The organism is Phyllobacterium endophyticum, from assembly GCF_003010935.1.
In the GTDB taxonomy this organism is placed as follows: Bacteria; Pseudomonadota; Alphaproteobacteria; order Rhizobiales; family Rhizobiaceae; genus Phyllobacterium; species Phyllobacterium endophyticum.
Window position 1 is genome coordinate 447069 of the sequence record NZ_PGGN01000002.1, and the last position, 55805, is coordinate 502873.

A 55805-nucleotide genomic window follows, 5' to 3' on the forward strand; every position below is an offset into this window, starting at 1 on the left:
GTATCGAGCAGGAAGGGAATAGCATTGGCGTTCGGACCGTCTTCGCTGCTGTTGATCAACAGGCCGAGCGGGTGCGCCCTGATGAGCGCATGCTGGACGTCGAGCCTCTCCTCGCGGAAATGCGGTGGCTGGTACATGCGCGATGCTCCTTGGTCATTTGCGGCGGAGTGTGCCTCATGACCCGGCTTTGCACAAGGCGCTGAGCATGCGGCAATGGGTGCGATCATGCCGCGCCCCGCCATAGGCCCGTTGCTGCCGTTTCGCGCGCATAGTCGGTGAAATCCCGCGGCGCACGCCCGAGCGCCTGCATGACGCCGTCCGTCAGATATTCATTGCGGCCATCGAGCACCACCGTAAAGAGCTCGTTGACGAGCGCGGCGATTTCGTTGGGAACCGCGGCCTGCTGCAGACCCTGCATGAACTGCTCCGGGGTGATCGTCGCGTAGTCGATGGGCCGCCCGGCGGCTCTGGATATTTCGGCCGTGGCCTCGGCGAAGGTCATGGCGCGGGGCCCGGTGACCTCGTAGAGCTTTCCGATGTGGCGATCATCGGTAAGCGCTGCAGTGACGACATCGGCGATGTCGTCGGTGTGGACGAATGGTTCGCGCACGGTGCTGGCCGGCAGCGCCAAAGCGCCGGAACGGATCGGATCGAGCAGCATGCTTTCACTAAAATTCTGCATGAACCAGCTGGCGCGGACAATGGTCCAGTCGGCCCCCGACGCCTGCAACAGTGCTTCGGCGCGCTGCGCTTCTGGTTCGCCGCGGCCCGAGAGCAGGACGAGGCGCCCGACACCCTTGGTGATTGCGAGGCGTGCGAAGTCGGCAACGGTATCCGCTGCACCGGGGAGGGCTAGGTCGGGATAGTAGGTGACATAGGCAGCCGAGACGCATTCGAGCGCCGGTGCCCAAGTTTCCCGATTTTCCCAATCGAATGATGGACTGGCGCTGCGCGAGCCGATGCGCACGGGAATATCCCGAGCTGTCAGCCGATCCACGACACGGCGGCCGGTCTTGCCCGTGCCGCCGACGATGAGAACTGGAAACTGCGAGGTGCGGAAGGTGGTCATTTTCATCTCCTCTTAAACATGAGCAAGTCTCATATTTGCAAAAGTGATAAATCCTCATATTATGTGAGTCAAGCAAAAATGTGAGGAATGCTCATGAATGAGAATTTGGCTTTGGAAAGCGTGCGTCGCGAGCCTACGCAGAAGCGCAGCCGCGAGCGTGTGGAGCGGATCTTGAGCTGCGCCTCGGCGCTCATCGAGAGAAGCGGGAGTGACGCCATGCGCATGAGCGACGTTGCGGAAATGGCCGGAATCTCCATCGGTTCGCTGTACCAGTACTTTCCCGACAAGGGCGCAATCATTCGCACACTGGCGGAACGCTATAATGCTCTCGGCCGCCAATGTATTGCGGAGGGGCTGCAAGGCGTGACCGACCGCGAAGGCCTGCGGCGGGCATTTGGCGAGCTGATCGATATTTACTACGCGATGTTCCTCGCCGAACCGGTGATGAGGGACATCTGGTCGGGGACACAGGCAGACAAGGCCCTGCGCGATATCGACCTCGCCGATAGCCGCATCAATGGGGCGGTGCTGGCGGCAGCGCGGGCGCGGGTCGAAGCGGGTGCCGATCGCGCGGAACTTGAAACATCGAGCTTCCTGATCATGCAGCTCGGCGAGGCTACGATGCGCCTCGCGATTTCGGTGGAGCGCAGGGAAGGCGACGCGCTGGTAGAGCATTTCAAGCGCATGGTGCTGCGCGAAATGATGAAGGGGTAGCGGATTTCTATTGGTGCGATGGTATCGCCGATTGACCTGCTGTAAGGTATAGCGGGAGCAATCGCACTCCTGTTTTACGCAGTTCCGGGGGGAAGCCGCTGCACAGTTTTCCCTGGAATTCCTCTCAGGGGACCGGGCATGGAGCGCCGTCTTGCAGCTGTCTTTATCGCTGATGTCGTCGGGTACAGCCGTTTGAGCCAGACCGACGAGGAGGGAACGCGTGTCCGGTTTCAGGCTGATCTGAGGGAAATCTTCGAGCCGAAGATTGCAGAGCATCAAGGGCGGCTGGTCAAGACCATGGGTGATGGCCTGCTGGTCGAGTTTCACAGCGTGGTCGCTGCCCTGCGGTGTGCCGTCGAGGTGCAGCGGGAAAAAGCCGAGCGCAATGCGGCAGCTCCATCGGAAGAGCGCCTGGTCTTTCGCATCGGCGTCAATCTCGGCGATATTATCGTAGAGGACAGCGATATCCAGGGCGATGGTGTCAACATCGCCGAGAGAATCCAGACGCTGGCCGAGCCGGGTGGCATCGCGATATCGGGTACCACCTACGACCAGGTAAAATCGAAACTGCCCGTCGGGTATGTCTCGCTTGGCGAGCAAGGCGTCAAGAACATCACCGAGCCGATCCGCGTCTATCGCGTTGTTCTCGACCCTGCGGCGGCGGGAAAAACCGTTGGTGCACGCCGCAACATGCGCCGGTGGCGCGTACCTGCCCTTGCAGTCCTTGTGCTGGCATTGCTTGGGGCAGGGGTTCTATGGTGGAAACCAGCGTTGTTTTTTCAGCCGGCGTCACTCGTCGAGCGGTTTGCCTATCCGCTGCCGGACAAGCCGTCGGTCGCTGTCTTGCCCTTCATCAATGTCAGCGGCGATACGGGTCACGACCGCCTCGCCGAGGGCTTGACGGACGACCTCATCACCGAACTTTCGAAGGTCTCGGGCCTCTTCGTGATTGCGCGCCACTCGGTCTTCGCCATCAAGGGCACGGCGGGAAAAATTCAGGACGTGGCTGCCGAGCTGGGCGTCCATTATGTTCTCGAGGGAACCCTGCAGCGTGCGGACTCGCGCTTGCGCATCAATGTCAAATTGATCGATGCGCTAACCGGTCTTTCCCTATGGGCCGAGCGGTACGATCGCCAGTATGCCGATCTGTTCGCCGTGCAGGATGACGTTACCGGAAAGATCATCTCCGCTCTGGAAGTGAAGCTGAGCGAAGGCGAACGCGACCAGATCGCCCGCATACCGACCGACAACCTCGAAGCTTACGACTACTATCTCAGGGCCGAGCAGGAGGGATTTTATTATAGCGATGTAGACACTTACCGCCGAACTCTCTCCTATTACCAGAGGGCGATCGATCTCGATCCCGACTTTGCCAATGCTCATGCGGGGATTGCCCGCGTGGCCGTCGACGTGTGGCGGAATGACTATAATTATCTCTGGTCGGCGGCGGTGGCGCGGAAGATCGCCTATGACGCGGCGGGGCAGGCGCTGAAGATCGACCCCAATAATGCACGGGCGCATACGGTGCTGGCATTGTTGCAACTCGTGGACGGGCGCCAGAGCGAGGCTCGAAATTCTGCGAGCAGGGCGGTTGCAGCGCAGCCGAACGACGCGGAAATCGTCGGCAATCATGCCCTGATCCTTGCCCAGACCGGCAGCCATTCCGAGGCCAAGGCAGATATGGAGAAGGCGCTTCGGCTTGATCCAGCGCCGCCACCGACCCTTCAATTGCTTGCCGGCATTGTCTTTTACATTGCGCGTGACAGTGCGCGGGCAGTCCCGCTGATGGAGGCGGCGCGCGATGCGCTGCCCAAGGCGGAGCCGTCTCGCGAATATCTGGCTGCCGCCTATGTCGATCGCGGCGACCAGTCGCTCGCGTCGAGAGAGACGGGGAAATTGCTCGAGCTTTTTCCCGACAGCAACCTGACATATTACGGCTATCTCTATGATTATTGGCGGGAAGACGATCTTCGCCGTCATCTGGACGGATTGCGCAAGGCCGGCGTACCTGAATGGCCATTTGGTTTCTCCGGTGCGCCGGCGGATCAGGTCGGCGAGGCCGAGTTGACGACGATGGTCAACAACAAACTCTGGCGCGGCAAGCACAAGAACGGCACCGAGTTCGTGCAATATTTCGACACGGGCGGCAACACCGCCTACCGGAGCGCCAATACGAATATTACCGGGCTCGTCGAAGTTCGCGGCAACCGGCTATGCGAACGTTTTGGCGGTTATTTTCTGGACCGGATGGTCTGCGGTTATGTCTATCGCAACACTCAGCCCGACCACCAGGACGCCGAATATATCCATGTCACCCCGCGCGCCCTGATGTATTTCTCCATCGCGCCATGAAGGACGTGCTAGTACCGTCAGTTCGGAGGTGTTTTCTGCCAGTCTGTCTGCAGCTTCTCCGCTACGAGCGTGTCTTCCACCTTGGACCAATGCTTGCGCGAGTCTGTGAGCTTCGTCGGGGTTTTCTCAAAGCCATCGGCGGCGCCCGGATCGTAACTTATGTATAGTTTGCCTTCAATGATGCGCCATGCCTTTGGATCGACATTGGTCGTGACCGTGCCGAGTGAAACTCCGTCTGCACAATAGCCACCATATTGGGGTGCATATTTAGCCGGGTCCTTCATGAACAGATCACGATTTTCCGCGCTGGAAAAATGCCAGGTCGCACCGAGCCAGCGATGGGAGTACCTGTCGGATCCCTGTACCGCCTGATTCTGGGTAAAATAGGCGACCGGATCGTAGCCCTTGATGGCAACGTCGCCGAAATAGCCTGTATTGACGAATTCTCCAGCTGAAGCGGGCTGCACGAACGAGAATAGAATTGCGGCCGCAGCCATGGATGCAGCCATGCGAAGATTGCGTTTCAAACGCCGTTTAAACATTTCAGTTTCTCCCTAGTCTCAAGGATGTGGCCGGTGACCGTCTATTTTCGCTTGGTGCACTCGGTATAGAGCCATTGGCCGACCAGATCGGCCTTCTGACATTCAGCACCCGCCTTCATCAGCACGGCAGCCGCATCCCAATGTTCCCGCCACCCGGCCTGTGTGAGCGGCGTATAACCGTTGCGTTCCTTCGGCTCGACTTCAGCCTTGTTGGCGAGCAGAAGCGTGACCACCTCCGCATGTCCCTCTTCCGCCGCGGCGTGGAGGGGCGTCATGCGGTAGAAGTTCTTTTCATCATTGACCGGGGCACCCTTGGCCACGAGCAGTTCGACGACGTCGATATTGCCGCCATAGGCCGCAGCATGTAGTGCGGTCAGACCGCCCTTGTTGCGGATCTCGATGTTCGAGCCCCTTTCGAGCAGAAGAGCAACCACTTCCCGGTGCCCGGCGAGCGAGGCAATGAGCAGTGCCGGCTCACCGGCCTCGTCCGGATGCGCTATGCCTGCGCCCTGATCAAGCAATTGCCTGGCGGCAGCAGCATCTCCGGTTTTGGCGGCATCGTGCAGCGGTCCGGCAAGTGCGGATGATACCGCCAGCATTCCTCCAAAAAACGCGACGCAGAATGAGTTCACGAAACGTCCCCCCGTCCAATATTCACATGAACGCAACGCGGGAATGTATCATCTTTTGGCACAAACCGGAACCGACCCGTATTAACTAGGTCGCGAACTCAGAGATCCGCCTGAAAATGATATGGGGCGATCTTTTGGAATCCGGAGAGTTCCAGGCGTTGTTCCGTCAGCACGGCTCAGGTGTCCATCAGCTTGCGTAGGCGCTGATGATGGCGTCGGCCTCCTTGCCGTAAAGTTCCTCGAAATGGTCGAAACTCTTGGTGAACGTGCCTATGCCCTGCGTTGCGGAGCGCAGCGAGCGTGCCAGATCATCGAGTGCGTTACCCGGGACAAGCGCGCGGAAAATATCCCAACCCTTGGCTGTTTCGTCCCGGTCGAAGCCGAGAACCTGGCCCTTGAAGGACGAGACGATGGGTACCAGACTGCCGGAATATATGGAGGGGATGTGAATCTCGACCCGGAAGATCGGCTGCATCAGTACGGCCGAGGCCTGTGCGAGCGCATCCCGGACTCCCATCTTGCCGGCGGCCCGGAACGCGAATTCCGAGCTGTCGACCGCATGGTGCTGACCATCGGTAAGCGTCACGCCAATATCAATGACGCGAAGACCGAGCGGACCCTTCTCCATCGCCTCACGCGCTCCCGCTTCGACAGCAGGTATGAAGTTGCGCGGGACAGCGCCACCTTTGACCGTCTCCGCGAAGCTGAAGCCTTCACCGCGCCCATTCGGATGAACGCTGAGCTTCACGTCCGCGAATTGCCCCGCCCCACCGGTCTGCTTGCGGTGACGGTAGTGAACATCGGACGATTTCGAAATGGTCTCGCGATAAACGGGGCTCGGCGGCTTGTCGGTGACATTGACGTGGAAGACGTCTGCCAGGGTTCTGCACAGATCGCGCAGATGTACCGGCCCCTGGACGCAGATCAATTGCGCGCCCGTGCCTTCTTCCTGCATCACCTTGAGACCGCGGTCGGTTTCGGCGAGCTTGGCCAGTGTCTCGGAAAGCTTGGTTTCATCGCGTTCGCTGTCCGGCACAAGTATCCGTTCCAGCATGGGTGTTGGCGGCGCCGTCCATTCGGGCGGCGCCACAGTGGCATCTGCCGATAGAAGCGCAGGAACGGTGAGGTGGTCGGATTTGACCGTTGCGAAAACGTCGCCGGGGACGGTCGCCGTCGCGACGGGCTTGCCGGTCCCGGCATCCTGGACAGGACCCAGGCGCCCGCCGGCCAGCAACGATCCCTGCTTGAGCCCGTCGCCAAGCGCCCGCACGAGCACCGTCTTGCCGACGTTCTGGCGGTGATAGGCGTGAAAACTGACGCCAAGCAGTGCCGTTTCCTTCACGTTGGCCGCTGCCGCCAGACGACGGCGAAGAATATCGTGCTGCGGCGCTTCGTGGCGCAGCGCCTTCATCAGGCGCATCATGCCATTGCTGTGGCTCGCCGCACCCACGAGCACAGGAATGATGCGGTTTTCCCTGAGGACGCGCGACGAGATGGCATAGATGGCGTCGCTCGCCGGTTCGCGATCTTCGATCAGTTCCTCCAGCAGCCAATCGTCAAACTCCGAGAGATGTTCGAGAAGCTCGGTGCGTGCCTCGTGTTCGCGTTCGACGATGGTTTCGGGGATCTCGATCAGGGCGGAGGTCTGCCCCTCGCGATAGCGCCAGGCGCGTTCGGAGATCAGGTCGCAGCTGCCAACGACTTTATCGCCGTCGCGGATGGGAATCTGCCGGAGAAGCAGGGTGTGGCTGGCGAAATCCTGCAAGGAAGCTATGACGTCCCTCAAGCGTCCTCGTGGCTCATCCATCCGGTTGACGAAAAGGATACATGGCGTGCCCGAAGCTTCGATGACGCGCAGGTAGGGAGCCGCAAGGACAGCTTCCTCAGGATTGGGTGAAACGCACAAGATGCAGGCATCGCTCGCCAGAAGTGCGTGCTGGGCGTGGGCGAGAGCCTCGCCCGAGCCTGGCGCATCCAGCGCGCACCAGGTCTCCTTGCCAAACTCGAATTCGGTCAGGCCCAATCCGTACGGAGAAGTGGATTTCCTCGATGCACCCTCCAGTGCGGCCAGCTTTTCCACGAGCGTGGATTTCCCGGCCTGCGAGGGACCGAGTACCGTAAAGCAGCGCATGGCGTTCCTCCCTGCCACGAACATAATCTTCACGATCAGGATGCCCCAGACTGATGCAAAGCGCTAGGGTCTGTTGACGCTCACGCGCCGAGGGACTGCAAAAGATGCGCCAGTCTTGCGAGCGACTAGGGGAGTTCGGTAGTTTTTGCGCCTACGTGGACGGATCGACCTGCGCCCCAGCCGAATATGGCGGCTCCAGCCCCTAGCGCGAGGAACAACGCGGCGGTGGCGGCGAAGCTGCCGGTCAGACTATGGACCAGACCGACGAGCAGAGGTCCTGTCGCGGCAAGGATATAGCCGATACATTGCGCCATGCCGGAAAGATGCGAGGCGACATGAGCGTTCGGCGATCGCAACACGATGATTGTCATGGCGATTGCAATCAGACCACCCTGGCCGAGCCCCTGAATAATGGCCCAGAGCCAGACTGTGGAAATGGGTGCAAACAGGAAGCCCAGCAAGCCGATGACCGCCAGCGCAACGAGCCCAACATTGAGAAATTGCTGGTTCCTGCAGCGCACCGCGATAGAAGGCACGAGCAGGCAGGCGAAAACCTGGGCCATGACTGACACCGAAACGACGACGCCCGCCGTGACGCCATCGAGACCGCGCTCGCGCAGGATTGGCGACAGCCAGCCGAAGACGCAATAGGCCAGCGAAGATTGCAGGCCCATGAACAGGGTGACCTGCCAGGCAAGACGGTCGCGCCAAAGACCCTCGACCCGGAAACCGGCATGTTTGGTGCGGACCTTTCTGAAGAACGCGTGTGGAAACCATATGAGCGCGACGAGGAGGGCAGGCAGTGCCCAAGCGCCCAGTGCGAGAGACCAGGAATCGCCAAGCGCGTGCTTCAGGGGGACAGTCAGACCGGCCGCACTGGCTGCCCCGGCACACAGCGCCATCGTATAGAGGCCGGTCATCATGCCGGTTCTCGAGGCGAAGTCGCGCTTTACAAGACCAGGAAGCAGAACATTGCCGACCGCGATACACGCGCCCGCGAGTGCGGTTCCGGCGAACAGCAGGGCAAGGGAACCGAAACCGCGCAACGCGGTGCCGAAGGCGAGCAGCACCAGGACTGCGAGCAGAGTACGCTCGGCTCCGATTCGCTGCGCCAGCTTCGGCGCGAGTGGAGCGAACAGCCCGAGGCAGACAACGGGCAGCGTGGTCAGAACCCCGGCGCCGAGCGACGATAGCCCTGTCTGTTCGATGATCTCCGGCAAAATTGCGGAAGCGCTGGAAAAGACAGGGCGAAGATTGAAGGCAATGAGAACAAGGCTCAGCCCCGTAACAATCTGTGCGGCGCGGCTGGCGAAAACCGGCGGGCGCGGTTCGGGGACGCTGTCGGCTTCGGCATTTATCAGCTGATCGCCAATGAAGTCGTTCACAGGAGGAGACGAATGCTTGTTCATGATGCCAACAGCCGATCGAGTTCCAGGAGAATGGGAGCCATGAATGCCCTTGTGGTGAAGGTTGCCCTCTCCGGATCGCCGGATGCGATGGCATCGATGATGGCGGCATGGGCAGCCATATCGGGTTCGGGAAGCTCGCCGGTAACAGTCGCCTTGATGACTTCCTGTGTTGAGGCCGAGAAGAACTCATATACTTCCATGAGGGCGTTGTTCTTGGATGCCGCGACCACTGCCTTGTGAAATGCCAGGTCCTGGCGAACATAGCGGTCGTGCTCTGCCGGAATGTATTCGCCGCGATCCGCAAGCATGTGGCGAAGTTCTGATATGACCTCCGGCGTATGGCGCGTTGCGGCGAGGCGGGCTGCCTCTACCTCGAGCGCACAGCGGGTCTCGACCTGATCGCGCAGACCAGTCCGCCTTATTCGCAACAGCCTGTCTTCCGCGTCTATCACCGAGCGGACATAGGTGCCCGAGCCTTGCCTTGTCTCCAGAATGCCTTGGGAAACGAGGACCCGGACGGCTTCCCGCACAGTGCCGCGGCTGACGCCCAGCATTTCGGCGAGCGTCGCTTCGTTGGGAACGCGCTCCCCGACCTGCCAGCGATTGGCGCCGATCTCGGCCCGAATATTCTGGATGGCGGTATCCGCGAGATTTGTGCGGGCGGCCGGCTGCATGTGGAACTCCTCAAGTCATCTGATGACTTAATGAATAGGAAACCTGCGCAGGTGTCAACGGAACCCGGCTGCAAACCAGTTGGTGTTGGAGAAACACTTGCCTCATAAGGCCATTTGCACTAGCCAGTACCTGAGACTTTTTGCAAATTCATCCTGATGGACATCTGATGCGATTTTTCGCGCTACCGGTATTCAGAGACCACAATGTTCACTGCGCCCCGGTTTTCGCAAACAGTATCAGTCGTCCATCCGGCTGAATTTTCGACAACTCTCGAAGACAATATTTTAGCCAGGAATTACACACCAGCATGACTCTCGTCGACACGCGTACGCCAGAACCAAAGCGTTTTATTTCAGGTGCCACAGGCGATTGGGAGATCGTGGTCGGCATGGAAGTTCATGCTCAGGTCACGTCCAATTCGAAATTGTTCTCCGGAGCATCAACGACCTTCGGTGCCGAGCCCAACGAGAATGTATCGCTGGTCGATGCCGCGATGCCGGGCATGTTGCCGGTGATCAACGAGTGGTGCGTGCGCCAGGCGATCCGCACGGGGCTCGGCCTCAAAGCACAAATCAACCTGAAATCGATATTCGACCGCAAGAACTATTTTTACCCGGACCTGCCACAGGGCTATCAGATTTCGCAGTTCAAGCAGCCGATCGTCGGCGAAGGCAAGATGATCATTTCGGTCGGCCCGGACAAGAAGGGGGAGTTCGAGGATATCGAGATCGGCATCGAGCGACTGCACCTCGAACAGGATGCCGGCAAGTCCTTGCATGACCAGAATCCCACAATGTCCTATGTCGACCTGAACCGGTCCGGCGTGGCGCTGATGGAAATCGTATCGAAGCCCGACATGCGCTCTTCCGACGAGGCGAAGGCATACTTGACCAAGCTGCGGACAATCGTGCGTTATCTCGGCACCTGCGACGGCAACATGGATGAGGGATCGATGCGTGCCGACGTCAACGTTTCAGTGCGCAAGCCAGGTGGCGAATTCGGCACGCGCTGCGAGATCAAGAACGTCAACTCGATCCGCTTTGTCGGACAGGCCATCGAATATGAGGCGCGCCGCCAGATCGCCATTCTCGAGGATGGCGGCTCCATCGATCAGGAGACGCGTCTGTTCGATCCGGTAAAGGGCGAGACACGTTCCATGCGCTCCAAGGAGGAAGCGCACGACTATCGCTATTTTCCCGATCCGGACTTGCTGCCCCTGGAATTCGAGCAAGCCTATGTCGATGAACTAAAGGCCGACCTGCCGGAATTGCCGGACGACAAGAAGCTGCGTCTTGTCTCTATGCTGGGCCTGTCTGTCTATGACGCTTCCATTCTGGTCACGGAAAAGGCGATTGCCGATTATTACGAGGCCGTTGCAAAGGGTCGTGACGGCAAGCTTTCAGCCAACTGGGTGATCAATGATCTGCTCGGCGCCTTGAACAAGGCTGGCAAGGGCATCGAGGAATCGCCAGTTTCGCCGGAACAGCTCGGCGCCGTGATCGACCTGATCAAGGAGGGCACGATTTCCGGCAAGATAGCCAAGGATTTGTTTGAAATAGTCTGGAGCGAAGGTGGCGATCCGCGTGAACTGGTCGAGAGCCGCGGCATGAAGCAGGTCACCGACACCGGGGCGATCGAAAAAGCAATCGACGACGTCATCGCCGCGAACCCTGACAAGGTGGAGCAGGCAAAGGCCAAGCCAAGCCTTGCGGGCTGGTTCGTGGGACAGGTCATGAAATCGACGGGTGGCAAAGCCAACCCACAGGTTCTCAGCGATATGGTCAAATCCAAACTGGGGATCACCGAGTAGATGTGGATCCGAAGCGCTACGAAGGAAGATCTGGAGGCCGTTCACGAGCTGCTCGTCCATACCTGGCACGCGACGTTCGACGACATCTATGGTGTCGAGAAGGTCAACGCGGTCACCAGCTCGTCGCATTCAATTGACGCATTGAAGAAACAACTCGCCAAGCCCTACTCGGAATTCATCCTAGCCGATGATGGCGCCGACATTCTGGGCATGGCATATGCCTCGCAGAAGGATCACAAGCTTTCTGTTTTGAATCAACTCTATGTTCATCCGGAGCACCAGGCGAAGGGCGTCGGTTCACTGTTGCTCGCCGAGGTGGAAAGTGCATTTCCCGGCGTCTACGCGTTGCAATTGGAAGTCATCGAGCAGAATCAAAATGCAGTGCGCTTTTACGAGAGCAGAGGATATGAGCGCGTAAAGGTTATCGAGGGTTGCGGCGCCATGCTGCCCGGTGTTCCTGTGCTGGTCCTGGAGAAATCGCTTTCCGGATACGAGTTGGCGCCGTGACAGCAATAATTGATGTGTTCTTCCGGCAGGCCACGATCGAAGACCTGCCGGCGCTAATCTCGTTGTTTGCGGATGATGCCATAGGCGGCCACGGCGATACTGTCGATTTGTCGGCGAGACCACTCTACGAACATGCTTTCGCAGCAATAGAAGCCAGTCCAAATGATTTGCTTTTTGTTGGCGTGGCCGGAACCGAAGTCGTCGCGACAGCGCAGGTAACCTTCATTACATCCCTCACAGGGCGAGGCAGGAAGCGCATGGTCATCGAAGCGGTGCAGGCGCGAGCCGACATGCGCGGCAAGGGGATCGGCGCGAAGCTGATCCAGCATTGCCTTGACATCGGTCGCGAGCATGGCGCCGCGATCGTGCAATTGACATCGAACAACAAACGCCCGGATGCACATCGATTTTACGAGAGGCTGGGTTTTGAACCAACGCATAGGGGCTTTAAATTGAGGCTGGCTCCAGCGGCAACTTGACCCTTGCCATCAGCCGACGATACGGCCATAAACCGACGAGTTGCCATTGAGACTGTTGGAAAAGTCTTCTGCGGCGGGTATCTGACGCGGTTTCTGCGCTTCCGGGGCTCACGTGCTTGATGTACGCTGCGTACCGGTACTCGAGGACCACGCAAATGTCTCCCTACAGCGACTTTCCAAGCACCCTCAAGGGGTATGGACAAAGCAGGATTGCTATGAAGACCTTCATGACTCAGTTTTTCACGTGGTGGAACGGACCGACACTCGGTACGCGCTTCTTCACATGGCGCAAGGGCACGAAAGTTGGCGAAGACCAATTCGGCAACATCTACTACGAAGGCACGTTCGATTCTGAAGGGCGCAAGCGCCGCTGGGTAGTTTACAAAGGCTACGCCGAAGCTTCAGCCATTCCTCCCGGTTGGCACGGCTGGATACACCACAGGGTGGAGAAAGCCCCTTCGCAGGAAAGCTACGAACCACATTCCTGGGAAAAGAATCACCAGCCCAACCTTACCGGTTCTGCCGCTGCCTACCGGCCCCAGGGCTCGATTGCCCGTGGCGACAGCCGCCCGACCGTCACTGGCGATTATGACGCGTGGACACCGGGCTCCTAGCCCGGTCTTCTTCTGCCACATTTGCTCTTTATCGACGGCAGGAATCCTCTTGTGCGCTCGCTGAACCCGGAAGTGACATGATCAGCCAGATATTTCGCTCTTTTGCCGTTTGGCTGATAATCGTTGGCTCATGCGGTGCCGTATCCGGCGCGTCGGCCCAGTCGTCCGAAAAGATCTCAAATCCTATCGCGGTGTTCTCGGGTCTCGACAAGATTACCGGACGCATCACCACGTTCGACGTCTACATCAATGAGACCGTCCAGTTCGGTGCGCTGCAACTGACGCCGCACGTCTGCTATACCCGCCCCGATACGGAAACACCGAAGACAGATACGTTCGTCGAAGTTGACGAGATCACTCTCGATCGGAAAATCCGCAAGATTTTCTCCGGCTGGATGTTCGCTGACAGCCCGGGCCTCAACGCGGTCGAGCACCCCGTCTATGACGTGTGGTTGAAGACGTGCAAGCAGAAGTCGGATGTTCCTGCTCCGGATTCCGCCCAGACTGGCGGAACCCAAAATTAATCGAACAGTTCGGCATGTGTCCCAGCGCGAACGAGCGTGATAGAAGTTGCTTCAATTTGATATATCAGGAGGAAGTCGCCACCGATATGACATTCGCGATGGTCGGCCCAATCTCCATTTAGCGCATGATCAAGCCATTCAGGTGCCAATGGCTCATCATTGGCTAGTAACGTCAACATGGCTTCCTTCAAATGACGCATGTTGTAGCGGCCGGTGCGGGATAGCCGCTCCCAATCCTTGAGAAATCTTTTTGAATAATCAACAGTGCGCGGTAATCTCGTTTGTTTATTTTTGTCCAATTTCTTCGTCGAGAGCATCAAACAGTTCCTGTGCATTTACGAAACGATGCCGGCGGGACTTCATGATCTCGCGAGACTCTTCCATGGCGGCACGCGTTTCAGCATTAGGAACCTTGAGCTCGAAGGGCAGGGCACCGTCCTTGGCGACACGCGTGAGCGTAATTCGTACGACGTCTGACACTGTGAGGCCCATTTCGGCCAAAACAGCCGCCGCTTCTTCCTTCACGGCTTCATCAATACGTGCTCGAACAAATGCAGTGGCACCCATAGTCGTGCTCCTTTAGAATTCGCGATAGTGTAGCTCAATTGAGCTACACTATCAACGAGCGATCTTGGCCTACATCGGTTTGGGGCAGTTGATCATCCAGGGCGTGCCGTAGCGATCGACGAACATGGCGAAACGAGCCGCCCAGGATGTTTCTCCAATCGGCATCATGATGCTGGTCGCGCCTTCGGAGAGCTCGGCAAACACGCGCTCCGCTTCTTCCGGTGTATCGGTGTTGATGTTTACGCTAATGCCCTGTGCCTTCTGAAAGTAGGGTGGCGGTGCGTCGGATCCCATAAGGATAGTGTCTCCAACCTTCATGCTGATGTGCATGATGTTCTTGGCCAGCTCCGGCGCCGACATGTTGCCTTCCGGCATCTCGTCGTAGCGGACCATGAAGTCGATCTTCCCGCCCAGGACTCGCTCATAAACGTTGAAAGCTTCCTCACATTGACCGTCGAAGTTCAAATACGCGTTGAGTCTCACGATAGCTCTCCTTTGTTTTCAGGTTCCCGAATCAAGGACGAACGGAGATGCGTCCTTCCGACATTCATTCAAGAATATTCCGAATATGGACGGGGGCCAAGGCGGCTGGTGCAACGGAGCTTCAGAAGGCGGCCGGCTGCGCCAGCGCATTTTCAAGCATCTTCTGGTACTGGCGCCGGGGAACTTCAACCGCACCGAACTTTTCCAGGTGATTGGTTGTAAATTGGGTATCGAGCAGCGTGAAACGCTGTTCGATCAGGTGACCGACAAGATGGACGAGGCAGACTTTCGAGGCATCCCGTTCACGCGAGAACATGCTTTCGCCGAAAAATGCCGAGTTAAGTGCGATGCCATAAAGACCGCCAACGAGCCTTCCATCCTGCCAGGCTTCAACAGTATGGCAGTAGCCAAGATCGAACAACTTGCCGTAGGCTTCCCGGATCGGCGCATTTATCCATGTACGCGCGCGCTCGCCGCTGCCGCCGGCGCAGCCCGCTATGACGCCCGCGAAATCGGTATCGTAGCGAATGTCGAAGCGACCCTGCCGGACTTTCTTGCGCAAACTGCGCGAGACGTGAAAATTTTCGAGGGGAATGATGCCGCGTTTTTCCGGACGGACCCAGAAGATTTCCGGATTATCTGCCTCTTCGGCCATGGGAAAGACCCCGGTTGCATAGGCGCGCAGCAACAGTTCGGGGTCAATCTTGAATGCGTCTTGCGGGTTCTTACCCGTCATGCCCTATTCTTCTGCAGTGTCAGCTGCGTCACCGGCCAAATAATGTTCCAGCCAATGGATATCATAATCGCCATTGGCAATGTCAGGATTATTGATCAGATCCTGAAACAGGGGCAGCGTAGTTTTAATCCCGTCGACCACGAACTCGTCGAGCGCGCGACGCAACCGCATCATGCATTCAACGCGATTGCGGCCGTGAACGATGAGCTTGCCGATCAGGCTGTCATAGTATGGCGGGATCTTGTAGCCGGTATAAACGCCGGAATCCACACGAATGCCGAGGCCGCCTGGTGTGTGCCAATGGGTGATGGTGCCGGGCGAGGGCGTGAACGTCCGCGGGTCTTCCGCATTGATGCGGCACTCGATGGCATGTCCGGAGAAGCGAATATCGTCCTGCGTCACCGATAATCCGCCGCCCGAGGCGACGCGTATCTGCTCGTGCACCAGATCGATTCCAGTGATGGCTTCTGTCACCGGATGCTCCACCTGAAGACGGGTATTCATCTCGATGAAGTAGAACTCGCCGTTTTCGTAAAGGAACTCGATGGTGCCAGCGCCGCGATAACCCATGTCAGCCATGGCATTGGCGCAGATCATGCCGATACGCTCGCGCTCGTCGGAATTGAGTGCAGGCGAGTTGGCCTCTTCCCAGACCTTCTGATGGCGGCGCTGCAGCGAACAGTCGCGCTCCCCCAGATGGACCGCCTTGCCAAAGCCATCGCCCATGACCTGGACTTCGATATGGCGCGGCTGCTGCAAGTATTTCTCGATGTAGACTGCGTCGTCGCCAAAGGCCGCGCCAGCTTCGGTGCGCGCGGTCGAAAGGGCAATAGAGAGCTCGTCTTCGTTCATCGCCACCTTCATGCCACGGCCGCCGCCGCCGGCTGAAGCCTTGATGATGACCGGATAACCGATTTCCGCACAGATTCGCGCTGCTTCCTTGTCGTCTGTCACACCGCCTTCAGAACCTGGGACAACCGGAATGCCGAGACGCTTTGCAGTGCGCTTGGCTTCGATCTTGTCGCCCATGACACGGATGTGGGCCGCGGTGGGTCCGATAAAGGTAATGTTGTGGGCTTCGAGAATCTCGGCGAATTTGGCATTCTCCGACAGAAAGCCGTAGCCCGGGTGGATGGCATCGGCGCCAGTGATCTCGCAGGCGGCAACGATCTGATGAATGTTCAGATAGCTGTCGCGCGAGGGAGGCGGTCCGATGCAAACACTTTCATCAGCGAGCCGGACATGCATGGCATCAGCATCGGCGGTCGAGTGAACGGCAACCGTCTGGATGCCGAGCTCCTTGCAGGCGCGCAGCACGCGCAGGGCGATCTCGCCGCGATTGGCTATGAGTATTTTCTGAAACATCATACTCTCGCTACTCGATCACAACCAGGTTCTCACCATATTCGACGGGTTGGCTGTCTGTGACGAGAATGGCGGTAACGGTACCGGAACGGGGAGACGGTATCTGATTCATCGTCTTCATAGCTTCGATGATCAGAAGCGTCTGCCCTTCCTTGACCTGTGATCCGACCTCGATGAAGGCCCGGGCACCGGGTGCAGGGGAAAGATACACGGTTCCAACCATGGGCGAGGGAACGGCATTCTTCGACGGATCGGAGACAGCGGTCGCGACCGGATTGGCCGAGGGCGCCGGGGCAGGCGCTGAAGAAGCCGCAGGTGCCTGGGCGTAGACCGGTGCCGCAGCCTGCATCGTTATCTGCCGGGAGACGCGAATGCGAAGGTCGCCTTGCTCGATCTCGATGTCCGTTAGGTCCGTCTCGTTCAGGATTTCCGCGAGGTCGCGGATCATGACCTTGTCGATCCCGGTGGTTCTGTTAGCCATGCTTTTTCAAGCCCCTTATACCTTTGTGGCCGTCCGCTACTGCGACGCTGCCAGCTTGACGAGTGCGCGCAGGCCCATCACGTAGCCATCGACCCCGAAGCCACATATCACCCCTTTGGCTAAAGAGGAAACGTAGGAGTGATGGCGAAATGACTCGCGCGCGTGAATATTGGAAAGATGAACCTCCACCAGCGTAATTCCAGCGGCGCGGATGGCATCATGCAGGGCGATGGACGTGTGAGTGTAGGCGGCAGGGTTGATCAACACCGCTGCCTTTTGCTCGCCTGCCTCCTGAATCCAGCTGACCAGATCACCTTCGTGGTTGGACTGGTGAAACACGATGTCGACGCCCAGATTGTCGCCTTCGGCACGGCACAAGGCTTCTATGTCGCTCAACGTCGCCGCGCCATAGATCCCTGGCTCACGCTTACCAAGCATGTTCAGGTTGGGGCCATTGAGGATAAAGATCTGCTGTTTCATGATTTACCGGCGGGTTCGCGAAATCGTGGTCCCATATAGACGGCTTATCGGCAAGCGAAAACCCCGCAAAGCCCCGTTATTGCTTGTCCACAAACGGTTTTGCGGGGTAAAAGTAAATATTCAGACTATTTGTTGCGAATTTGACTTATCTTTTCAGCAAGGACATCCGCGCCCAGAGCACCTGGAATGACCTCGTTGCCCAGCACATAGGACGGGGTTCCGGTAATGCTCAGGCTATTGGCCAGTTCGAAATTTTCGTTGAAAGCCTTGGTGACTTCGGGAGATAGCATCTTCTCGCGAACCTGGGCTTCGTTTGCGCCGAGCTTGACGGCGACAGCCATCGCCGATGCTTCCGTTGCCCGCCCTTCGCCGCCCAGAAGATCACGGTGGAACTCCAGATACTTGTCTGGCATCAGAGCCTTGAATGCCTTTGCTACGATATGAGCCCGCGTTGAATCTGCGCCAAGGATAGGAAATTCCTTCATCACAAAGCGCAGGTTTGGATCGCTCTTCAAGAGAGCGTCCATGTCAGGCAGCGCTTTTTTGCAGTAGCCACAATTATAATCGTAGAACTCGACGATCGTGACATCGCCGGCGGGATTGCCGAAAACCGCATCCATCGGCGATTGAAATATCTTGTCCCGGTTCGCGCCAATGACTTCGGTAGACGCTTCCTTCTGCGCAGCTTCCTGCTTGGCATTGAGCGCCGTCTGGACTTCAATCATGATCTCGGGATTATTGATAAGGTAGCTCCGCACGATGCCTTCGACTTCCGCTTTGTTGGCCGCCGAAGCCGTGATGGCGGACGCGTCGGGCGCAGCGTCTGCGACGGTCACGCCAGACCGGCCCGCCTGGTAGCCGAGGGCAAGTGCGGCAACGCCTATGAGGCCGGCGACGGCACCGAGCAGCGCGACTTTTGTCATGATGGACTGTCCTTTTTCAATTCGGCTGCGCTATGAGCTATGGGCTTCACTTACGCTTTGCACTGATAATATCCTGAGCCTGTATCCACTCGGGCGTGCCGCTTTTCAAGCTGCGTTGCGCACGAATGGCGAAGATTTGCGCGTCTTGAATCTTGCCGGAATAGTATTTCTGTTCGGCGCTGGCGAGATCCGACCGGACCATGTCTCCCATTTGCGCATAGGCCTGCGCAAGATAGCCATAACCTGTCGGATATTCGCGGTCGCTGGCGATCCCGGCCTTGATCTCCTTGATGGATGCCTGGAGATTGGCGGGTGTTCCCGATAACATCAGCGCACGGCCATAACTCATGCGAATCAAACTGGATTTGCGTGAATCGAGCGCGTTTGCCTTCTGAAACGCTTTCGCTGCATCGCTTGCCTTGTTCTGCTTCAACAGAATCTCTCCCCTGATCTCCTGGAAATAGGGGTTCTTCGGTTGTTCCTTTATCAGTACGTCGATCTTGGAGAGTGCGGATTGAGAAGATCCGTTGAGATAGGTTGCGATAGCGTCGCCATAGCGCGCGCCAATATTGCGCGGATCTTTGCGGAAGGTCCGCAGCACGCTCGCGCCGCCTCCGGTATAGGCCGCGATCTTGCCGCGCATCAGGTCGTGACGCTGCTGCAAGGCGGGACTATCCGGCTTGTCGAAATAAGGGCTCGACCGGGCCAGGGTCTCGAGATTGGCAATGCGTTCCCGCGGCATCGGGTGGCTGATGCGATAGGGGTCGATGTTCGAACCTGAAAGCGCGAGAGCATTGGAGAAGCGCTCGAATGTCGTCAGCATGCCCTTTGCCGATTGTCCGGTGTTGGCAAGATAGGTAATGGCCGATCGGTCCGCTGCCATTTCCTCGGTGCGCTGATAGTTAAGGAGGTTTCGCATGGCAGCTTCGGGGCCGCCCATGGTAATCCCCATACCTGCCTTGGACAGCCCGCTTGCTCCGCCGGCGGCGCCACCGACGACCGCGCCCAGGCCAAGCAGGCTGGTCACGACTGCCAAAGTCTTGGCTGCAGCCAGTTGTTCACGCAGCTTGAACTCATGGCCTCCGGCGAGATGGCCCGTTTCATGCGCGAGGACACCAATGATCTCGTTAGGCGTTTCCGCCTGGAGCAGCGCACCCGTGTTGACGAAGATGCGCCTGCCGTCGACGAAGGCATTGAAACTTGAATTGTTGACGAGAACAATGCGGATAGCGTTGCGGGAAAGACCGGCGGTCTTGATGATCGGCGCCGCGTAATCGGTCACCAGAGCCTCGATTTCCGCGTCGCGCACGATAGGTACCGATGACGATTGGGCGCCAGCGACACTGACCGGCGCGATGCAGAGTGCGGCGGTGGTCATCGTAACGAGTGCACCGCGCGACAAGGCGACGAGAAAGCGTGGCAGGCTGAACGTTCGAACTGACATCATGGTCTCATTGGTAGCGAAATCGGCCATTGAAGGAAAGATGGCGGCCCCACCTTTCCGAATTCGTCAAAGCCAGACCATTCAGGCAAATGTGCGACATCTTCCGCGATAGTGCAAAACCGCCATAAAGAAGAACCGGCAGTGATGCCGGTTCTTCAACTCATTTAGTCAGTACTTGCGGATATCAGAAGAAGCCCTTCTTCTGCCACCAGCCCCGCTTGGGTGCTGGCTCGCCTTCCGTTTTCTTTTCCCTGGCACTGGTGGACGTGACGACGGGTTTGCTGTCCTCGACCTTCTTTGGCTCAGGCGCTGCGGCCATTTCCGGCTCAGCGGGTGCTTCGACGTCTGGCGGCGTAACTTCCGCAACGGAACTCGCTTCCTCTGCGATTGCAGGGGCTTCTTCCGCGACCGCCGCCGTATTCTTCGGCTTGCGCGGTGCGCGTTTCGGCTTTGCGGGCTTTTCAGCCTCTGTCAGCACCTCGGCCACCGCCGATACGGCGGCTTCGATTGCTGCCTTGGCGCGGGACCGGCGCTTTACCCGCTTCTTGGCAAGAGCTTCTTCGGCTGCTGCAGGTTCCTCGGCAGCAATCGTGTCGGCGGTCACCGGCACAGAAGCGACTTCCGCTGCATCAGCTACCGCTTCAACGGTTTTTGGCGCCGAGAAGTCGGGCAGGGGAATCGATACAAAAACAGGCTCCGCATCCGGCACGGTTTTCGCCGGCACGCGATTTTCCGCGTCGTCACCATCCTCGAAGCGCTTGTTCTTGCGCCCGCCGCGGCGGCCCCGACGACGCTTCTTGCGCCGCTCGTTTTCTTCTTCGCGCGCCTTGGCAGCGGCGGCATCTTCGCCTTCGACCGCCGGCTGATCGGCATCATCATCATCGCTTACGGATTGCTGGCCTTGCTCGGCGCCGGCCGCTTCCTGGCGATCACGACCGCCACGCCGCCGCCGCTTGCGCTTGCGCTTGCGGGACGCGTCGTCATTATCGACGCTTCTCGTGCTGTCGCCCGTCTTCGCCTCGGAGATATCGTCCTCGATTTCATCGATTTCCGGATCGGATTCATCGAAGTCATCGGCTATACCGACCGGCGGCATCTCGGTGAGCGGAACAATCGGGCCAAGGGCTATCGAACCCTTGTCGATGGCGAAGTGCTGTGCACCCACGCTGTCATCAGCTTCGATGCTGATCGTCAGGCCAAAACGCGTTTCCAGATCGGCAAGATTCTGGCGTTTATGGTTGAGAACGTAGAGCGCTGTCGCAACAGTCGTACGAACGATAATGTTGTTCTGCGAATGGCGGAGCAGATATTCCTCGATCGACCGCATGACATGCAATGCCACCGACGAAGCGGAGCGGACGTGCCCTGTACCGCCGCAGACGGCGCAAACCTGGGTCGTGCTTTCCAGAACACTGGCCCGGATGCGCTGGCGAGACATTTCGAGCAGGCCGAAATGCGATATGCGGCCAACCTGGATACGGGCGCGATCATCCTTCAGACAATCTTTCATCCGCTTTTCGACCGCACGATTGTTGCGGTTCTCTTCCATGTCGATGAAATCGATGACGATCAGACCAGCAAGATCGCGCAGACGCAATTGACGTGCGATCTCATCCGCTGCTTCCAGATTCGTCTGTAACGCGGTGTCTTCAATCGAATGTTCGCGCGTCGACCGGCCGGAATTGACGTCGATCGCGACCAGCGCTTCGGTCTGGTTTATAATGATGTAGCCGCCGGACTTCAGGGTCACCTGTGGCTGCAACATGCGATCGAGCTGTGCCTCGATGCCGTTTCGCGCGAAAATCGGCGTCATTTCCCGGTAGGGCTGGACGACCTTGGCGTGGCTCGGCATGAGCATGCGCATGAAGTCCTTCGCCTCACGATAACCATTCTCGCCGGCAACGAGGATCTCGGTGATGTCCTTGTTGTAGAGATCACGGATCGAACGCTTGATCAGGCTGCCTTCCTCATAAACGAGGGTTGGAGCCGTCGAGGCAAGCGTAAGGCTGCGGACATTCTCCCACAGCCGCATCAGATATTCATAGTCACGCTTGACTTCGGGCTTGGTGCGGTTGGCACCGGCGGTGCGCAGGATCACGCCCATGCCTTTGGGGACTTCCAAATCCTTGACGATATCCTTCAGGCGCTTGCGATCCTGTATGCTGGTGATCTTGCGCGAAATGCCACCACCGCGTGCGGTGTTCGGCATAAGGACAGAGTAGCGCCCCGCAAGTGACAGATAGGTGGTGAGGGCTGCACCCTTGTTGCCGCGCTCCTCCTTGACGACCTGAACCAGCAAGATTTGCCGGCGCTTGATGACGTCCTGAATGTTGTATTGGCGGCGCTGGAAACGCTGGTGAGTTGGAACCTCTTCCATTGCATCTTCGGCGCCCACCGACTCGACTTCATCGAGTTCGTCGTGAACGTCGTCTTTATCTTCGTGCTTGCGGCTCCTCGACCGTCGCGAATGGCCTTCGCCGAGATCGTCCGAAGCTGGCCTTTCAGCATCGCCTTCGACATCATCGTCGTCGCCGATCGTGACGGCTTCCGAGATCACGTCTGCATCGATGGCAGCGGCTATCGTCTGGTTACCGCCTTCAGGGGCAGAATCGTCGTCACTCGATTCGTGACCCGAGGACTGCGCGGAGCTTTCGCCCTCGTCGTCGGAAGTGGCGACGTCCTCGTCCGAAGCATCGAGCTTCGAGGCATCGCCTTCCTGGCGCGGGCTGCGGCGACCGCGACGGCGACTGCGCGTTCCACGATCATTGCGGTCACGGCTACGCTGCTCGCTGGCGTTCTCTTCGTGATCTTCGTCCTGGCTGGCCGCTTCGGCCTCGGCATCTATGAGCGCCTGCCTGTCGGCAACCGGGATCTGGTAGTAATCCGGGTGGATTTCACTGAAAGCGAGAAACCCATGGCGATTGCCGCCATATTCAACGAATGCGGCCTGAAGGGAGGGTTCTACGCGCGTGACACGCGCCAGATAGATATTGCCCTTGATTTGTTTCTTGTGTTCAGATTCAAAGTCGAATTCTTCAATTCGATTGCCGCGAACCACAACAACTCGTGTTTCCTCCTGGTGGGAGGCGTCGATTAGCATTTTGTCCGACATTATACTTCTTCTCCCCGGCCGAAATGCCGCCAACGCGAGACAGCCAGAAGACCCTGAAGGTTTCTGGCGCCGCGTCGTCACATTTGCCGGATATATTTAAGTTCGCAGAAACAGACAGGCACGGCGACGCGCGGAGTTGCCCTCGGGCAGCCGCGGCTTGCAAGCCGGTTATATCAAAGCCTGTAACAAACATTCCTGTTCCTGACGAAACGACCTCTACGAATGGCACGCTTTTCTGCTGTGCCGACACTGTTAAAAACCCCCGGGAGGGCTGGCTGATGCGCCTTGTCTGCGCGCTCTGCCGTTCACAAAAAGCGTTGCCGACAATCCCTGTCGGCTCGCGCCAAATTCTTTTTGGCTACCCTCAGCGAATTTCGCCTTTGCCGCTCCATGTCGCTGTCTTCATTGTCAGCCGGTCATTTGCCGTGACATCAAAGAGCCTGATTCTGGAGGGCGGAAAAGTAACCCACCTTTGCTTTTAGGAGGTGTGCCGCCTTATGACAAGGCCTTCTTCATAATCGTGTCATCGGCGCATCACACACAAGGTTCCGTAAGGTAATATTAACCATGGTTCCTTACCTGTTGATTACAGATAGTGTGTTGCGGGCAGGGTTCCAATGTCGACCACGTCTGCTACAAGAGCAGGTAGGGGGATTGCCTGCCTTTCAGCAGGCCAAGTGAGATGAATGTGACCTATCGATTATTCATTGCTGCCGTCCTTGGCTTTCTCGTTTTCATACAGGCGGGTACACCTTCTCGCGCGGCCGATGAGCTGGCGGCGCTGACGTATCAGGCTGCGGGAGATGAGCTGCGTACGCGCATCGTCATCAATTTCGACCGCGAACCTGACATATCGACGATGCTCCTGGATCAGCCCCACAGGCTGGCGATCGATCTTCCGAAGGCAGTGTTTGCCTTTGATAAGAAATCCGTTGAGCCGCGCGGCCTGATCACCGATGTTCGCTACGGGCTTATGGACGACCAGCGCTCGCGTCTCATCTTTACACTCAAGGGACCCTTTGTTGTCGAGCAACTCAATGTCATCAAGAATGACAATAGTCCAGGTTACCGGTTGGTGGCGGATTTCGTCGCATCCTCGGACCGCGCGTTTGCGGAAGCCCTGAAGACACAGAGTGCGACCACTGCTTCTACGGATGCCGCTCCCAAGGGCGACCGGCTGGCGCTCGCAGCGCCGGACGAGGCGAGCAAGGGACCGAAGCCATTTACCGTCGTGATCGATCCCGGTCACGGCGGAATAGACAGCGGTGCAGAAAGCACCAGCGGCGTCATGGAAAAGAACGTGACGTTGATGTTCGCACAGCAATTGCGGGACGAGCTCGCCAAGCGGCCGGGCCTGCGGGTGGAGATGACGCGCAGTGACGATTCTTTCCTGCGACTTTCCGAACGGGTCCGGGTAGCGCGCCAGCACGAGGCGAACCTTTTCATTTCCATTCATGCCGATACGATCAATCGCGGCACTATACGCGGCGCAACGGTCTACACGGTCTCCGACAAGGCGTCCGACGCGGAATCCCGGGCCATGGCCGACCGCGAGAACCGTGCCGATGCCGTCGCAGGCATCGCATATGACAACGAGACACCGGAGATTGCCGACATCCTCATGGATCTGACGCGGCGTGAAACCCACACGTTCTCCTTGAGCTTTGCCAAAACAGTGGTGAAGTCTCTGAAGAAAGACGTCAACATGATCAACAATCCGCACCGTTTCGCCGGATTTCAGGTCTTGCGTGCGCCAGATGTGCCGTCGGTTCTGGTGGAAATCGGCTACCTCTCGAATGCTGAAGATGAGAAATTAATGCTCGATCCCGCGTGGCGAAGCCATGTGGCGGAGAGACTAGCATCAGCAATCGGCGAGTTTGCAAACACGAAAACTGCCGGTGCGCTTAATTAAACCGTAATATTATGTCAAACCATCGAAGCGGCACGCATCGATATTGCGTTGCACCATGGTGATCCGCAACAAGCCGTAGTTTTGCGATTCTCCCGTTACCGCCGGGCAAACGCGTTCAAATGCAAGTCAAAATCAGATACAAATAGTGATTTGTTAAATCGGTTTAGGTTACCTATATAGTGTGCAGTGCAACGGAATAAAACCCGGGCCACTACAAGGATTGCTCGCGTAAAGAGCGGTTTTTAATGGAGGGTGTTGAAAGAATGATAACAATAACCAAAGATACCTCATCATCAAACGAAACAAATGTATTGAAGATGGCACAATTGACTAAGGCCGGTGCTCTCGCGCAGGTTGCCAAGAAGCTGAGCGAGCCTTGCGACAAGCGCACGATTTCCCAGATTTTGCGGGAATCCAACGGAGGCTTCAGCTTCCGCCGCTGAACCTTTCAAACAACCCGGCAAAATGAACCCGGGCTTTAGAGCGGGATATTATCGTGCTTCTTCCAGGGATTTTCGAGATCCTTGTTCCGTAACATGCGCAGTGCCCTTGAGATCCGCTTGCGGGTCGAATGGGGCATGATCACTTCATCGACGTAACCACGCTCTGCAGCGACGAATGGTGAAAGAAAACGGTCCTCGTAGCGCTTTGTATGCGCTGCGATCTTTTCCGCGTCGCCTATATCCTTGCGATAGATAATTTCGACGGCCCCCTTGGCTCCCATAACGGCGATCTGAGCCGACGGCCAGGCATAATTGATATCGCCACGCAAATGCTTGGATGCCATGACGTCATAGGCACCACCATATGCCTTGCGCGTGATGAGGGTGATCTTCGGTACAGTCGCTTCAGCGTAGGCAAAGAGCAGTTTGGCGCCGTGCTTGATCAAGCCGCCATATTCCTGTGCCGTGCCCGGGAGAAAACCTGGAACGTCGACAAAGGTAACGATCGGGATATTGAAGCAATCACAGAAGCGGACGAAGCGCGCCGCCTTGCGGGAGGCGTCGCTGTCGAGAACACCCGCGAGGACCGTAGGCTGATTTCCGACGATGCCCACCGTGCTGCCTTCGATACGGCCAAACCCGACAACGATGTTCTTCGCAAAATTCTCCTGGATTTCAAAAAAATCCGCCTCGTCGACCGTCTTGCGGATGAGTTCCTTGATGTCATAGGGCTTGTTGGCATTGTCCGGCACCAGCCGATCCAGTGAAAAGTCCATTTCGTCGGTAGCCTGGTAGCACTCGACCACCGGAATCGCGGCTGTATTGGACGCAGGCAGGAAATCGATCAGCCGCCGCATCTGCAAGAGAGCAGCGACGTCGTTCTCATAGGCTCCGTCGGCAATGGATGACTTGGTGGTGTGAATTGACGCGCCACCGAGCTGCTCTGCCGTCACAGTTTCGTTTGTCACTGTCTTTACCACGTCCGGCCCGGTGACGAACATATAGGATGTATCGCGCACCATGAAGATGAAGTCCGTCATGGCAGGCGAATAAACGTCGCCGCCGGCACATGGACCCATGATGACCGAGATTTGCGGGATCACGCCGGATGCAAGCACATTGCGCTGAAAGATTTCAGCGTAGCCGCCTAGAGCCGCGACGCCCTCCTGAATGCGCGCACCGCCGGCATCGTAGAGCCCGATGACCGGCGCGCGGTTGCGCAAGGCCATATCCTGGATCTTTTGAACCTTTTCGGCGTGGGCCTCAGAAAGTGAACCGCCAAAAACCGTGAAATCCTTGGCGAAGAGGAAAACCGTCCGGCCGTTGATGGTGCCCCAACCGGTGACGACGCCATCCCCGGCGAACTTGGTCGCTTCCATGCCGAAGTCTGTCGAGCGGTGCTCGACGAACATGTCGAACTCCTCGAATGAGCCTTCATCCAGGAAGATGTCGATACGTTCGCGCGCCGTAAGCTTGCCACGCTTGTGCTGCGCCTCGATCCGCGCCTTGCCGCCACCCTCACGCGCGATATTCCTGCGGCGTTCAAGCTCGATCAGCACATCCTTCATGGCATCCTCCTCATTGGGTCATTTCTGATATCAGGAGAGGAGAATGCTTTAAAGGAGTTTGTCTCGCGTAACCCGATTGCCAATTTGGCGGCGAGCCGGGATACGCGCTCAGGTTGTGCTCCGTGAGCCGAGTTTTCTACCAGGTGCCGGTATTCGGCATCGACAGCCAAGGCTCTTGCGGTGGCAGCGCCGGGCCCTTTTGGATCAGCTCGATGGAAATGCCATCAGGCGAGCGAATGAAGGCCATGTTGCCATCACGCGGCGGCCGGTTGATGACTACTCCCTTGTCGGCGAGGCTCCTGCAGGTGTCGTAGATATTGTCGACGACATAGGCGAGGTGACCGAAATTGCGGCCACCGCTATATTCTTCCGGATCCCAGTTATAGGTCAATTCGAGCTCCGGAGCCCGTTCCGCGGCCGATCTTGCCTTATCTTCCGGTGCTGCCAGGAAGATAAGCGTGAAGCGGCCCTTTTCATTTTCGGTGCGGCGAACCTCCTCCAGACCAAACTTGTTGCAGTAGAACTCCAGTGACTCATCGATGTCACGGACACGGACCATTGTGTGAAGATAGCGCATCTTTTGCCTTTGATTTCTTCCATCGGTTGAAAGTCGACGGCCACCGGCGATGTTGCACGCGTTTGAACGCCGTCCCGCTTTTCGTAACACTTCCTGTTTAGCTCCACAAACTTGTGATGTAGGTACGGAAACATCGTTGAGGATAAACACGCGTTTTACGTGTGGTTTTCACGAAAACTCGCAGATGATACTTGCTCTTGGGCGATGGACGGGTGTTATTCTTCAAGCAGAGAATCAGTACCGCGCAGGAGAGGAGGGGCTTCGCTTCATGTCTGACAGACCAGTTTCAGCCCAGCAGTCCCCCGCCAATGAAGGCTTGAGCGACGGTCTGGACCTAATCGAGGTTTCGGGCGCGATAAAATGGTTTGATGTAGCCAAGGGATACGGTTTCATCGTTCCGGACAATTCCGATCTTCCTGACATCCTTCTGCACGTAACCTGTCTGCGCCGGGACGGCTTTCAAACCGCACTGGAAGGAGCCCGTGTCGTCTGCGAGGTCAAACAGGGCGAGCGTGGCATGCAGTGCTTTCGCGTCAAATCCATGGACAACGCGACCGCGGTCCATCCTACCGAAATGCCGCCTGTCCGCACGCATGTGACCGTCACTCCATCGAGCGGTCTCGAGCGCGTGCTGGTCAAGTGGTTCAACCGCACCAAAGGCTTCGGTTTCCTTACGCGCGGCGAGGGGACAGAGGATATTTTCATTCACATGGAAACGCTTCGGCACTTCGGCCTGACCGAACTGCGTCCGGGGCAGGTCGTACTGATCCGCTTCGGCCACGGTGAAAAAGGACTGATGGCCTCCGAGATTCATCCCGACATCGGCACGCAGCTGCCATCGTCACACTAGGGTATGTTGATATTCACTCTATGAAGGTCTGCAAACGGCACTTTTCTGTGCTTCCGGTGCTCACTTATTTCAAGTACGCTCCGCTCGCCGCAAGTGCGGCCCAAAAACCACCGTTTTCGCCTCGTCATGATCGCGAATCTCAACGCACCCTGGAGCGATTGATGCATCGCCTGAAATCAGTTTTTGCCATCCTTGTTTTTCTACTGTTTTCAGCGATTCCTGCTCTGGCGCTCGACCAGGCGCCCATGCATCTTCCCATCGACGGCACGGCGCTGACGATCAATAGCGCCAAGGGTGACATCCCATTCGAGGTCGAGATTGCGGATACAGAGGAAGAGCGCGGGCGCGGCCTGATGTTCCGGACAGATCTGAAGGACAATAGCGCAATGCTGTTTGTCTTCGACAAGCCCCGCCTTGTCACAATGTGGATGGAGAACACACCATCTGCACTCGACATGCTCTTTCTCGATGACGATGGCCGTATTTCCGCCATTCGCGAAAATGCAGTGCCCTTTTCCCGATCGATCATTTCGTCCGGCGGGTCGGTGCGGTACGTTGTCGAGGTCAAGGCGGGCACAGCAAAGCGTCTTGGCTTAACACTTGGCGACAAGATACGGCATCCCGCTATTGCTCACTGACGGATTCAAATAATGCAGTTTTTCGGCAATGACGGATTGAACCTCGCTTTTATTGACGAGGGCGAGGGAGAGCCGGTCCTGCTCATCCACGGCTTTGCCTCGTCGTCCTTTTATAATTGGGTGCAACCCGGATGGATGCAGACTTTGACGTCCTCGGGGTACCGCGCCATCGCGATCGACAATCGCGGCCATGGGCTTTCCGACAAGCCGCATGACAGGGTGGTATATACGCCAACGCTCATGGCGGGCGATGCCGCGGCACTGCTTGCCCATCTTGGCATTCCGACAGCGCATGTCATGGGATATTCGATGGGCGCCCGCATCAGCGCATTTCTCGCGCTTGAACATCCCGCATGCGTTCATGACCTTGTCTTCGGCGGCCTCGGCATCGGCATGGTCGAAGGTGCGGGGGATTGGTCACCCATCGCCGAGGCACTGATGTCCGACGATCCGGAGGCGATTACCCATCCGCGCGGCAAAATGTTTCGCATGTTCGCTGACAAGACGAAAAGCGACAAGATCGCCTTGGCGGCTTGCGTTATCACATCCAAGGAAGAGATCAGCGCGCAGAACATGGCGAGAATTACGCAGCCTGCACTGGTAGCTGTGGGCACGAAGGACGATATCGGCGGAAATCCTCATGAACTTGCGGCGCTGATGCCACACGGTGAGGCGATCGATATCCCTGGCCGGGATCATATGCTCGCGGTCGGCGACAAGGTGTTCAAGCAGGCCGTCGTTGACTTTCTCAAGCGCCATCCGCTCTGACATTGGTCGCGGTGAGGCAGTACAGCACGTTTCTGGATTACCCTGCAGGCCAATTACGATCTGGCGCGTGCGATGGAACATGAGCAACCGCCGGTTCGTTCCTTGCAGGACCATGCGGCATGAGCTATGGCAATCTTGAATGACGACGGCTGACGTTCAGTCAAATCAATCGCAAGTTCAAATTTTCTTGCGCGGTCATTCTGGAAATCGACGTGTCAAGTAAACGTTTTTGCCTTATGCTGATCGTCAGCTAAAAGAATGTTGGCCAAATGCCTGGAGTAGGAAATGTCCGCAAGCAATCCGATAAAGATGACCGGATCCGTCAAGCAGATGGACCCGATCTGGCATGCGATCCGCGCGGAAGCCGAAGAGGCCATCCGTAGCGAACCGCTTCTGGCGACATTCCTCTATACGACAATTCTCAACCACCAATCGCTTGAGGAAGCGGTGATACATCGCATTTCCCAACGTCTCGACCACCCGGATGTGGAATCGGAACTGCTGCGCCAGACATTTACGGCGATGGTAGAGGCGGTGCCGTCATGGTCGCAGATCCTGCGCGTCGATATCCAGGCGGTTTACGATCGCGACCCCGCTTGCGACCGGTTTATCGAGCCGGTGCTCTATTTCAAGGGTTTCCAGGCAATTCAGACCCATCGGCTGGCCAATTGGCTCTGGAAGGAAGGGCGGAGAGACTTCGCACTCTATCTGCAAAGCCGTTCCTCCTCGGTTTTCCAGACCGACATTCACCCGCAAGTACCGATGGGCCAGGGTGTGTTCTTCGACCATGCGACTGGCATTGTCGTCGGTATGACCGCTGTCATAGAAGACAATGTCTCGATACTCCAAGGTGTCACCCTCGGCGGCACCGGCAAGGAAACGGGCGACCGGCATCCAAAGATACGTCATGGTGTTCTTATTGGCGCGGGTGCAAACATTCTCGGCAATATAGAGATTGGTCACTGCTCGAAAGTAGCGTCGGGTTCAGTGGTGCTGAAACCTGTTCCTCACAATGTGACGGTGGCCGGTGTTCCTGCCCGAATTGTTGGCGAAACCGGTTGCGCCGAACCCTCGCGCGCCATGGACCAACTGGTAACCAATTTCGAATGAAGGACGGCGAAGCCGTTCTTCTCGCTGCGAGTGGATCGGAAACAACCCTTTACAGGGGTGACTCTCGCGTGGCAAAAGCGCCTGAATTGCACATGACAGGAGAGCTCGCGTGAAACCCGACGAACTGAAGAAACTCGACAGCTATTTCAAGCGGACGTTCAGAAACACGGAGCTCACTGTTAAGGCTCGTCCACGCAAGGATGACTCGGCCGAACTTTATCTGGGGGATGAATTTCTTGGCCTGATATACAAGGACGAGGACGAGGGTGAACTCTCCTATAACTTCTCCATGGCCATCCTTGAGATGGATCTCTAAAGTTGATGGATTGGCGTGACGCCCATCGAAGCGTCACTTCGGCCCTTTGAGACGGGCGCCGGCAAATGCCCGAACCTGCCGATCCAAATTTTGCCAGTCCGCCAGCATTTCCCTTGGAAAGCGATAGGTTACCTGCAAATCGTCACCGACGAATATATCCCGCTGGCATGATGCCAGACTGTCTTTCGACGATACTTGGTCGAGACAGCGCGCCACGAATGGCGCGCGCCCTTCCTGTTCCGGCGCAATCAGCAGCTCCTCGTCGATAAAGCCGCTGTCAGTGCGAAACTTCTGTACGGTCAATCCGCTTGGCTCCTTGACGCCGGGTGCCTGCGTGAGCGTGCTATAAATCGGGCCGTACCGCCCTGACATGTCTTCGGAGGTGGCTTTGGGTTCAAAGGTCAAGAATAGCAGGCGTTTTTCTGACTGCGAACCATTGAAATCGGCCAGGAACTCGGGACGATACCCGAGCATTTCCGGCCAACGCAGATAGAGATAGACACGGTCAGCGACCCCGTCCCGGCGCTGTCTCGCAAACCGGATCATATTCGCCGGAAGCTCAAGAACATTGTTGCCAATGACGATTTCGCGTGGCGTTGCGTCTTCCGTGTGGCCGCCGAGGGAAATGGCGTGACCAAAAAAATGGCCCGCCGCAGTGAGGGCAAGGGATAGAAGGGCGAGCGTGGCGGCGACAAAGAAGGCGCGTTGCACGAACAGACTGCCCATCATCGGTTCGATTTTCGGTAGCTGGGAGTGCATGAGGTTCACCGGTATCAAATCTGTATCAGTATAGATCGGTAACTGCTGATTTATGGTTAACCGCAGTTGAACGTGCCTCGCCAAGTATCCAGCGCTTCGCTAAGCTCGGCAACGAATCCATGGAGCAATTCGATGCCGATATACGCGCTTGACGGACAATCGCCGGAATTCGAGCACCGGACCTCCAACTGGATTGCGCCCGATGCGACGATAGTCGGCAGGATATTCCTGGGCGAACACGCCAATATCTGGTTTGGCGTGGTGCTGCGCGGTGACAACGAGTGGATCCGTATCGGGCGTAACAGCAATGTTCAAGAACATGCGGTCATGCACACCGACATGGGCTATCCACTCACCGTGGGAGAGGGCTGCACGATAGGCCATCGCGCCATGCTCCACGGCTGCACCATCGGCGACAATTCGCTCATCGGCATCGGTGCAATCGTTCTGAATGGCGCCAGGATAGGAAAGAATTCGCTTGTCGGTGCGGGCGCGCTTGTGACGGAACGCAAGGAGTTTCCGGATAATTCGCTGATCGTGGGGTCCCCCGCCAGGGTAGTCCGGACGCTGGACGAGACGTCCATCGCCGGCCTCAGGCTTTCAGCTGCCCATTATGTCGAGAACGGCAAACGCTTTATGCAGGGTTTGAAGATCGACTGACGGCAGTTGCCCGCCCGTAGCCGGGCAGGCGGACTGCTGATACTGCGATAGCTACTTGATGCTGCCGACCAGAAGCTGCCGCTCGTCATTGATGGAAACCCACGCGCCGGTATTATTCGCGGCCTGGCGTTTCAAATAGTCGTAGTTGGTTTCGTTCCATAGCTTTATCCGCGGCTCAAGATTGTCGAGAACGTAATCACCGCGATCAGTGCGGACGGTGAGGACGGCATGGCCTTCGCCGTTCATCTGCCGGACGACCGTTATGAGAAGATCGCTGATTGGCACGCCGCTTTCGTTGAGAAGCTTTCGCTTCAAAAGGACGTAATCTTCGCAATCGCCAACACTCGTGGGATAGGACCAGACTTCTGCCTTGCCCCAGATATCCATGTCGGTCGCAGGCTGGATTTGCGTATTCACCTGATTGTTGATCTGGAGCATGAGATTCCAGATCTTCGGCGTCAGGGCAGCAGGACCGCGGTCGCTACTCCTTATGTTGCACTCGCTTTTGTAGGACTGGCAGAATTCATAATGTCCGATCGGCTGAGACGTGCGCCCACCTGTTTTCATGAATGCGGCGCTCGAATCGGCTTGGGCGGTCATGCACATCAACAAGAAGGCCGCGCCAAGCAATATGGTGTTTCTTATCATTCCCGTCGTCTCCCCGGTTGAGGAGACAATGACAGAGAGAGTTTGATTGAGCGGAAATGCCGAAGAGTAAATATGAATCAAGTTAGTAGCAAAAAATAAACGAATTAGACTACAACTAAGTATTAATATAAGTTATTATTTTATTTAAATGCAATAGATCTCGAGATTTGCGTAGCTGAGTACGATTAATCATTTGTTTCGTTGAATATTGCTTGCTTTAAAGGGGCTTAATGCATTCAAGCAAATTGCGAATGCCGTGCCCGAATTCAGCGGCATTCTCGACAGAAAAAATTCGCAGATATGAAATTCTTTTCTCAGCCTTCGAACGCGATATCGATCGCTTCGCGACTTTGCACCGTTGCGAACTCGATTGCGATGCCTTCTTCGAAGTGGCGAACGACACGACCGCGCATGGATCCGAGCACAACCTGGCTATTCAGGGCAGGGCGCATGCGCAGTTCGACGGCGGCTCCCGATATGGAGAGGTCAAGGATGCGGCAAGGATATTGCCTGCCATCGGCCATTGAAAGGGTCGTGATCGGGTTGCGTGGTGCAATGCGCTGATGACGGCGATCCTCAGGCATGTCCAGTTCATGCTTGTTGGCAAGCCAGGTCAGCTGTGCGGCGATCTTGTTCTTCTTGCGGTCCGAAGCGGCCAGCGCCAGAAGGAACCCGCCATTGACCATGCGCTCTACTGTTCCTTCGACACGGCCTATGTGATCGATATAGGCGATGATCCGCTCGCCATTATTAGCCATCACGTCGGTGGTGATGACCACATCGCCTGGGGACATTTCATCGATCTGGCAAACGTGCTCGGTACGATCAGCCAGCATGAAACGGCCGTAGAGCTGCACCTTCACGCTATGATATTTGCCCGCGGCGGCAAGGTTGGGGCTCGAGACGTCACGGTAGGCTTGCATGAAGGCTGTCCAGATTTTTGGGAATCGACAGAGTCTGATGATCGCAAATTACGCCACAAGTCTTAACGCGAAGGTAATGACAATCTCCAGTTGTCATAACTTACTAACCTAACCGATGATCTTTCCGCCATCGAACACCCGCAAATGCGCGACCTTGCGGCTGATAATTGACTGACTGGCAGCCAAACCTTTTGTTCCGGGAATTTCCGGATCTGCGGCCATTGCACTACTGCTCAGGCTGCGCGACGGGTACCGTGGATCAATGATCGAGATCGACTGAATACGATTTTCGATGATCGCATCGGATTCAAGCCAGAACGGCCTGCCTGGAGACGTAACCATGCCCAATACGTGGCGGTCATTGGCCTCGTTGGCGAGAGGCAGGAGAATCAACTGGAAGAGCGCCTTGCGGCCGCGAGTGGTTCTGCCTTCGAAATTCAGCTGGACGACTGATTTGTTGGTCATGCTGTTTTTGACGAGACGTGCGATATTGCTGCGATCTCTCGTCTGCCAGAGCGAGGCGAAGGCCAAACCTCTCAATTCACGGCCGTAGATTGAGCAAATGCGGGTTCCGGCGAGACGGAAACGCGGTTCGCCATGACCCAGCGCCTGTATGATAAATGTGTCGGCGAGATTTTTCCCGATCGATGCAGGTGCGACTTCCCGGCGCTCGGGCGCGGCCCGCGTGCCCCGTAACCTGTTCCAGTATCCAAAAAGCTCGTTAGTTCCATCATTTCGCATGGGATCGATTTTACTTCCGGTACCAACGGGGAACTCTTGTCACGCCGACTCTGTCACTGACGTCCCACGCGCGCTACCGGCGATATTCGAGTCTCCACCGCCGGTCCCGATTAAGGTTAACAAGTGGTTTCGATTGAGATGCTTCCGGTGGTGTGAGACATTGACCTCACTAGAGTTTGCATGATGAGCTATCCTGAAATTCGAGGCCGCCCAGATCCACTGAGCGGCCTTTTTTTCTGTTCGCCGGGCCTTTGCGCCAAGAGCCGAACAAGATAGCGTTCCGCGAGAGAAACAGGTTACAGGCGACAATGAGCGATCCAGCGGAAATCCGGAACCGTTCCACCAAGGACGAACCGATCTTCAACATTCCGGTTGTGATCCTCGCAATCATGGCCCTGTGCGCTGGTATCTATGTACTTGAAAACTACGTGCTAAGTGACGAGCAAAACAGCGCTTTTCTATGGAATTTCGCCTTTATTCCAGCCCGGTTCTCGGAATATGGCGGTTTCGCCTCACCGGCCGCCTGGCTCACGAGCATAAGCTACTCGCTGCTGCATGGCAGCGTCGCCCACATAGCGCTCAATATGATCTGGCTCGCTGCCTTCGGGTCGCCACTGGCGGCTCGAATAGGCCCGCTGAGGACAAGTCTTTTCTGGATCGTCACATCCATAGCCGCCGCGATGACGCATTTCGCAGTCTATGCAGACAGTGTCGCGCCATTGGTTGGCGCATCGGGTGCTATCTCAGGCATGATGGGCGCAGCCGCACGATTTGGGTTTCGTCGCTCGACCTTGCGCAATTCGGCAGCCTTCGTTGGTGATATCCTACCGATAAATGTGGCACTTCGCATGCGAACTGTCTTGACGTTTCTGGGGGTGTGGTTTGCGACCAACATCCTCACGGGGATGCTATCCGTTGGAGTCGACAGTTCCGCAACAATCGCCTGGGAGGCCCATATCGGCGGCTTCTTCATAGGCTTTTTCGGCATTTCCCTGTTCGACAGACCCGACAATGGTCGAACAGAGCCGGAACTGATGTTATAATTGCAAAGCGGTTGCAATAGCCCGCGCTTACGCGCACCATAACCCGCACCATCGGGGGTACCGAACGGGGTGCGGTGGATGAGGCCAATGTGCAAGGAGGATGTACATGACTGTCAAACAAATTCTCGAACGAAAAGGCTACGACGTATTCAGCACGACGCCGGAAACGACTCTCGGCGATGCGATCACCATCCTTGCAAATCACAAGATCGGCGCAATCGTCGTTTGTGACGGGAATAGTGCCATCAAGGGGATTTTGTCGGAGCGCGACGTTGTAAGGCAGATTGCCGCGCAAGGCGCCGATGCGTTGTGGAAGCCGATTTCTGAAAGCATGACCATGAAGGTCAAGGTCTGCAGCGAAAACCACACGATCAACCAGGTCATGGAAATCATGACCCGGGGCCGGTTTCGCCACCTTCCTGTTGAAAAGGACGGGCGGCTTCACGGCATCGTTTCGATTGGTGACGTCGTCAAACTTCGCATAGAGGAAGTGGAGCGCGAGTCGGAGGAGATCCGCAGCTATATCGCGACGGCTTGAAGAGGATCAAAACACGAGTTTTTGCATGCGCTCAAGCTCGCCGACGCGAGCCATTGTCTCTTCGTAGCCAAGTCTGATCGCCTCGTCAGCCCGGTGGAACTCGGCCAATCCGACATGTCCGATCTTGGGCATCAACATGATGTCGGGCGGATCACCTGCCATGCGGGCACGTGAAATCCGGTCCTGGATGATATTGAACGATTCCATCATGACACCCGTGATACCCAGCCGCTTGGAATAGGACGGCTGCCCGCGCGCGGATTCAGTATCGGACCTGCCGGGCGCCGGGGCTTCGGCCGCATGCTTGATCACGGCAGCACGGCCAAACTGGTCATAGTGCAGATTGACGGCCACAACCAGCGGCTGCTCATAAGACCGGCAGACCGCTACGGGAACCGGATTTACCAGCGCACCGTCAACGAGGGTCCTGCCGTTGCATTCAACGGGTTCAAACACACCGGGCAGCGCATAGGAGGCACGCATGGCTGTTATCAAACTGCCTCGCGTCAGCCAGATTTCGTGACCAGTATTGATCTCGGTACATACTGCGATAAACCGTTTGGGCAGGTCCTCGATTGCCAGCTCTTCAAGATGCTCGCGCAGGCGGCGATCCAGTTTCATGCCGCCGAACAGTCCATTGCCGCGGAAGCGCAGATCCAGCAGGCTGAATATGCCGCGCTTGGTCAGGCTGCGCGCAAAATCCTCTAGCTGATCGAGCTTGCCGCCGAGATAGCAACCACCGACGAGGGCGCCGATCGACGTTCCTGAAATCATAGAAATCTCGATGCCAGCCTCATCAAGTGCACGCAGGACGCCGATATGCGCCCAGCCGCGCGCCGCGCCGCCACCCAGCGCAAGCGCAATCGGTGTTTTGCTGTCTCGGGGCTTTTCCGGCGTGATTACTGGCACATCCGGAGTGTTATCTATACCGATTGGTTCCGCCGCACGCATCCGGCGCGATGCCCATTCGAGCATGGCACTTTCTCCTGAACACTACTTTCACATTATCCCTCGGATTGGTATTCAAAGGATAAATATCGCGTAATTATGACCTCTTCGCCAACCGACGAAATAGGATTACGTATTCCGGATTTCTAATCCTGCAACTCCAGGATCAATGAAGATGTTCCGCCTGCCGTGACGACTTTGCGGTAAAAGCAGGAGTTGCGGCCCGTATGGCAGGTGGGGCCCTCGCCGGCGACGCTTACCTTCAACCAAAGGGCATCCTGGTCACAGTCGGTGCGCATTTCCAAGACGGTCTGCATATTTCCGGAAGTCTCCCCTTTTTTCCAGAGAGACTTTCGCGATCGCGACCAATAATGGGCGATGCCGGTTTCCAGCGTGAGTTTCAGTGCCTCGCTGTTCATGTAAGCGACCATCAACAATTGATTGTCCCTGGCGTCCGTGACCACGGCGGTCAACAGGCCCGAGGCATCGAACCGCGGTGCAAACACCACCCCTTCTTCGACGTCGTGTTTATCGGGCAGGGACGCGGTGAACAGTTCGTTGGGCATTTGAGTGTTTTTCGCTTTAACGGCCTCTGACCAATGTCATGAACCGGACCTGTTCGTTGACTTCGGTCTTGAACGAACCAGTGAACGTTGTCGTGGTTGTAACGGAACCCGACTTGCGGATGCCACGCATGGCCATGCACATGTGCTCGGCTTCGATCATGACTGCCACGCCGCGCGGGCGCAACGAATCCTGAATTGCCGCTGCGATCTGGGCGGTCATACTCTCCTGCGTCTGCAGGCGGTGGGCGAAAATATCCACGACACGCGCGATTTTCGACAGGCCAACGACCTTCTCCCCGTCGGGCAAATAGGCGACATGCGCCTTGCCGATTATGGGCACCATGTGATGTTCGCAGTGTGAGAAGAAAGGAATGTCCTGGATGAGGATCATGTCCTCGTATCCGGCAACCTCCTCGAAGGTGCGGCCAAGCACGTCCGCCGGATCCTGCGCGTATCCGGAAAACAGTTCCTTATAAGTGTTTGCCACGCGCTGCGGCGTGTCCAGCAAACCCTCGCGGTCGGGATTGTCACCTGCCCACAAGAGCAAGGTGCGAACTGCTGCTTCGGCTTCTTCCTGGGTGGGACGTCGAGTAATATCCTGCTTGCCAGTTGAGGACTGCAAGACTTTAATTATAGCATCCATCGCGATCTCCCGTAGCCGCCCTCTGAGGAGCGACGAGTTAAACGGCAATACACGATAGTCGCTCCACTGGAACGGACGGTGTATTGAATTTCGGGCAAGATAGCATTCGCTGCCCAATCGACACAGCAACCAGCCGTAGAAATTTAGTCGTACGACTTTGTGCTTGTGTGCTCCAATACTATATAGATAACGAATGCAGGATTCATAGGGTCAAAGCGATGCATAATGACGCGTTTGCGATGAACAGTGTGTCGGGGAATGGGCGAGCATGATCAACGACGTCTACAATGCACGAATTCTGGATTTCGCCGGCAATATACAGCGGCTCGGCCGTCTGGAACGACCGGAGGCGACAGCAACAGCACATTCCAAGCTGTGCGGCTCCACTGTCACAGTCGACTTGAGGATGGAGAACGGCGTCGTTTCCGATTTTGCTCATGACGTCAAAGCATGTGCTTTGGGCCAGGCTTCGTCCTCGATCATGGCTCGGCATGTCATCGGAGCATCCGCGCAGGAGTTGCGCGACGTTCGCAACGTGATGTTCAAGATGCTGAAGGAAAACGGAGCTCCGCCCGAGGGCAGGTTCGAGGACCTGAAGTTCCTCGAGCCCGTGCGCGACTACAAGGCGCGCCACAACTCCACCATGCTGACCTTCGATGCGGTGGTGGATTGCCTCGATCAGATCGAGAAGAAAAGCGCCGAAGCTGCGGCCTGAGCGATGTATGAGCCACCAGCCGATAATTCGCCGCGGAAATATTCGCGTAACTGGCAAGGAAAATGGCCGAAAACGCCGGGACGATTGTTGGGGACCGGACTGATCCGGCTATATCAACTGACCTTGTCCGGTTTCATTGGTAATTCCTGCCGCCATATTCCAACCTGCTCGGAATACACGTATGAATCCGTCGCCCGGCATGGCCTGTGGACCGGAACGTGGATGGGAATATTCCGGTTTGTCCGTTGCGGGCCCGGCGGCACCCACGGTCTGGACCCTGTGCCAACGGCGCTGGACAGCCGCTTCGTCTGGTACATGCCATGGCGCTATTGGCGCCTTCATCACCCCCGGTCTTGATGTATTTCGCCACGCTATGGGCCTTTACGCCAGGCGAAACAGCATTTAGAAGTGCGCCCGCCGGAGCGGTTCCGGCTAGACCACCCGCGATCGTTGGCGGGACTGGATAGGAGAAATCGATGTCACAAACAGTTGCCAAGACTGTATCCATGCAATTCCCCGATGGCTCCAAACGCGAGTATGACGCCGCGGTCACCGGCGCGGAACTTGCAGAGTCCATATCGAAATCGCTTGCCAAGAAGGCCGTCGCCTATGCGGTTGATGGCACCGTGCGTGATCTGTCCGATCCGTTGCAGAATTCAGGCTCTATCGAAATACTGACCCGCGACGATCCACGCGCGCTGGAATTGATCAGGCATGACTGCGCTCACGTTCTGGCTGAAGCCGTTCAGGAACTTTTTCCAGGGACGCAGGTCACGATCGGGCCGGTCATCGAGAATGGCTTCTACTATGATTTCGCCAAGAACGAGCCATTCACGCCGGACGATCTGCCAGTGATCGAGAAGAAGATGCGGGAGATCATCGCCCGCAACAAGCCGTTCAGCAAGGAAGTCTGGCCGCGCGAAAAGGCACGCAAGATTTTCGCCGAGAAGGGCGAAACCTACAAGGTCGAACTCGTGGATGCCATTCCCGAGGGTCAGGATCTGAAGATCTATGCGCAGGGCGATTGGTACGATTTGTGCCGTGGACCGCATATGGTTTCGACGGGTCAGATCGGAAATGCCTTCAAGCTGTTGAAGGTTGCTGGTGCCTATTGGCGCGGTGACAGTAACAATCCGATGCTGAGCCGCATCTATGGAACGGCATTCGCCAATGACGCGGATCTGAATTCCTACATCCATATGCTCGAAGAGGCGGAGAAGCGCGACCACCGCCGTCTTGGCCGTGAAATGGATCTTTTTCACTTCCAGGAAGAAGGGCCCGGGGTCGTCTTCTGGCATCCAAAAGGCTGGAAGATGTTCCAGAGCCTCGTCAGCTATATGCGGCGTCGGCTCGACAGTCATGGCTATAGCGAAGTCAACGCGCCGCAGGTCCTCGACAAATCGCTGTGGGAGACTTCCGGTCATTGGGGCTGGTACCGGGACAACATGTTCAAGGTCACCGTCGCCGGAGATGAAACGGACGACGAGCGCGTATTCGCATTGAAGCCGATGAACTGCCCCGGTCACGTCATGATCTTCAAACATGGTCTGAAATCCTACCGGGATCTGCCGGTAAAGCTCGCGGAATTCGGCAATGTGCATCGTTATGAGCCATCGGGCGCGCTGCATGGATTGATGCGTGTCCGTGGCTTCACTCAGGACGATGCGCACATCTTCTGCACGGACGAGCAGATGGCTGCGGAATGCCTGCGGATCAACGATCTCATTCTCACGACCTATGCCGACTTCGGTTTCGAAGGCATCACGGTCAAGCTCTCGACGCGTCCAGACAAACGTGTCGGTTCGGATGAGTTGTGGGATCGTGCCGAAGAGGTGATGGGCCAGGTGCTCAAGACGATCGAGCAACAGTCGGGCGGCAAGATCAAAACGTCGATCAGTCCGGGTGAGGGCGCATTCTACGGTCCGAAGTTCGAATATGTGCTGCGCGATGCGATCGGCCGCGACTGGCAATGCGGTACGACGCAGGTCGACTTCAACCTGCCGGAGCGGTTCGGCGCCTTCTACATCGACTCCACATCGGAAAAGAAGCAGCCGGTGATGATCCATCGCGCGATCTGCGGTTCGATGGAGCGCTTTTTGGGAATCCTTATCGAGAACTATGCCGGTCACATGCCGCTGTGGTTTGCTCCTGTCCAGGTTGTCGTTGCGACGATCACCTCTGAGGCCGATGAATATGGCAAGCAGGTCGCCAAGGAACTCAAGGCCGCCGGCCTGCAGGTTACCACTGACTTCCGTAACGAGAAGATCAACTACAAGGTGCGCGAGCATTCATTGCAGAAGGTACCGGTGATTCTCGTCTGCGGCATGCGTGAGGCCGAGGAGCGTTCCGTCAACATGCGGCGTCTTGGTTCGCAGAACCAGACCTCATTGACGCTGGACGAAGCGATCCAGCAGCTGAAGGCTGAAGCGACGCCGCCGGATTTGCTGCGTTCGGCCGCTGAATAAGCCCATGGCAGCTTAAATTGTGACAGCGTGGTGGCTTCATCACGCTGTCATATAGTGCTGGGAAAATCCAGGCCGGCTTACACGACTAATTTTTGCGGGATCCAACGTGCAGTTTCCAGAACTCTCCTATGCCAACGACACGCAGACCCGCCTGACCCAATGGCTCATCCGCTCAATCGAAGGCTTGTCGGGCCGCAGCTACTACGCGCAACTTTATAATACGTGGCGCAAGGATATCGTCCCTGCCGGTATCGATGTATTCTGCCGCATGATGGACCTGATCAATATTCGCCTCGACGTTCAGGATCAGTGGCCACCGCAAAATCTGCCCGATACGCCATTGGTGATCATTGCAAATCATCCTTTCGGAATTGGCGATGGCATCGCATCGCTGGCTTTGGCGGAACAACTCGGCCGGCCGTTTCGCGTCCTCATCAACAATGATCTGATGAAGGTACCGGAAATCCGCCCCTATGCGCTCCCCGTCTGTTTTGACGAAACCAAGGAAGCGGTTGCCATGAACATGGCGACGCGCCACGAGGCCGTGCGGCTGCTGAAACAGGGTGTGACGATCGTCGTGTTCCCGGCCGGAGGCGTCGCGACAGCTCCAAAGGGTTTCGGCCGCGCCGAGGATCTTCCCTGGAAGATTTTCCCGGCCAAGCTGGTACAACAAGCCAAGGCCTCCGTTATTCCGGTCTATTTCAGCGGTCAGAATGGACGCTTCTTCCATCTCGCCAGCAAGATATCGATGACGCTGCGAATCTCGTTGTTGATCCGCGAATTCCGGCGGCTGTCAGGCAAGGCCATCAATGTGCGCATCGGCCGCGTCATCGAATGGGAAGAATTGAAGCAGATGGACGACCGCAAGCAATTGCTGGAACATCTACACGCAGCGGTGTTTTCGTTGGAGCACCCCTAGTCGAGAGGCTCTTCGCCGTCAGCCGGCTGTTTGGTGGCGGCGGGGGTGCTTGCCGATTCCGACGCGACAACCTCGACGTCCTCGTTGCGTCCTGCCACAACCTTGAAGTCGCGTTGATAGATTCGGTCCTTGTTCTTGGCGATAACATCATACTCGCCTTCTGCCAGAACCATCGATGCAAAAGCCCCCACGCTTTCCCGGACAATATCACCCGAGGTATTCAGCACCGACCAGGCAGTGTCGGCCAGTGCTTCGCCGCCCGACTCGCGCACCAGTTTCATCGTGATCAACGCCGCGCGATGCTCGACGCTGGCTTCCGTGATCTTGCCGGCCTCGACACGAATATCCGCGCGGATAACGGCATTGGCGGTGCCGTAGTTGGAGACGATCTGGTAGGTGCCTGTATTGAGACGCACCACGCTGTCCGGCTTGACGTCCGGTATGATGAGGGGGCCTTCTCCACTTGCGTCCGCATGATCCTCATAGATTGCGAACCGCAGTTGATCGGGCGGTATTCGCCCGCCGCCCGAGAGTACTGCATTGAGCTTCACGCCGCCTGCATCGAGTATCATCGATTCCGAGCGTTTGGCACGCGTCATGGTAATACGCTTCGTCGCGCCTGCACGTCCGAATGCCACGTGCACAAGGTAACTGCCGGGTGCGAGGTGGAATGACGTCGTCCCGCCTTTGGCGGTTGCAAGCAAGGCCAGCTTGCCGTCATCTCCGGCTTCAGGTGAGAATACGCGCCAAACGAGGCCGCGAGGAATCGCTTGCCCCTCTTCGGATAACTTTGCGGAAAGGACCAGTTCCGGTTCATTGGCGAATGGATTGTTCTCCGGCGCCTTCGGATTGGCATATTCCTTGAGGTTTGGAATATTGGGGATATCAAGAGTAGGGGTGTCGGGTAGATTCGGAGCGAGCGTCTGTGCACTGGCGCCAGATATGCCGACATACGCCGCTACGACAATCAACGGCACATATCGAACGCACCGGCCGCCTGATGAAATGAATTGGAATACGCCCATGAAACGGTTTGAACCGAAGGCGGTGGCAATTTCAAGGCTTTTCTCGCTCCGCCATCTTTACTTGATGGACGAAACCACCACATTGTCCGCGCGTCTCGCTCTAAATCAGGATCGCCGTTTTATAACATGGATATATCTGCGCCCAATTCCGTCATCGAATTTCTGTCAACCCGCAGTTCGACGCCCATTTCGGCCATCGGGCTTCCAGCGCCATCTGACGACGAGATCCAGACGATGATCCGCATAGCTTCACGCGTCCCCGACCACGGCCGCCTGACACCCTGGCGCTTTATCCTTTACCGGGGAGAAGCGCGGGTGGAGGTTGGCAGATATCTTGCCGATCTCGCGGAGGAACGCGAGGGGCCATTGACCGAGCAGCGACGCGATCAGGAACTGAAGCGCTTTGCCCGCGCACCATTGGTCATCGGCGTGGTTTTCTCGCCGGTCGAGCATCACATTCCGGAGTGGGAGCAATTCTTGTCGTCGGGAGCAGCCGCGATGAAGCTTTCGCTCGCGGCCAATGCGCTCGGCTATGCCACCAACTGGATCAGCAACTGGTATGCTTCCGATGAAAAAGGCCGCGCATTGCTTGGTCTTGCTCCGCACGAGCGTGTAACGGGGTTCGTGCACATCGGGACTTGCGCCCAAAAGGTCCCCGAGCGCCCACGACCGGAAATCAAGGACATACTTTCGGAATATTCTGGGCCTTGGAAAGGCTGAAATGTTTTACAAATATGAGGATGGCCACGGCCTGCCGCACGATCCGCTGAAGGCTATTGTTGCACCTCGCCCGATCGGATGGATTTCCAGCCGTTCGAAAGACGGGTCGGTGAATCTCGCACCTTACTCGTTTTTCAACATGATCAGCACGAGACCTTGCCTCATCATGTTTTGCTCCGAAGGTAGCAAGGACAGTGTCTCCTTTATCGAGGAGACTGGCGAATTTGCTGCCAATCTTGTCAGCGCGAATCTCGCGGTCGCGATGAATGCGACGTCGGTCACCGCGCCACGCGGCATCAGCGAGTTTGAATATTCCGGACTGACAGCCGCCGACTGCACAATGATCAATGCGCCGCGCGTGGCCGAGGCCTTCTCCACGCTCGAATGCATCGTCACGGAAATCCGAAGCCCAAAAGATCGTCACGGCAACGCGGTCGCTGCAATCATGGTCACCGGAGAAGTCGTGGGCGTGCATATCAGCGAGGAAATTTTGACTGACGGTCTCGTCGACATGACCAAGGCACAACCGGTATCGCGCCTCGGATACATGGATTTCGCTTCGGTTTCGGAGACGTTCCAGATGTTTCGCCCAAGATGGGACGTATCAGCGGGTTGAACGAGCTATGAGCCGCTCGGCCCTTCGCAAATGCGGGCGGTCGACCATTTGCCCATCGATGCCAATCACGCCGGCAGCCGGATCAGCGTCGAACGCGTCGATGATTTTGCGGGCATGGGCGATTGCCTCCGCCGAAGGCGTGAAGGCTTGATTGATGATCGGAACCTGCGCCGGATGAATGGCAAGCTTTGCAGTAAATCCGTCCCGTTCGGCTTCGGCGCATTCACGCGCGAGGCCATCATCGTCGCGATAATTGATGAAGACCGTGTCGATTGCGGCAACATCCGCCGCTGACGCGCCGAGGATCGTCACAGCGCGTGCCAGCCGGAACACGTCGGTATATCGCCCGGACTCATCGCGCGCGGTGCGGGCACCGATGGCTGCGGAGAGATCTTCCGCGCCCCAGCTCAAGCCGGTCAGGCGCCGCTTCGATGAGCCGGGATAACTTGCAGCCGAGAGTGTTCCGATTGCGGTTTCAGTGATAATGGCGATTACTTCTGTCGATCCTTCCCCGATGCCGGCGTCGGCTTCGTGCACATTCAGCTTGGCGGAGATGCGGGTTACGTCCTTGCCGCCATTGGACTTCGGCAGGAGTATGCCGCGGGGGAGGGACGGCATGATCGCGCCTAGATCGTCATCCGCCATGCCGCTGGCAAGATCGTTGATCCGGACGAACAGCCGCGGCGAGGGCTGGCCTCGATGTGCGTTCAAGAATTCAGCGGTGATCTTTCGAGCAGTCGCCTTGCGCTCTCCACTCACGGAATCCTCGAGATCGATCAGAAGAACGTCGGCGCCGCTGACAAGCCCCTTTTCCAGCTTCCTTTCCGAATCGCCCGGAACGAACAGGAGGGAGCGCATCAGGCAGCCGCCTTCGATTTCATCATGGCCTGTCTTGTGCATTTGGCGACAAGCACGCCAAACTGATTGAAGGCCCGATGCTCGAGTTCCACAATGCCCCGATCTGTCTTGGACTTCGATTTGCGTGCCGAGATGACCTGCGTTTCAACCCGCACCGTATCTCCATGGAAAAGCGGAGCAGGGAACGTAACATCGCTCATGCCGAGGTTGGCAATCGTCGTGCCGACTGTCGTGTCATTGACCGAGATGCCAATCATCAGGCCCAGAGTAAACAGTGAATTGACGAGAGGCCGGCCCCATTCCGTCTTGCTCGCATAGTCAAAGTCGATATGCAGCGGCTGCGGATTGAGGGTCATGACCGAAAATAACATGTTGTCGCTCTCGGTTACCGTCTTGCGCAGCGCGTGCTGGAATACATGTCCGATCTCAAAATCCTCCAGATACAGCCCGGCCATGATCGTTCGCGTCTCCTTGATGATTTGCGAGAGTCTAGGTCGGCTTTGTGCCGATCGCAACACGCGTGATCCTTAATCCCACATGGTTAATCGATATGGTGAACCGTTCGTAAACCTTTCGCGACTAAAGTCTAAGATAACAAAGACTGCGGGGGCTAAAGATAAATGTCGGTTCAGCACTATCTGAAAATGATCGATAATGTTTCGGTTGCCCAGCGTTGCCATGCAGCGGCCGCCTTAGCTCACATCTATCTCCATTCCGACCTCGACGCGGATGAGCGTCGCTCTACCGAGGCAGTGCTCACTCTGCTTCTCGACGATCCTTCGCCGAAAGTGCGCCTGGCTTTGGCGGATGTATTTTCCACCAGTGCCCATGCACCGATGCATATCGTTGCGGCGCTTGCGCGGGACCAGATCGAAATCGCAACCTACGTCCTCGCACGATCGGTACTTCTGAGTGATACCGATCTCGTCGATTGCGTTGCTGGCGGAAGCGGCGATGCCCAGAAGGTCATAGCGGCGAGGGCAAGGGTTTCATTCGCCGTCAGTGCCGCAATCATAGAGATCGGAGAGACTGTCGCCGTATTGGAACTCCTGGCCAATACGCAGGCGCAGATTGCCACCGTCAGTTTTCGGCGCCTGATTGAACGGTTTGGCCACGTGGCCGATATACGCGCTTTCCTCGTCGATGACGAACGGCTCCCTGCCGATTGCCGCCATGCACTGGCAATGTGCATCGCAGAGGCCTTGTGCCGGATGGATATAGTCACGGCATTGATGGGTGAGCGGCGGGCAGCCCGTGTCACCCATGAAGCCTGTGTCAGAGCATCGATCAGCCTGGTGGCGGCGACACCCACCGAGGAATATCCCGCGCTGGTCGAGCACCTTCAGTTGCGCGGCGATCTTACAACTGCATTCGTGATCCGCGTCGTCGCCGGCGGGAAGATTGATTTCTTCGGTGCAATTCTCGTTGCGCTCTCCGGTTATAGCCTGGTCCGGGTGCGGGGCCTTTTGATCGATGGAGGTACTGTCGCATTGCGCGCCCTGTTCAACGCCGCCGGCCTTCCTGAAGGGACCCATCAGCCATTGCGAGTGGCACTCCAGTCGTGGCGCGGCATCGCGACCGGCAAGCTGGTGATGGGCCAGCAGGAAATCATACGAAGGATGATCGAGCAGGTCACGCCGGATAGCGCTGCGACTGTTCCTGCTGCGGCGAACGACGATCTGCTTTCGCTGCTAAGGCGAATCCATCAAGAGGCAATTCGCGAAAGCGCCCGCGATCACGCATTGGCAATTGCCGCGGCCTGAGGTTGAGGGCTCCAAAAGTGAACATTGATTACAAAAACGTTTCAGCCTATGAATGAATAGGTGCGTACGCCGGTGGCGTGGCGGCCAAAAATTGCTTTTTTCTTTTCGCCTGCCTGGTGCTCCGACCAGGTATTCACCGGAACTTTCAACAAGTTCATGGTGTTACGCAGATAATCTCGTCAGAAAAGCATGGTAACCATACGGAATTCCTCACAAAAGCCAGTGCTACTGGCGTGAGATTTCGTGATAGTGTGCGGCACGTATGCGTGATTGGGAGGTCAGTATAAATGTCCGACAATGGTTCCCCCGGCGAATTCGGTCCCCTTAGCCTGCATGTGCCCGAACCGGCCGTGCGGCCTGGCGGCTCGCCGGATTTTTCCAACGTCGAGATCGACGAGGCCGGCGCGATACGACGTCCGGAAGTAGACGCCAATCCCGAGGACATACGCGATCTCGCATTCTCGATCATCCGCGTTCTGAACCGCGACGGCGAAGCTGTTGGACCTTGGGCGGGTCTGTTGACCGACGCTCAGCTTATCGAGGGGCTTCGTCATATGATGCTGCTGAGAACCTTCGACGCGCGCATGCAGATTGCCCAGCGGCAGGGGAAAACCTCATTCTACATGCAGCATCTCGGCGAGGAGGCGGTCAGCTGTGCTTTCCGCAAGGCGCTGTCACCGGGCGATATGAATTTCCCGACCTATCGACAGGCAGGTCTTTTGATTGCGGATGATTATCCGATGGTCGAGATGATGTGCCAGATCTATTCGAATGAACGCGATCCACTCAAAGGGCGCCAGCTGCCGATCATGTATTCGTCGAAAGAGCACGGTTTCTTCTCCATCTCAGGCAATCTGGCGACGCAGTATATCCAGGCAGTGGGCTGGGCGATGGCTTCGGCCATCAAGCAGGACAACAAGATCGCTGCTGCATGGATCGGCGACGGCTCCACTGCTGAATCGGACTTTCATGCGTCGCTTGTCTTCGCATCGACTTATAAGGCACCGGTAGTGCTGAACATCGTCAATAATCAGTGGGCGATTTCCACGTTTCAGGGCATTGCACGCGGCGGATCTGGCACATTCGCGGCGCGAGGACTGGGCTTCGGCATACCCGCACTTCGTGTCGACGGTAATGACTATCTGGCCGTATACGCGGTGGCGAAATGGGCAACCGAGCGCGCGAGGCGCAACCTCGGTCCGACGCTGATCGAATATGTCACGTACCGTGCCGGTGCGCATTCCACGTCCGATGATCCCTCCGCATATAGGCCCAAAACAGAATCCGATGCATGGCCGCTGGGTGATCCTGTCATCCGATTGAAGAACCATTTGATCGGGCGCGGTGTCTGGACGGATGATCGTCACAAGCAGACCGAGGCCGAGATTCTCGACACCGTGGTTGCTGCGCAAAAGGAGGCTGAAAGCTTCGGTACATTGCATGCCGGAGGCAAGCCGTCCGCTCGCGATATGTTCGAGGGTGTCTACGAGGAAATGCCGCCGCATCTGCGTCGCCAGCGCCAGCAGGCGGGGGTCTGATCCATGTCACGCAAGACGATGATCGAAGCCATTCGCGATGCGATGGACATCATGATGGAACGCGACGACAACGTTGTCGTGTTCGGTGAAGATGTGGGCTTTTTCGGCGGCGTGTTTCGCTGTACGCAAGGGCTGCAGGCCAAGTATGGCAAAACGCGATGCTTCGACGCGCCGATCAGTGAAGCCGGGATCGTCGGTGCCGCAATCGGCATGGCGGCCTATGGCCTCAGACCCTGCGTCGAAATCCAGTTCGCCGATTACGTCTATCCTGCCTATGACCAGATTGTCTCCGAGGCCGCACGCCTGCGTTACCGGTCAAACGGCGACTTTACCTGCCCCGTCGTTATGAGAATGCCGGTTGGCGGCGGGATTTTCGGTGGACAAACCCACAGCCAGAGCCCGGAAGCACTGTTCACGCATGTTTCGGGGCTGAAAGTCGTTGTTCCTTCAAATCCTCATGACGCCAAGGGTCTGTTGATCGCGGCGATCGAGGATCCCGACCCGGTGATATTCCTGGAGCCGAAGCGTCTCTATAACGGCCCTTTCGATGGTCATTACGACAGGCCGGTCACGCCATGGTCGAAGCACGAGCTCGGCGAGGTACCGGACGGTCATTACACCGTGCCGCTCGGAAAGGCGATCAAGCGCCGCGAAGGCTCCCAACTGACAATTCTTGCTTATGGCACAATGGTTTACGTGGCGCAGGCCGCCGCAGAGGAACAGAGCATCGATGCGGAGATCATCGACCTGCGCACGCTTTTGCCGCTGGATCTCGAGACCATTATCGAGTCCGTCTCCAAGACAGGGAGGTGCGTCGTGGTACATGAGGCAACACTGACTTCGGGGTTTGGTGCGGAGCTCGCCGCGCTGGTCCAGGAACATTGTTTCTACAAGCTGGAAGCGCCGGTAGCACGGGTGACCGGGTGGGACACGCCCTATCCGCATGCACAGGAGTGGGATTATTTCCCAGGACCGGTCCGTCTCGGACGCGCGCTTGTCGAAACGCTGGAGGGATAGGCTATGGGTGAGTATATCATCAAGTTGCCGGATGTCGGTGAAGGCGTTGCGGAAGCGGAACTCGTTGAATGGAATGTGAAAATCGGCGACCTGGTGCGCGAGGATACCGTCCTTGCCGCCGTGATGACCGACAAGGCGACAGTCGAGATCCCATCACCGGTGGATGGCGAGATCATCTGGCTCGGAGGCGAAATCGGCCAAGTCCTTGCCATTGGATCACCGCTGGTCAGGCTGAAGATCGAAGGTGAGGGCCACGTTGCCGACGCCGCGCCAGCCAAACCAGTCAAAGCCGAGGCGCCGACTCCCGCTGTAGATCAGAAGGTACAAGCGCCGAAAGCTGCCGAGGATAAACCTAAACCGGTATCCGCTCCGGCAGCGCGAAAAGGTCCCACCGCACCGAGCACCTTTAGCGCCAACGCGCCGCGCGGTGAGGGCGAAAAGCCCCTGGCATCGCCCGCTGTCAGGCTGCGTGCGAAGGAGGCCGGAGTGGACCTGCGGCAGGTTGGCGGCACTGGTCCCGCGGGCCGCATCACCCATGAAGACCTTGAAGCCTATTTTGCGCGCGGCTCGCAAAAACCTGGCGCTGCGGCGCTAGCACCGGACAATTCTGTCAAGGAAATCAAGGTTGTGGGTCTGCGCCGCAAGATTGCGGAGAAGATGGCGATCGCCAAGTCGCATATCCCGCACATCACGTATGTCGAGGAAATCGACGTCACCTCGATGGAGGAGTTGCGGTCCACTTTGAATTCCAACAAGCGCCCCGACCAGCCAAAACTGACCATATTGCCGTTCCTGATGAGAGCAATGGTTCGTGCGATTGCCGATCAGCCGCAGCTCAACGCGCTTTACGATGACGAGGCCAATGTTATCCATCAACATGGTGGCGTCCACATCGGTATCGCAGCACAAACGCCGAACGGGCTCGTGGTCCCCGTCGTCAAGCACGCGGAGGCGAGGACGATCTGGGACTGCGCTGCCGAAGTCAATCTTCTGGCAGAAGCCGCGAAGACCGGAACGGCCACGCGCGAGCAGTTGAGCGGTTCGACCATCACGATCACGTCGCTTGGGAGCATGGGTGGTGTGGTGACGACGCCGGTCATCAATTACCCGGAAGTGGCGATCATTGGCGTGAACAAGATCATGACGAGACCGATCTGGGACGGGACGAACTTCATCCCGCGCAAGATGATGAACCTTTCGTCGAGCTTCGACCATCGTGTCATAGACGGCTGGGATGCTGCTGTTTTCATTCAACGAATCAAGACGCTGCTTGAAACGCCAGCGCTTATTTTCGTTGATGCTTGAGGCTGGGAAGGTTGAGCGATGAAGGATATCTCCTGCAAACTGCTGGTCATCGGCGCTGGTCCCGGCGGTTATATCTGCGCCATTCGGGCCGGCCAGCTGAATATCGATACGGTTATCGTCGAGGCGGCAAAGGTGGGTGGCACCTGCCTGATGGTGGGATGCATCCCGTCCAAGGCTTTAATCCATGCAGCACAAGAATATGAAAAGGTTGAACATTTCGCTGCGCAACGGACGCCTCTCGGAATATCCGTGAGCGAGCCGGAGATCGATTTTTCGAAGACCATAGCCTGGAAGGATGGCATTGTGAGCCGCCTCAATAATGGCGTTGCCGGACTTTTGAAGAAGGCCAATGTCAAGATCGTCACCGGCAGGGCCAGGTTCCGCGACGGCAAGACAGTTGAAGTCGAGACGCTGACGGGCCAGCAGGTCATCAGGGCAGAAAACGTAGTGATAGCAACGGGTTCGACTCCTGTGGAAATTCCGTCTCTGCCGTTTGGCGGCAATGTAATCTCCTCGACCGAAGCGCTCGCCCTGCAAAAAATCCCGGAGAGGCTCGTCGTGGTCGGAGGCGGCTATATCGGTCTCGAACTCGGGACGGCCTTTGCCAAACTTGGCTCGAAAGTGACGGTCGTCGAGGCGTTGCCGAAGATACTGCCGCAATATGATGCGGAGCTGACCCGGCCAATCGTTAAACATATCAACGAGTTAGGTATAACCATACTGACCGGGGCCAAGGCTCGGGGCATGAGCACCAAGGGTGACGCGCTGCTGGTTGAAACCGCTGACGGCAGGGACGAGAGGATCCCCGCCGACAAGGTGCTGGTGACCGTCGGCCGCAAGCCGGTGACGACCGGCTGGGGCCTTGAGGAAATCGACCTCGACATGGACGGAAAGTTCGTTAGAATCGATGATAAGTGCCGCACCTCGATGCGCGGCGTTTTTGCCATCGGCGACGTGACAGGCGAGCCCATGCTCGCACATCGGGCAATGGCGCAGGGCGAGATGGTGGCTGAAATCATCGCCGGCGAAAACCGCAGCTGGGACAAACGCGCCATCGCCGCCGTGTGCTTTACCGATCCGGAGATTGTTTCTGTTGGCTTTTCTCCCGAAGAGGCAAAGCAGGCGGGACATGAAATCAAAATTGGCGTGTTTCCCTTCGCCGCGAATGGCCGCGCCATGACGCAGGAGGGCGAGGAGGGCTTTGTCCGCGTCGTGGCTGCTGCCGGCAATCATCTTATCGTCGGAATTCAGGCGGTCGGACAAGGCGTATCCGAACTCTCGGCGTCTTTCGCCCTCGCACTGGAAATGGGTGCGCGGCTGGAAGATATCGCCGGGACAATCCACGCGCATCCGACGCAGAGCGAAGGATTCCAGGAAGCCGCTCTCAAGGCGCTCGGACACGCATTGCATATCTGAACTCAACTCGCTGCAACTAGATTGAAGCCTACGGTTGAAATAATGCAGCCGAATTGGAGCGTTTTGACTCCAAACTGGTCGAAACTTGTTTGAGAAGGACACCAAGTCGATTAGCGGCGTCCGGAAACGCGGTTTTTTGGAGCGGAAAATATAAAGAGCGCCGGTGAAAAACCGGTCATGGCCAAGATTTCCGGATTTTGCAACTGGGGGTGGAATATGAGCAAGCGCCGTCACGCGTCGTTCACGCTTGACAAGCGGACGCGCCAGCAGCTCAATTCAAGAAAAGTGATTTCATCGTGGAGGCCGAACCCCGTTAAAAATCACGACGAGCCGGAGACGCAGATACTACAAAAAATAGCCGGACTCGCGTCCGGCTTAGTGGGGGGAACCAGGCGCCCGCTGTTCAGGGAGGAGGGAGCCGCGCCTAGCTCCTAAGGTGTACTCCTGTAGCATCAAAAATTCAATGGCTAATCCTTTCGATTTAGTTCAGCCCATCACGGCGATCGCATCAACCTCGAGAAGGTAGTCGGCGTTGGAGAGAGCCGCGACGCCGCCCACCAGTGTGTCCGTCGGCTTGTGGTCCCCGAACAAGGCTACGCGGCCCTCTTCGATCATCGCCAAATGCTCGCGCCGGTAGTCGGCGACGAAGATGGTCAGCTTTGTCACCTGGTCAGGTCTTGCGCCCGCAGCGGCGAGCGCTCGCCCGATATTTGCAAATACCTGACGGGCTTGCGCCGTCATATCGCCGCGACCGACAAGGTTGCCCTTGCTATCCTCCGCCACCTGTCCGGCGATGAATACCATTCTGGTGCCTGTGGCAACGATGACATGGCTGTAGGTCTGCGGGGTGGAAATGCCCTCAGGATTGATACATTTCAATCTCATGGGATTTGCCCTCCTGTTCACGGCAGCTGGAAATACAGCTTTCCTTTATAGGATCGCGGGAACATGACATGCACAAGCACGTTTTTTCCGGGAGAGAAATGAAGAACTCGACCTATCTCACCCTTGTGGGAGAGAAAGCGATTTCAGCATCTTAGCTCCTTGCTAAGTGCTAGAAATCGCCAGAGAGGGGATATTTGCTAGTCAACCACAATCCCTCTCTTGGATTTTCTAAGAATTTAGCAAAGAGACTAAATTCAAGAACACCCTTTCTCCCCCACAGAGGAGGGAGATAAGAAAGGCGCTAAATATCCAGTTCCTCAACGAATGCGGCGCGGTCCTGGATGAAACGGAAGCGCGCGTCGGGGCGGGTGCCCATCAGATCGTCAACGGCGAGCTTGGTTTCATTGGCCCATTCCTCGTCGATCTGAACGCGCAGCAAGGTGCGCTTCTTGCGGTCCATCGTGGTTTCCTTGAGCTGGTCCGCACGCATTTCGCCGAGGCCTTTGAACCGGCCGATTTCGATCTTGCCCTTGCCGGTGAACATTGTCTTCATCAGCTCGTCCTTGTGCGCATCGTCACGCGCATAGGCGACCTTGCCGCCCTGAGCGATGCGGTAGAGCGGCGGGACGCCGAGGAAGAGGTGACCGTTGCGGATGAGCTCCGGCATCTCCTGATAGAAGAAGGTGATGAGGAGCGAGGCGATGTGGGCTCCGTCCACGTCCGCATCGGTCATGATGATGATCCGGTCGTAGCGCAAATCCTCGTCGCGATATTTGGAGCGGGTGCCGCAGCCCAGCGCCAAAATGAGATCGCCGATCTGCTGGTTGGCCGTCATCTTTTCGCGGCCCGCGCTGACGACATTCAATATCTTGCCGCGCAGCGGCAGCACCGCCTGTGTGGCGCGGTCACGTGCCTGCTTGGCCGAACCACCGGCGCTGTCGCCTTCGACGATGAAGAGTTCGGCACCCAGGGCACCGCTCTGGCTGCAATCAGCAAGCTTGCCCGGCAGGCGCAGCTTCTTGACCGCCGACTTGCGGTTGACCTCTTTTTCCTGGCGCCGTTTAACCCGCTCCTCGGCCCGGTCAACCACCCAGTCGAGCAATTTGGATGCTTCCTGCGGCGAGGCGGCGAGCCAATGGTCGAACGGATCGCGGATGACATTTTCAACGATGCGCTGAGCTTCGACAGTCGCCAGCTTGTCCTTGGTCTGGCCGACGAATTCCGGTTCGCGGATGAACACCGAAAGCATGGCGGCAGCGGAGATCATCACATCGTCGGTGGTGATGATCGAGGCGCGCTTGTTGCCGGTGAGTTCCGCATAGGCCTTGAGGCCGCGTGTGAGGGCAATGCGCAGGCCCGCCTCATGGGTGCCGCCTTCACCGGTCGGGATGGTGTTGCAATAGGAATTGACGAAGCCATCGCCGCCATACCAGGCGACAGCCCACTCCATGGCGCCGTGGCCGCTGGTCTTCTCGGTCTTGCCGGCGAACATCTCGCGCGTGATCTGAAAATCCTTGCCGAGCGATGCGCCAAGGTAGTCCTTCAACCCGCCCGGAAAGTGGAACACGGCCTTGTCCGGCGTCGGGTCCTTCGGATCCAGCAGCGATGGCGCACAATTCCACCTGATCTCGACACCGCCGAAGAGATAGGCTTTCGAGCGCGCCATCTTGTAAAGCCGCGCGGGATCGAACCTGGCGCCCTGACCGAAAATCTCGGCGTCGGGGTGGAAAGTCACACGGGTTCCGCGGCGATTCTGTACTTCGCCAACCTCTTCAAGCGGCCCGAGCGCCTTGCCGCGCGAGAAGCGCTGGCGATACAGGCGCCGATTGCGCGCGACCTCGACTTCGACATGATCCGATAGCG

Annotated in this window: 58 protein-coding genes and 1 pseudogene (2 of these 59 cut by a window edge); 28 read left to right on the forward strand and 31 right to left on the reverse strand. The window is 57.3% G+C overall.

Features of this window, described 5'->3' with window-relative positions:
* Both CU100_RS10240 and CU100_RS10245 read right to left on the reverse strand, forming a co-directional pair.
* Nucleotides 1–137, reverse strand: the beginning of a protein-coding gene (locus CU100_RS10240) for an FMN-binding negative transcriptional regulator (RefSeq protein WP_106717210.1). It extends 514 nt beyond the left edge of the window; the window shows 137 of its 651 coding nt (coding positions 1–137); it begins with the start codon at nt 135–137; its stop codon lies off the left edge, out of view.
* Between the two features lie 86 nt (nt 138–223).
* Nucleotides 224–1069, reverse strand: coding sequence for an NmrA family NAD(P)-binding protein (locus CU100_RS10245; protein ID WP_106716486.1), 846 nt, complete (start codon nt 1067–1069; stop codon nt 224–226).
* A 93-nt stretch (nt 1070–1162) separates the two neighbouring features.
* On the opposite strand from CU100_RS10245, the gene CU100_RS10250 reads away from it, so the two are divergent.
* Nucleotides 1163–1783: a TetR/AcrR family transcriptional regulator gene (locus tag CU100_RS10250; protein ID WP_106717211.1), complete on the forward strand. Its 621-nt coding sequence runs from the start codon at nt 1163–1165 to the stop codon at nt 1781–1783.
* Between the two features lie 138 nt (nt 1784–1921).
* Nucleotides 1922–4135: an adenylate/guanylate cyclase domain-containing protein gene (locus CU100_RS10255; RefSeq protein WP_106716487.1), complete on the forward strand. Its 2214-nt coding sequence runs from the start codon at nt 1922–1924 to the stop codon at nt 4133–4135.
* A gap of 17 nt (nt 4136–4152) precedes the next feature.
* On the opposite strand, the gene CU100_RS10260 is transcribed toward CU100_RS10255, so the two are convergent.
* From CU100_RS10260 to CU100_RS10280, 5 genes are all read right to left on the reverse strand, one after another.
* The gene (locus tag CU100_RS10260) at nt 4153–4677 is read right to left on the reverse strand and encodes a YHS domain-containing (seleno)protein (protein WP_407070318.1); all 525 of its coding nucleotides are present in this window, start codon (nt 4675–4677) and stop codon (nt 4153–4155) included.
* A gap of 41 nt (nt 4678–4718) precedes the next feature.
* Complete coding sequence (locus tag CU100_RS10265) at nt 4719–5276, reverse strand: ankyrin repeat domain-containing protein (protein WP_106716488.1); 558 nt, start codon at nt 5274–5276, stop codon at nt 4719–4721.
* Between the two features lie 220 nt (nt 5277–5496).
* Nucleotides 5497–7440: an elongation factor G gene (locus tag CU100_RS10270; protein ID WP_106716489.1), complete on the reverse strand. Its 1944-nt coding sequence runs from the start codon at nt 7438–7440 to the stop codon at nt 5497–5499.
* 125 nt (nt 7441–7565) lie between these two features.
* Nucleotides 7566–8849: a CynX/NimT family MFS transporter gene (locus tag CU100_RS10275; protein WP_106716490.1), complete on the reverse strand. Its 1284-nt coding sequence runs from the start codon at nt 8847–8849 to the stop codon at nt 7566–7568.
* Nucleotides 8846–9523 carry a FadR/GntR family transcriptional regulator gene (locus tag CU100_RS10280; protein ID WP_106716491.1) on the reverse strand — a complete coding sequence of 226 codons (678 nt, stop codon included), beginning with the start codon at nt 9521–9523 and terminating at the stop codon, nt 8846–8848. The genes CU100_RS10275 and CU100_RS10280 overlap by 4 nt, the downstream gene beginning before the upstream one ends.
* Before the next feature lie 308 nt (nt 9524–9831).
* Between CU100_RS10280 and gatB the strand changes: the two genes are divergently transcribed.
* The 5 genes and pseudogenes from gatB to CU100_RS10305 all read left to right on the forward strand — a co-directional run.
* On the forward strand, nt 9832–11334 hold the full coding sequence (gatB, locus tag CU100_RS10285; RefSeq protein WP_106716492.1) for an Asp-tRNA(Asn)/Glu-tRNA(Gln) amidotransferase subunit GatB: 1503 nt from the start codon (nt 9832–9834) through the stop codon (nt 11332–11334).
* The gene (locus tag CU100_RS10290) at nt 11335–11841 is read left to right on the forward strand and encodes a GNAT family N-acetyltransferase (protein ID WP_106716493.1); all 507 of its coding nucleotides are present in this window, start codon (nt 11335–11337) and stop codon (nt 11839–11841) included.
* Entirely contained in the window at nt 11838–12320 is a 483-nt protein-coding gene (locus tag CU100_RS10295) for a GNAT family N-acetyltransferase (RefSeq protein WP_106716494.1), read from the forward strand. The genes CU100_RS10290 and CU100_RS10295 overlap by 4 nt, the downstream gene beginning before the upstream one ends.
* A 215-nt stretch (nt 12321–12535) precedes the next feature.
* A complete protein-coding gene (locus tag CU100_RS10300) occupies nt 12536–12934 on the forward strand; it encodes an NADH:ubiquinone oxidoreductase subunit NDUFA12 (protein WP_106716495.1) in 399 nt (132 codons plus the stop codon).
* 164 nt (nt 12935–13098) lie between these two features.
* Nucleotides 13099–13458 (forward strand): annotated as a pseudogene (locus tag CU100_RS10305) (DUF2155 domain-containing protein); the annotation flags it as partial.
* Here CU100_RS10305 and CU100_RS10310 read toward each other — a convergent pair.
* From CU100_RS10310 to CU100_RS10355, 10 genes are all read right to left on the reverse strand, one after another.
* On the reverse strand, nt 13455–13775 hold the full coding sequence (locus CU100_RS10310; protein ID WP_106716497.1) for a type II toxin-antitoxin system YafQ family toxin: 321 nt from the start codon (nt 13773–13775) through the stop codon (nt 13455–13457). The pseudogene CU100_RS10305 and the gene CU100_RS10310 overlap by 4 nt on opposite strands.
* The gene (locus CU100_RS10315) at nt 13744–14025 is read right to left on the reverse strand and encodes a type II toxin-antitoxin system RelB/DinJ family antitoxin (protein WP_106716498.1); all 282 of its coding nucleotides are present in this window, start codon (nt 14023–14025) and stop codon (nt 13744–13746) included. Before CU100_RS10315 ends, CU100_RS10310 begins: the two co-directional genes overlap by 32 nt.
* Nucleotides 14026–14094: 69 nt before the next feature.
* Entirely contained in the window at nt 14095–14508 is a 414-nt protein-coding gene (locus tag CU100_RS10320; RefSeq protein ID WP_106716499.1) for a VOC family protein, read from the reverse strand.
* A 121-nt stretch (nt 14509–14629) separates the two neighbouring features.
* A complete protein-coding gene (aat, locus tag CU100_RS10325; protein WP_106716500.1) occupies nt 14630–15244 on the reverse strand; it encodes a leucyl/phenylalanyl-tRNA--protein transferase in 615 nt (204 codons plus the stop codon).
* A gap of 3 nt (nt 15245–15247) precedes the next feature.
* Nucleotides 15248–16609, reverse strand: coding sequence for an acetyl-CoA carboxylase biotin carboxylase subunit (gene accC / locus CU100_RS10330; RefSeq protein WP_106717213.1), 1362 nt, complete (start codon nt 16607–16609; stop codon nt 15248–15250).
* Between the two features lie 10 nt (nt 16610–16619).
* Nucleotides 16620–17090: an acetyl-CoA carboxylase biotin carboxyl carrier protein gene (gene accB, locus CU100_RS10335; protein ID WP_106716501.1), complete on the reverse strand. Its 471-nt coding sequence runs from the start codon at nt 17088–17090 to the stop codon at nt 16620–16622.
* Nucleotides 17091–17126: 36 nt separating this feature from the next.
* Nucleotides 17127–17570 carry a type II 3-dehydroquinate dehydratase gene (aroQ, locus tag CU100_RS10340; protein ID WP_106716502.1) on the reverse strand — a complete coding sequence of 148 codons (444 nt, stop codon included), beginning with the start codon at nt 17568–17570 and terminating at the stop codon, nt 17127–17129.
* A 125-nt stretch (nt 17571–17695) separates the two neighbouring features.
* On the reverse strand, nt 17696–18493 hold the full coding sequence (locus CU100_RS10345; protein WP_106716503.1) for a DsbA family protein: 798 nt from the start codon (nt 18491–18493) through the stop codon (nt 17696–17698).
* A 46-nt stretch (nt 18494–18539) separates the two neighbouring features.
* Nucleotides 18540–19940, reverse strand: coding sequence for a M48 family metalloprotease (locus CU100_RS10350; RefSeq protein ID WP_106717214.1), 1401 nt, complete (start codon nt 19938–19940; stop codon nt 18540–18542).
* 181 nt (nt 19941–20121) lie between these two features.
* Nucleotides 20122–23049 carry an Rne/Rng family ribonuclease gene (locus CU100_RS10355; protein WP_106716504.1) on the reverse strand — a complete coding sequence of 976 codons (2928 nt, stop codon included), beginning with the start codon at nt 23047–23049 and terminating at the stop codon, nt 20122–20124.
* Between the two features lie 706 nt (nt 23050–23755).
* Between CU100_RS10355 and CU100_RS10365 the strand changes: the two genes are divergently transcribed.
* The gene (locus CU100_RS10365) at nt 23756–24961 is read left to right on the forward strand and encodes an N-acetylmuramoyl-L-alanine amidase (protein WP_407070328.1); all 1206 of its coding nucleotides are present in this window, start codon (nt 23756–23758) and stop codon (nt 24959–24961) included.
* A gap of 317 nt (nt 24962–25278) precedes the next feature.
* Complete coding sequence (locus CU100_RS27480; protein ID WP_280951594.1) at nt 25279–25404, forward strand: hypothetical protein; 126 nt, start codon at nt 25279–25281, stop codon at nt 25402–25404.
* A gap of 35 nt (nt 25405–25439) precedes the next feature.
* On the opposite strand, the gene CU100_RS10375 is transcribed toward CU100_RS27480, so the two are convergent.
* Nucleotides 25440–26972, reverse strand: a complete 1533-nt coding sequence (locus CU100_RS10375) for an acyl-CoA carboxylase subunit beta (RefSeq protein WP_106716508.1) — start codon at nt 26970–26972, stop codon at nt 25440–25442.
* Between the two features lie 136 nt (nt 26973–27108).
* Nucleotides 27109–27549 (reverse strand): VOC family protein, encoded by a 441-nt coding sequence (locus CU100_RS10380; RefSeq protein WP_106716509.1) that lies wholly within the window; start codon nt 27547–27549, stop codon nt 27109–27111.
* Nucleotides 27550–27817: 268 nt separating this feature from the next.
* Here CU100_RS10380 and CU100_RS10385 point away from each other — a divergent pair, with 268 nt between their 5' ends.
* The 5 genes from CU100_RS10385 to CU100_RS10410 all read left to right on the forward strand — a co-directional run bounded on the left by CU100_RS10385 (nt 27818) and on the right by CU100_RS10410 (nt 31231).
* Nucleotides 27818–28399, forward strand: coding sequence for a cold-shock protein (locus tag CU100_RS10385; RefSeq protein WP_106717215.1), 582 nt, complete (start codon nt 27818–27820; stop codon nt 28397–28399).
* 161 nt (nt 28400–28560) lie between these two features.
* Nucleotides 28561–29037: a DUF192 domain-containing protein gene (locus tag CU100_RS10390; protein WP_106717216.1), complete on the forward strand. Its 477-nt coding sequence runs from the start codon at nt 28561–28563 to the stop codon at nt 29035–29037.
* Between the two features lie 12 nt (nt 29038–29049).
* Nucleotides 29050–29805: an alpha/beta fold hydrolase gene (locus CU100_RS10395; protein WP_106716510.1), complete on the forward strand. Its 756-nt coding sequence runs from the start codon at nt 29050–29052 to the stop codon at nt 29803–29805.
* 285 nt (nt 29806–30090) lie between these two features.
* Nucleotides 30091–30915, forward strand: a complete 825-nt coding sequence (cysE, locus tag CU100_RS10405) for a serine O-acetyltransferase (RefSeq protein ID WP_106716511.1) — start codon at nt 30091–30093, stop codon at nt 30913–30915.
* 109 nt (nt 30916–31024) lie between these two features.
* A complete protein-coding gene (locus tag CU100_RS10410; RefSeq protein ID WP_106716512.1) occupies nt 31025–31231 on the forward strand; it encodes a DUF3126 family protein in 207 nt (68 codons plus the stop codon).
* A 33-nt stretch (nt 31232–31264) separates the two neighbouring features.
* Here CU100_RS10410 and CU100_RS10415 read toward each other — a convergent pair whose 3' ends face one another.
* Nucleotides 31265–31990: a hypothetical protein gene (locus tag CU100_RS10415; RefSeq protein WP_106716513.1), complete on the reverse strand. Its 726-nt coding sequence runs from the start codon at nt 31988–31990 to the stop codon at nt 31265–31267.
* Nucleotides 31991–32122: 132 nt separating this feature from the next.
* On the opposite strand from CU100_RS10415, the gene CU100_RS10420 reads away from it, so the two are divergent.
* The gene (locus CU100_RS10420) at nt 32123–32650 is read left to right on the forward strand and encodes a gamma carbonic anhydrase family protein (protein WP_106716514.1); all 528 of its coding nucleotides are present in this window, start codon (nt 32123–32125) and stop codon (nt 32648–32650) included.
* A gap of 51 nt (nt 32651–32701) precedes the next feature.
* Here CU100_RS10420 and CU100_RS10425 read toward each other — a convergent pair whose 3' ends face one another.
* The 3 genes from CU100_RS10425 to CU100_RS10435 all read right to left on the reverse strand — a co-directional run bounded on the left by CU100_RS10425 (nt 32702) and on the right by CU100_RS10435 (nt 34962).
* Nucleotides 32702–33298: a transglutaminase-like cysteine peptidase gene (locus CU100_RS10425; protein ID WP_106716515.1), complete on the reverse strand. Its 597-nt coding sequence runs from the start codon at nt 33296–33298 to the stop codon at nt 32702–32704.
* 314 nt (nt 33299–33612) lie between these two features.
* Nucleotides 33613–34221, reverse strand: a complete 609-nt coding sequence (locus CU100_RS10430; protein WP_106716516.1) for a PilZ domain-containing protein — start codon at nt 34219–34221, stop codon at nt 33613–33615.
* A gap of 108 nt (nt 34222–34329) precedes the next feature.
* Nucleotides 34330–34962, reverse strand: a complete 633-nt coding sequence (locus CU100_RS10435; RefSeq protein ID WP_106716517.1) for a PAS domain-containing protein — start codon at nt 34960–34962, stop codon at nt 34330–34332.
* 308 nt (nt 34963–35270) lie between these two features.
* Between CU100_RS10435 and CU100_RS10440 the strand changes: the two genes are divergently transcribed.
* Both CU100_RS10440 and CU100_RS10445 read left to right on the forward strand, forming a co-directional pair.
* Nucleotides 35271–36005, forward strand: coding sequence for a rhomboid family intramembrane serine protease (locus tag CU100_RS10440; protein WP_106716518.1), 735 nt, complete (start codon nt 35271–35273; stop codon nt 36003–36005).
* A gap of 106 nt (nt 36006–36111) precedes the next feature.
* Nucleotides 36112–36543: a CBS domain-containing protein gene (locus CU100_RS10445; RefSeq protein WP_106716519.1), complete on the forward strand. Its 432-nt coding sequence runs from the start codon at nt 36112–36114 to the stop codon at nt 36541–36543.
* Nucleotides 36544–36549: 6 nt separating this feature from the next.
* Here the strand turns inward: CU100_RS10445 and CU100_RS10450 are convergent, their stop codons facing one another.
* The 3 genes from CU100_RS10450 to folE form a co-directional block, all read right to left on the reverse strand.
* On the reverse strand, nt 36550–37518 hold the full coding sequence (locus tag CU100_RS10450; RefSeq protein ID WP_183635449.1) for a patatin family protein: 969 nt from the start codon (nt 37516–37518) through the stop codon (nt 36550–36552).
* Between the two features lie 119 nt (nt 37519–37637).
* Nucleotides 37638–38057, reverse strand: coding sequence for a phosphoribosyl-AMP cyclohydrolase (hisI, locus tag CU100_RS10455; protein ID WP_106716520.1), 420 nt, complete (start codon nt 38055–38057; stop codon nt 37638–37640).
* A 16-nt stretch (nt 38058–38073) separates the two neighbouring features.
* Entirely contained in the window at nt 38074–38700 is a 627-nt protein-coding gene (gene folE / locus CU100_RS10460; RefSeq protein WP_106716521.1) for a GTP cyclohydrolase I FolE, read from the reverse strand.
* A 268-nt stretch (nt 38701–38968) separates the two neighbouring features.
* On the opposite strand from folE, the gene CU100_RS10465 reads away from it, so the two are divergent.
* The 4 genes from CU100_RS10465 (at nt 38969) to CU100_RS10480 (ending at nt 42799) form a co-directional block, all read left to right on the forward strand.
* Nucleotides 38969–39415 (forward strand): iron-sulfur cluster assembly scaffold protein, encoded by a 447-nt coding sequence (locus CU100_RS10465; RefSeq protein ID WP_106716522.1) that lies wholly within the window; start codon nt 38969–38971, stop codon nt 39413–39415.
* 3 nt (nt 39416–39418) lie between these two features.
* Nucleotides 39419–39772 carry a membrane protein insertion efficiency factor YidD gene (yidD, locus tag CU100_RS10470; RefSeq protein WP_106716523.1) on the forward strand — a complete coding sequence of 118 codons (354 nt, stop codon included), beginning with the start codon at nt 39419–39421 and terminating at the stop codon, nt 39770–39772.
* Nucleotides 39773–39891: 119 nt separating this feature from the next.
* Nucleotides 39892–41880: a threonine--tRNA ligase gene (gene thrS / locus CU100_RS10475; RefSeq protein ID WP_106716524.1), complete on the forward strand. Its 1989-nt coding sequence runs from the start codon at nt 39892–39894 to the stop codon at nt 41878–41880.
* 106 nt (nt 41881–41986) lie between these two features.
* On the forward strand, nt 41987–42799 hold the full coding sequence (locus CU100_RS10480; protein ID WP_106716525.1) for a lysophospholipid acyltransferase family protein: 813 nt from the start codon (nt 41987–41989) through the stop codon (nt 42797–42799).
* Here CU100_RS10480 and CU100_RS10485 read toward each other — a convergent pair.
* Nucleotides 42796–43824: a hypothetical protein gene (locus tag CU100_RS10485; RefSeq protein WP_106716526.1), complete on the reverse strand. Its 1029-nt coding sequence runs from the start codon at nt 43822–43824 to the stop codon at nt 42796–42798. The genes CU100_RS10480 and CU100_RS10485 overlap by 4 nt on opposite strands.
* A gap of 126 nt (nt 43825–43950) precedes the next feature.
* Between CU100_RS10485 and CU100_RS10490 the strand changes: the two genes are divergently transcribed.
* Nucleotides 43951–44544, forward strand: coding sequence for a nitroreductase family protein (locus CU100_RS10490; RefSeq protein WP_106716527.1), 594 nt, complete (start codon nt 43951–43953; stop codon nt 44542–44544).
* 1 nt (nt 44545) lies between these two features.
* The gene (locus CU100_RS10495; protein WP_106716528.1) at nt 44546–45160 is read left to right on the forward strand and encodes a flavin reductase family protein; all 615 of its coding nucleotides are present in this window, start codon (nt 44546–44548) and stop codon (nt 45158–45160) included.
* Here CU100_RS10495 and CU100_RS10500 read toward each other — a convergent pair.
* Complete coding sequence (locus CU100_RS10500) at nt 45149–46018, reverse strand: HpcH/HpaI aldolase/citrate lyase family protein (protein ID WP_106716529.1); 870 nt, start codon at nt 46016–46018, stop codon at nt 45149–45151. The two genes, CU100_RS10495 and CU100_RS10500, sit on opposite strands and share 12 nt — an antisense overlap.
* A complete protein-coding gene (locus CU100_RS10505) occupies nt 46018–46494 on the reverse strand; it encodes a MaoC family dehydratase (protein ID WP_342588308.1) in 477 nt (158 codons plus the stop codon). Before CU100_RS10505 ends, CU100_RS10500 begins: the two co-directional genes overlap by 1 nt.
* 144 nt (nt 46495–46638) lie before the next feature.
* Here CU100_RS10505 and CU100_RS10510 point away from each other — a divergent pair, with 144 nt between their 5' ends.
* The 5 genes from CU100_RS10510 (at nt 46639) to lpdA (ending at nt 53057) form a co-directional block, all read left to right on the forward strand.
* Nucleotides 46639–47781, forward strand: a complete 1143-nt coding sequence (locus CU100_RS10510; RefSeq protein WP_106716531.1) for a DUF2336 domain-containing protein — start codon at nt 46639–46641, stop codon at nt 47779–47781.
* Nucleotides 47782–48068: 287 nt separating this feature from the next.
* The gene (locus CU100_RS10515) at nt 48069–49319 is read left to right on the forward strand and encodes a 3-methyl-2-oxobutanoate dehydrogenase (2-methylpropanoyl-transferring) subunit alpha (protein ID WP_106716532.1); all 1251 of its coding nucleotides are present in this window, start codon (nt 48069–48071) and stop codon (nt 49317–49319) included.
* A 3-nt stretch (nt 49320–49322) separates the two neighbouring features.
* Nucleotides 49323–50336 carry an alpha-ketoacid dehydrogenase subunit beta gene (locus tag CU100_RS10520; RefSeq protein ID WP_106716533.1) on the forward strand — a complete coding sequence of 338 codons (1014 nt, stop codon included), beginning with the start codon at nt 49323–49325 and terminating at the stop codon, nt 50334–50336.
* Nucleotides 50337–50339: 3 nt separating this feature from the next.
* Nucleotides 50340–51641, forward strand: coding sequence for a dihydrolipoamide acetyltransferase family protein (locus tag CU100_RS10525; protein WP_106716534.1), 1302 nt, complete (start codon nt 50340–50342; stop codon nt 51639–51641).
* An 18-nt stretch (nt 51642–51659) separates the two neighbouring features.
* Nucleotides 51660–53057 (forward strand): dihydrolipoyl dehydrogenase, encoded by a 1398-nt coding sequence (gene lpdA, locus CU100_RS10530; RefSeq protein WP_106716535.1) that lies wholly within the window; start codon nt 51660–51662, stop codon nt 53055–53057.
* Nucleotides 53058–53543: 486 nt separating this feature from the next.
* Here the strand turns inward: lpdA and CU100_RS10540 are convergent, their stop codons facing one another.
* Together CU100_RS10540 and parE are read right to left on the reverse strand one after the other, a co-directional pair.
* A complete protein-coding gene (locus CU100_RS10540; RefSeq protein ID WP_106716537.1) occupies nt 53544–53942 on the reverse strand; it encodes a RidA family protein in 399 nt (132 codons plus the stop codon).
* 301 nt (nt 53943–54243) lie between these two features.
* Nucleotides 54244–55805: the 3' portion of a DNA topoisomerase IV subunit B gene (gene parE / locus CU100_RS10545; protein ID WP_106716538.1), read on the reverse strand. 526 nt of this gene lie beyond the right edge of the window; only the last 1562 of its 2088 coding nucleotides appear in the window; the start codon falls outside the window, past its right edge — the gene reads right to left on this strand; the stop codon is at nt 54244–54246.

Excerpts from the sequence above, each read along its gene's own strand:
- CU100_RS10245 (WP_106716486.1), bottom strand. The coding sequence starts at position 1,069 with ATGACCACCTTCCGCACCTCGCAGTTTCCAGTTCTCATCGTCGGCGGC.
- CU100_RS10250 (WP_106717211.1), top strand. The coding sequence starts at position 1,163 with ATGAATGAGAATTTGGCTTTGGAAAGCGTGCGTCGCGAGCCTACGCAG.
- CU100_RS10255 (WP_106716487.1), top strand. The coding sequence starts at position 1,922 with ATGGAGCGCCGTCTTGCAGCTGTCTTTATCGCTGATGTCGTCGGGTAC.
- CU100_RS10260 (WP_407070318.1), bottom strand. The coding sequence starts at position 4,677 with ATGTTTAAACGGCGTTTGAAACGCAATCTTCGCATGGCTGCATCCATG.
- CU100_RS10265 (WP_106716488.1), bottom strand. The coding sequence starts at position 5,276 with ATGCTGGCGGTATCATCCGCACTTGCCGGACCGCTGCACGATGCCGCC.
- CU100_RS10270 (WP_106716489.1), bottom strand. The coding sequence starts at position 7,440 with ATGCGCTGCTTTACGGTACTCGGTCCCTCGCAGGCCGGGAAATCCACG.
- CU100_RS10275 (WP_106716490.1), bottom strand. The coding sequence starts at position 8,849 with ATGAACAAGCATTCGTCTCCTCCTGTGAACGACTTCATTGGCGATCAG.
- CU100_RS10280 (WP_106716491.1), bottom strand. The coding sequence starts at position 9,523 with ATGCAGCCGGCCGCCCGCACAAATCTCGCGGATACCGCCATCCAGAAT.
- gatB (WP_106716492.1), top strand. The coding sequence starts at position 9,832 with ATGACTCTCGTCGACACGCGTACGCCAGAACCAAAGCGTTTTATTTCA.
- CU100_RS10290 (WP_106716493.1), top strand. The coding sequence starts at position 11,335 with ATGTGGATCCGAAGCGCTACGAAGGAAGATCTGGAGGCCGTTCACGAG.
- CU100_RS10300 (WP_106716495.1), top strand. The coding sequence starts at position 12,536 with ATGAAGACCTTCATGACTCAGTTTTTCACGTGGTGGAACGGACCGACA.
- CU100_RS10310 (WP_106716497.1), bottom strand. The coding sequence starts at position 13,775 with ATGCTCTCGACGAAGAAATTGGACAAAAATAAACAAACGAGATTACCG.
- CU100_RS10315 (WP_106716498.1), bottom strand. The coding sequence starts at position 14,025 with ATGGGTGCCACTGCATTTGTTCGAGCACGTATTGATGAAGCCGTGAAG.
- aat (WP_106716500.1), bottom strand. The coding sequence starts at position 15,244 with ATGACGGGTAAGAACCCGCAAGACGCATTCAAGATTGACCCCGAACTG.
- accC (WP_106717213.1), bottom strand. The coding sequence starts at position 16,609 with ATGTTTCAGAAAATACTCATAGCCAATCGCGGCGAGATCGCCCTGCGC.
- accB (WP_106716501.1), bottom strand. The coding sequence starts at position 17,090 with ATGGCTAACAGAACCACCGGGATCGACAAGGTCATGATCCGCGACCTC.
- aroQ (WP_106716502.1), bottom strand. The coding sequence starts at position 17,570 with ATGAAACAGCAGATCTTTATCCTCAATGGCCCCAACCTGAACATGCTT.
- CU100_RS10345 (WP_106716503.1), bottom strand. The coding sequence starts at position 18,493 with ATGACAAAAGTCGCGCTGCTCGGTGCCGTCGCCGGCCTCATAGGCGTT.
- CU100_RS10350 (WP_106717214.1), bottom strand. The coding sequence starts at position 19,940 with ATGATGTCAGTTCGAACGTTCAGCCTGCCACGCTTTCTCGTCGCCTTG.
- CU100_RS10355 (WP_106716504.1), bottom strand. The coding sequence starts at position 23,049 with ATGTCGGACAAAATGCTAATCGACGCCTCCCACCAGGAGGAAACACGA.
- CU100_RS27480 (WP_280951594.1), top strand. The coding sequence starts at position 25,279 with ATGGCACAATTGACTAAGGCCGGTGCTCTCGCGCAGGTTGCCAAGAAG.
- CU100_RS10375 (WP_106716508.1), bottom strand. The coding sequence starts at position 26,972 with ATGAAGGATGTGCTGATCGAGCTTGAACGCCGCAGGAATATCGCGCGT.
- CU100_RS10380 (WP_106716509.1), bottom strand. The coding sequence starts at position 27,549 with ATGCGCTATCTTCACACAATGGTCCGTGTCCGTGACATCGATGAGTCA.
- CU100_RS10385 (WP_106717215.1), top strand. The coding sequence starts at position 27,818 with ATGTCTGACAGACCAGTTTCAGCCCAGCAGTCCCCCGCCAATGAAGGC.
- CU100_RS10390 (WP_106717216.1), top strand. The coding sequence starts at position 28,561 with ATGCATCGCCTGAAATCAGTTTTTGCCATCCTTGTTTTTCTACTGTTT.
- CU100_RS10395 (WP_106716510.1), top strand. The coding sequence starts at position 29,050 with ATGCAGTTTTTCGGCAATGACGGATTGAACCTCGCTTTTATTGACGAG.
- cysE (WP_106716511.1), top strand. The coding sequence starts at position 30,091 with ATGTCCGCAAGCAATCCGATAAAGATGACCGGATCCGTCAAGCAGATG.
- CU100_RS10415 (WP_106716513.1), bottom strand. The coding sequence starts at position 31,990 with ATGCACTCCCAGCTACCGAAAATCGAACCGATGATGGGCAGTCTGTTC.
- CU100_RS10420 (WP_106716514.1), top strand. The coding sequence starts at position 32,123 with ATGCCGATATACGCGCTTGACGGACAATCGCCGGAATTCGAGCACCGG.
- CU100_RS10425 (WP_106716515.1), bottom strand. The coding sequence starts at position 33,298 with ATGATAAGAAACACCATATTGCTTGGCGCGGCCTTCTTGTTGATGTGC.
- CU100_RS10430 (WP_106716516.1), bottom strand. The coding sequence starts at position 34,221 with ATGCAAGCCTACCGTGACGTCTCGAGCCCCAACCTTGCCGCCGCGGGC.
- CU100_RS10435 (WP_106716517.1), bottom strand. The coding sequence starts at position 34,962 with ATGCGAAATGATGGAACTAACGAGCTTTTTGGATACTGGAACAGGTTA.
- CU100_RS10440 (WP_106716518.1), top strand. The coding sequence starts at position 35,271 with ATGAGCGATCCAGCGGAAATCCGGAACCGTTCCACCAAGGACGAACCG.
- CU100_RS10445 (WP_106716519.1), top strand. The coding sequence starts at position 36,112 with ATGACTGTCAAACAAATTCTCGAACGAAAAGGCTACGACGTATTCAGC.
- CU100_RS10450 (WP_183635449.1), bottom strand. The coding sequence starts at position 37,518 with ATGCTCGAATGGGCATCGCGCCGGATGCGTGCGGCGGAACCAATCGGT.
- hisI (WP_106716520.1), bottom strand. The coding sequence starts at position 38,057 with ATGCCCAACGAACTGTTCACCGCGTCCCTGCCCGATAAACACGACGTC.
- folE (WP_106716521.1), bottom strand. The coding sequence starts at position 38,700 with ATGGATGCTATAATTAAAGTCTTGCAGTCCTCAACTGGCAAGCAGGAT.
- CU100_RS10465 (WP_106716522.1), top strand. The coding sequence starts at position 38,969 with ATGATCAACGACGTCTACAATGCACGAATTCTGGATTTCGCCGGCAAT.
- yidD (WP_106716523.1), top strand. The coding sequence starts at position 39,419 with ATGTATGAGCCACCAGCCGATAATTCGCCGCGGAAATATTCGCGTAAC.
- thrS (WP_106716524.1), top strand. The coding sequence starts at position 39,892 with ATGTCACAAACAGTTGCCAAGACTGTATCCATGCAATTCCCCGATGGC.
- CU100_RS10485 (WP_106716526.1), bottom strand. The coding sequence starts at position 43,824 with ATGGGCGTATTCCAATTCATTTCATCAGGCGGCCGGTGCGTTCGATAT.
- CU100_RS10490 (WP_106716527.1), top strand. The coding sequence starts at position 43,951 with ATGGATATATCTGCGCCCAATTCCGTCATCGAATTTCTGTCAACCCGC.
- CU100_RS10495 (WP_106716528.1), top strand. The coding sequence starts at position 44,546 with ATGTTTTACAAATATGAGGATGGCCACGGCCTGCCGCACGATCCGCTG.
- CU100_RS10500 (WP_106716529.1), bottom strand. The coding sequence starts at position 46,018 with ATGCGCTCCCTCCTGTTCGTTCCGGGCGATTCGGAAAGGAAGCTGGAA.
- CU100_RS10510 (WP_106716531.1), top strand. The coding sequence starts at position 46,639 with ATGTCGGTTCAGCACTATCTGAAAATGATCGATAATGTTTCGGTTGCC.
- CU100_RS10515 (WP_106716532.1), top strand. The coding sequence starts at position 48,069 with ATGTCCGACAATGGTTCCCCCGGCGAATTCGGTCCCCTTAGCCTGCAT.
- CU100_RS10520 (WP_106716533.1), top strand. The coding sequence starts at position 49,323 with ATGTCACGCAAGACGATGATCGAAGCCATTCGCGATGCGATGGACATC.
- CU100_RS10525 (WP_106716534.1), top strand. The coding sequence starts at position 50,340 with ATGGGTGAGTATATCATCAAGTTGCCGGATGTCGGTGAAGGCGTTGCG.
- lpdA (WP_106716535.1), top strand. The coding sequence starts at position 51,660 with ATGAAGGATATCTCCTGCAAACTGCTGGTCATCGGCGCTGGTCCCGGC.
- CU100_RS10540 (WP_106716537.1), bottom strand. The coding sequence starts at position 53,942 with ATGAGATTGAAATGTATCAATCCTGAGGGCATTTCCACCCCGCAGACC.